Genomic DNA, 56577 nt, shown 5'->3' with positions numbered 1-56577 from the left:
CCGGTCGGGACGGGTCTTCCTGGCCGGCGACTCGGCGCACGAGATGTCCCCCACCGGTGCCTTCGGCTCCAACACCGGTATCCAGGACGCCCACAACCTCGCCTGGAAGCTGGCGGCGGTGCTCGGCGGCTGGGCGGGCGACGGGCTGCTGGACACCTACGACGCCGAGCGCCGCCCGGTGGCCGAGGCCACCAGCGCCCGCGCGGCCGCCCGGTCGGCCGAGCACAGCCATCCCGGCTTCGCACCGCCGCCGGGCGCCGGCGGCGGCGGGCCGCAGCGCGGCATCCTCAACGTGGCCCTGGGCTACCGCTACCCGCGGGGCGCCGTCGTCGGCGCCGACCCCGCCACCCCGGTCGTCCCGGAGGGGCTCTCCCTGACCGGGGAGCCGGGCAGCAGGGCACCCCACCTGTGGGTACGGCACCGGGGTGAGCGGATCTCCACGCTCGACCTGTACGAGCGGACCCTGGTGCTGCTCAGCGACGCCGACGACGACGGTGCCGGCGGTGAGCCGGGGGCCTGGCACGAGGCCGCCGCCCGCCTCGCGGACCGGGAGTCCGTCCCGCTGGTGACGTACCGGGTGGGTGCCGCGCCCGACGCCGACCTGACACCCGAGAACGGCGCCGACTGGCGCGAGAGCCACGGTGTGGCCCCCGGAGGCGCCGTCCTCGTCCGGCCGGACGGATTCGTCGCCTGGCGCTCCCCGGGACCGGACCCGGACCCCCAGTCGACGCTGCGTCAGGTGATCGGCAGCGTCCTCGCACTGCCCTGACCCTGTCCGCGTACCACCTCGGCCGGCGGCCCTCTGGGCCGCCGGCCGACTCGTTTGCCGGGTCCGTTCACCCGCGTGAGCGCCCCGAGTGGTGAGCGGGCGCCAACTGCCTGACGGTGGATCACGTCAGGGCCGGGTCATCTCAGCTGACGAAGCGCCAGCTGCCCGGCCGTGCCGAAAGGAACCCGTCACATGCGTTCTGCTCGCATCATCCTGGCCAGCGCGGCGGCCTCGGCCGTCCTCGCCCTCACCGCCCCCGGCGCCTACGCGGCCGACGGTGACTGGGAGAAGGGTGACTCGTCCTACAGCAAGAAGGAGGAGAAGAAGGACGACTCCGGCTACAGCAAGGAGGAGGACTCCGGTTACAGCAAGGAGGAGGAGTCCGGCTACGGCAAGGAGCACGACAAGGACAAGGGCTACGGCAAGCCCCACGGCGGCGTCCACACGGGCGGCGGCGCGCTGACCCTCGTCGGCGACGGCCACGACAAGAGCGGCAAGGACTGGAGCAAGGAGGACAGCGGCAAGGAGGAGTCCTGGAGCAAGGACGACTCCTCCTGGAGCAAGGACGACAGCGAGAGCTCCTGGAGCGGCAAGGACAAGCCCCACGGCGGGATGCACACCGGCGGTGGCGCCCTGGCCTCGCCCGGCGTGACCGCGGGCGGTCTGGCCGTCCTCGCGGTCGCCGGAGCCGGCCTGTACGGCGTGCGCCGCAAGAAGTCGGCGCACGGCCTGGCCTGACCATGCCGGACGCGATAGAGCCGCGGCCGCCACCGGTGCATCGTGTGGCGGCCGCCCGGCCGGCTCTCCTCGCCCGCCCCGTCCGCCCCCGCCGTGTCCGATCCGAGGTGTTCCCCGATGGCAGTCCCCCCTCCCCCTCCCGCCGCCGACGAGCCGGAGCCGACCGGCCAGGGGTCGCGCTCGACCCTGACCCTGCTGTGCGCCGTGGCGCTGCTGATCCTGGCGGTGAGCCTGATCGGCGGCAACGACGCGTCGTCGGACGCCACGTCCCGCCCCTCGCAGGCCCGGCTGGCGCCGCTGGCCCCCGAGGTTCCTCCCTCCCCGGTCCCGTCCGCGCCGTCCTCCGCCCCCGCCGCGGGCGCCGGGCAGCCGGTGGGCAGGCATCTGCCCCGCTCCCGGCCGGTCCGTCTGCGCATCCCCAGGATCTCGGTGGACGCCCCCTTCACGGACCTCTCCCTCAACGCCAAGGGGCAGCTCGAAGCCCCGCCCCCGAACGACACCAACCTGGTCGGCTGGCACGCCGCCGGTCCCTCCCCGGGTGAGACGGGCACCGCGATCATCGCCGGGCACGTCGACACCAAGACGTCCGCCGCCGTCTTCGCCGAGCTGCGCTACCTGAAGAAGGGGGACGTCGTCGACGTCCTGCGGGCCGACGGGAGCGTCGCGCACTTCGTGGTCGACAGCGCGCAGACGTTCGCCAAGAACGCCTTCCCCAGCGAACGCGTGTACGCCGACACGGCCCAGGCCCAGGTGCGGCTCATCACCTGCGCGGGTGAGTACGACCGCTCGGCCAAGGACTACAAGGACAACCTGGTCGTCTTCGCCCATCTCCGGTGACCGTCACCCTCAAGGGTGAGCGGTCACCCGCGTAGTCCATCCGAATCGCGCGCTGGTGGGGACCGGCACAGGATCGAGTCACGCTCACGTCGCATCCCGCGACGTCACCTCGCAGCACCGCGACCGAAGTTCACCGCTCCCCTCCGCGAAGGAGATGTGCCCCGCATGACCACCACGTCCGCTTCCGCCTCCGCCCCGCTGACCCGTCAGGTGTCGCAGCGGGTCTCCCAGTCCGTGTTCGACGGCTCCCGCCTGCGGGTCGTGCTGCTGGTGGACGTCTACGACGGCGCCCAGCAGCAGTTCCTGGAGGCCTACGAGCAGCTCTGCAACCAGGTCGCCTCCGTCCCCGGGCATGTCAACGACCAGCTGTGCCAGTCGATCGAGAACCCCTCCCAGTGGCTGATCACCAGCGAGTGGGAGAGCGCCCCGCCGTTCCTCACCTGGGTGAACAGCGAGGAGCACGTGGAGATGGTCAAGCCGCTGCACAACTGCGTGCGCGACACCCGTTCGCTGCGCTTCCACGTGGTGCGCGAGACCGGCGGCCCGGCGTCGGCGGCGGAGCGCAGCCTGCAGGCCGCACCCCGCATGGGCGACGGCGTGATCCGCCACGCGCTCACCTTCACCGTGAAGCCCGGCAGCGAGGAGGCCGTCGCGAAGATCCTCGCCGACTACGCCTCGCCCGAGCCGAAGGTCGACGACACCACCCGGCTGTGCCGCACCTCGCTGTTCATGCACGGCAACCGGGTGGTGCGGGCCATCGAGGTGCGCGGCGACCTGCTCGCGGCGCTGCGCCATGTCGCCCGGCAGCCCGAGGTGCGGGCCGTCGAGGAGGCCATCAACCCCTATCTGGAGCAGGACCGGGACCTCGACGACCCCGACTCCGCCCGGGTCTTCTTCACCCGTGCGGCGCTGCCCGCCGTCCACCATGTGACGGCGGACCAGGAGGACCCGCGGGCCGAGCGGCACGCGCTGTACTACCCGGCGAAGCCCGGCAGCGGCCTGGAGCTGGCCCGGCTGCTGGCCCGGCAGGACGAGTCGGCCGCGGACGACCCGAAGTCGCCGGTGCTGCGCAGCACGATCTTCCAGCGCGACGACGTCGTGGTGCGGCTGGTCGACGTGCGGCACGGCGTCCGTGCCGACGACCCGGCGCTCTCCCCGAAGGCGGCCGAGGTGCAGAAGCTGCTGGACGGCCGTGAGCTGCGGGGTTCCGCCGGGCCGGCCCGGATGGCGTTCGTCACCGACCGCCGCTCGCCCGAAGCCTGACTCCTCACCGGCCTCCCCGACACGGCACACGACCTGTCGGCCCAGCACACGATCGGAGCAACGTCGTGATCAATTCCCGTCCCAGAATCGTGGATCTCAGCGAGGTCGAGCCCAACACCCGGCGCGGTGGCGACCTGCGCGCCATGCTCACCCCGGCCACGGTCGGCTCCACCAGCGGTTTCATGGGCGTGGCCATCATCCAGCCCGGCGACCGCATCGGCGAGCACTACCACCCGTACTCCGAGGAGTTCGTGTACGTCGTCTGCGGGCAGCTCGAGGTCGACCTGGACGGTGAGCCCCAGCCGCTCCAGCCGGAGCAGGGGCTGCTGATCCCGATGCACATGCGTCACCGCTTCCGCAACGTCGGCAAGGTGGAGGCGCGGATCGTCTTCCACCTCGGGCCGCTGGCCCCGAGCCCGCCGCTCGGTCACGTCGACACCGAGGAGACCGCCGGGGTCGTCTCATGAGCAGGCGCGTGGCGGTGACCGGCATAGGTGTCGTCGCCCCGGGCGGCATCGGCGCACCGGCGTTCTGGGACCTGCTCTCGCACGGGCGGACCGCGACACGGGGCATCACCTTCTTCGACCCGGCGGGCCTGCGGTCCCGGATCGCCGCCGAGTGCGACTTCGACCCGGCGGCCCACGGGCTGGACGCCGGGGAGATCGCCCGGAGCGACCGGTACATACAGTTCGCGCTGGTCGCCGGGGCGGAGGCGGTGCGCGACGCCGGCCTCGACCTGGGCCGGGAGGACCCGTGGCGGGTCGGCGTGTCGCTGGGCACCGCGGTCGGTGGCACCACCCGTCTGGAACACGACTACGTGCTGGTCAGCCACCGCGGTCAGCGCTGGGACGTGGACCACCGGCAGGCGGAGTCGCATCTGCACCGCGCGTTCACGCCCGCCACCCTCGCGGCCACGGTGGCCGAGCGGTTCGAGGCGCGCGGTCCCGTGCAGACCGTCTCCACCGGCTGCACCTCGGGGCTCGACGCCGTGGGGTACGCCTTCCACACGATCGAGGAGGGCCGGGCCGACGTCTGCATAGCCGGTGCGTCGGACTCACCGATCTCCCCCATCACGATGGCGTGCTTCGACGCGATCAAGGCGACGTCGCCGAACAACGACGACCCGGCCCACGCCTCGCGCCCCTTCGACGCCGACCGCAACGGCTTCGTCATGGGCGAGGGCGGTGCCGTCCTCGTGCTGGAGGAGCTGGAACACGCCAGGGCCCGCGGCGCGCGGGTGTACTGCGAGCTGGCCGGCTACGCCACCTTCGGCAACGCCTACCACATGACCGGCCTGACCAAGGAGGGCCTGGAGATGGCCCGGGCGATCGAGTTCGCCCTGGACCACGCCCGTCTCGACCCGACGGCCATCGACTACGTCAACGCCCACGGGTCGGGCACCCAGCAGAACGACCGTCATGAGACGGCCGCCGTGAAGCGGGCCCTGGGGCAGCACGCCTACGCCACCCCCATGAGCTCCATCAAGTCCATGGTGGGTCACTCGCTCGGCGCGATCGGCGCGATCGAGGTCGTCGCCTGCGTCCTGGCCGTGGCCCACCAGGTGGTACCGCCCACCGCGAACTACGAGACCCCCGACCCCGAGTGCGACCTGGACTACGTGCCGCGGGTCGCGCGCGAGCGGACGCTGAACAGCGTGCTGTCCGTGGGCAGCGGGTTCGGCGGGTTCCAGTCCGCGGTGGTCCTGACCCGGCCGAGGGAGAGGACACGATGAGCGAACCGCATCCACGGCGCGCCGCCGTCACCGGAATCGGTGTGGTAGCGCCCAACGGAACCAGCACCCAGGCCTTCTGGAAGGCCACGCAGGAGGGCATCAGCGTCCTGGACCGGGTGACCCGCGAGGGGTGCGAGCACCTGCCGCTGCGGGTGGCCGGCGAGGTCCGCGGCTTCGACCCGGCGGCCGCCGTCGAGGAGCGCTTCCTCGTGCAGACGGACCGGTTCACGCACTTCGCGATGGCCGCGGCCGACCTGGCGCTGGAGGACGCCCGGCTCGGGCAGGCCGACACCGCCGACGCCCCGTACTCGGTGGGCGTCGTCACCGCGGCCGGATCCGGCGGCGGCGAGTTCGGGCAGCGCGAGCTGCAGCAGCTGTGGGGCAAGGGCAGCCGGTTCGTCGGGCCGTACCAGTCGATCGCCTGGTTCTACGCGGCGAGCACCGGTCAGATCTCCATCCGCCGCGGCTTCAAGGGCCCCTGCTCGGTGGTCGCCGCCGACGAGGCGGGCGGCCTGGACGCCCTCGCGCACGCGGCGCGGGCGGTGCGACGGGGCACCGACGTGCTGGTGACCGGATCGACCGAGGCGCCGCTCGCCCCGTACTCGGTGGTCTGCCAGCTCGGCTACGACGAGCTGAGCACCGTCGAGGAGCCGGATCGGGCCTACCGCCCGTTCACCGACTCCGCGTGCGGGTTCGTGCCCGCCGAGGGCGGTGCCATGTTCGTCGTGGAGTCGGAGCGCTCGGCGCGCGAGCGGGGGGCGCGGGTCCGGGCCACCCTGGAGGGGCACGCGGCGACGTTCACCGGGGCCGGCCGCTGGGAGGCGTCCCGGGAGGGACTCGCCCAGGCCGTCCGGGGCGCGCTGGACGAGGCGGGCTGTGCCCCGGAGGAGATCGACGTGGTCTTCGCCGACGCCCTCGGTGTGCCGGAGGCGGACCGGGCCGAGGCCCTCGCGATCGCCGACGTCCTCGGGGCGCACGGCCGGAAGGTGCCGGTCACCGCGCCGAAGACCGGCATCGGCCGGGCCTACGGCGGGGCGCCGGTGCTGGACACGGCGGCCGCGGTGCTCGCGATGGAGCACGGCCTGATCCCGCCCACCCCCCATGTCTTCGACATCTGCCATGACCTCGATCTGGTGACCGTCCGTGCCCGTGCCGTCGAGATGCGCACGGCGCTGGTCCTCAGCCGGGGCCTCATGGGCTCGAACTCGGCGCTGGTGCTGCGGCACGGCGCCGCCCACGCCTCCTGGTGAGGCGCCGCAGAACAGAAGGAGTGGAACCGTATGAGTGACCACATCACCGTGGAAGAGCTGTCCGAGCTGATGAAGAAGGCCGCCGGGATCACCGTCCCGCCGGCCGAGCTCCAGGAGCGGTCCGACACCGGTTTCGACGAGCTCGGCATCGACTCGCTCGGCCTGCTGGGCATCGTGGGCGAGCTGGAGAACCGGTACGGCGCCCCGATGCCGCCGGACGCGGAGCGTTGCAAGACGCCCCGGCAGTTCCTGGATCTGGTGAACAGCGCGCTGCCGGCGGGGGCGTGAGATGACCGGACACACGCAGAACGAGATCACCATCGCCGCCCCGCTGGACCTGGTCTGGGACATCACCAACGACCTGGAGAACTGGCCGCGGCTGTTCAGCGAGTACGCCTCCGTGGAGATCCTGTCCCGGGAGGGGCGCAAGACCACCTTCCGGCTGACCATGCACCCGGACGAGAACGGCAAGGTCTGGAGCTGGGTCTCCGAGCGGGAGCCGGACCGCGACGCGCTCACCGTCCGGGCGCGCCGGGTCGAGACCGGGCCGTTCGCGCACATGGACATCCACTGGCGGTACGAGGAGGTCCCGGCCGGGGTGCGGATGATCTGGACGCAGGACTTCGCGATGAAGCCGGACGCGCCGGTCGACGACGCGTGGATGACCGACAACATCAACCGGAACTCCAAGGTCCAGATGGCCCTGATCCGGGACCGCATCGAGAAGGCCGCCGCCGAGCGCGGAGCCACGCCGGGCCTGACCGACTGAGCCGGACGGAGGACAGTCCCCCATGCACCAAGCCCTGATCGTCGCCCGTATGGCCCCGGGTTCCGCTCCGGACATCGCCAAGGTGTTCGAGGAGTCGGACCGGGGAGAGCTGCCGCACCTCGTCGGGGTCGCCCGGCGCAGCCTCTTCCAGTTCGGCGACGTCTACCTGCATCTGATCGAGTCCGAGCGCGATCCGGGACCGGCCATCGCCAAGGTGACGGATCATCCCGAGTTCCGGGGCGTCAGCGAGCGTCTGTCGGCGTACGTCAGCGCGTACGACCCGCAGACCTGGCGGTCCCCCAAGGACGCGATGGCGCAGCGCTTCTACCTCTGGGAGCGCGATTGACGCCGGCTGATCCCCGCCGACGTCACCGGTCGCCGGGTCCGCGACGCTGCGGGCCCGGCGACCGGTGGTTTCGGGGCGTCCGGCTCAGCCGGGGACGTGGCAGTCGAACGCGTGCAGATAGGGGTTGACCGGCCGGATGTCGTCGATCACCAGGCCCGCGTCGGTCAGCCGGCTCACCATGCTCTCGGTGGTGTGCTTCGCGCCGCCGACGTTGAGGAGCAGCAGCAGGTCCATGGCGGTGCTGAAGCGCATCGAGGGCGTGTCGTCGACGAGGTTCTCGATGACGACGACCCGGGTTCCGGGGCCGCCCGTCCCGATGACGTTGGCGAGGGTCCGGGCCGTGGACTCGTCGTCCCACTCCAGGATGTTCTTGATGACGTAGACGTCGGCCTTGACGGGTACGGCCGCGCGGACGTCACCGGGCACGATCCGGGTGCGGTGCGCGAGGTCGCCGCCCTCGCGCAGCCGGGGCAGGGCGTTCTCGACCACACGGGGCAGGTCGAGCAGGGCGCCCCGCATCGCCGGGTACTTGTCGAGCAGGCTGGCCACCACGTGGCCCTGGCCGCCGCCGAGGTCGGCGACCGAGGTGCTGCCGGACAGGTCGAGGAGGGCCGCGACCTCCCGGGCCGACTGCTCGCTGGACGTGGTCATCGCCCGGTTGAAGACCTCGGCGGACTCGGGGGCGTCCTCGTTGAGATAGGTGAAGAACTCCTTGCCGTAGAGGTCCTCCACGACGTTGTGGCCGGTGCGCACCGCCTCGTCGAGCTTGGGCCAGGCGTCCCAGGTCCACGGTTCGGTGCACCACAGGGCGATGTTGCGCAGGCTGTGCGGGTCGTCCTCGCGCAGCAGCCGGGACATGTCGGTGTGGGTGAACGTGCCGTCGGGGCGCTCGGCGAAGACGCCGTGGCAGGACAGGGCCCGCAGCAGCCGGCGCAGCGGCTTCGGCTCGGCCTTCACCGCGGCCGCGAGGTCCTCCACGGTCATCGGGCCGTCCCCGAGGGCGTCGGCGACGCCCAGCCGGGCGCAGGCGCGCAGGGCGGCGGCACATGCCGCCCCGAACACGAGCTCCCGTAGCCGCATGGGTGGGGGCGGGGCGCTTTGAGCGGTCGTCATGTGCCGCCTTCCTTCCTCTTCTGGGTGGGGGGTCAGGTCAGCACAGGCCCGCGGGCTTGGAGGCCTTGCAGGAGTTGCCCTTGAAGGTGTTGCCCTTGCCGGTGTCGGTGACGACGAGGTCGGCCGGCGAGTTGCCGCGCAGCACGTTGTCGCTGATCCGGTTCCGCTCGCTGGTGGTGCCGACGAAGCTCTTGAACAGGACGATGCCGCCGGAGAGCGGGGAGCCGCCGACGTTGTCGGTGATCACGTTGCGGGTGATCACGCTGTCCTCGGCGCCGGTCAGGACGATGCCGGAGCCCTGGAGGGCGTCCAGCCGGGCGGTCTTCGGGCAGGACTTGTTGTTGCGGGTGATGCGGTTGTCGCGGACGGTGACGTGGCCGGCCTTCGGCTTGTTCTCGTCGCCGACGACGAAGACGGCCGCGCAGTTGCCGGTCATGGTGTTGCCCGCGACGGTGAGCTCGCGCAGCCGGCGGACGGTGACGCCGATCCGGTTGCCCTCCAGCCGGTTGTCGAGGACCCGTGTGCCCCTGGTGTCGGTGGCGCCCTGCTCCTCCTTGACCGTGTTGGCGAGGAACAGGCCGGCGTCGCCGTTGGCGCGGGCGGTGTTGCCCCGCAGCAGCGTGCGCACCGAGGCCTCGGTGGCGATGCCCCAGACGCCGTTCTTCTCCGCGGTGACGTTGCGTACGGTCAGCCTGTCGGTGGCCGTGGCGTAGACACCGTTCTTGGTGAACCCGGAGACGGTCAGGGAGGTGAGGGTGACGCCCCTGAGCTTGTGGTCCTTCGTGCCGGTCACGCAGATGCCGTTGCCTTCCGCGGCACAGGTGTTCGCGGCCTTGTTCTTGGCCGGGGCCGGCTGGAGCACCGTGTCGTGGCCCGCGCCGCGCAGGGTCACCCCGCTCTTGGCGATGGTGACGCTCTCGCGGTAGAGGCCGGGGGTCAGGAAGACGGTGTCGCCGGGGGCGGCCGCGTCCACCGCCTTCTGGATCGACTGTCCCGGCAGGACCACACGGATCGCGTGCGGTGCCCGGGGGGCGGGACCGGCGGCCGCCGGGGCGGCACCGAGCCCCGTCCCGACGATCGCGGCGGTGCACGCCAGATACAGAGCATGGCATTTCGTCATATTCCAGACAATATGCCCGAATTCAACCTGATCCGGTGGATGAGCCGTCCGGCGGCGTGTCACCCTCGGGGTCGCACGACGGGTCCGGCGTCGGACGGCGCGTCCCGCACCGGCTCCGCCTCTCCCGGCGCACCGGACCTGCTCCCCCCGAGCTCACCCGACCCGCTCCCCGAACGCCTCGTAGGCCCGCTCGTCGAACAGTACGAACCTCACCTCGTCGACCTGCGTCCGCGTCGTCCTGACCGTCTCCACCGCGATCCGGGCGGCGTCGCCCATCGGCCAGCCGTAGATGCCCGCCGAGACGGCGGGGAACGCTACCGTGCGGGCGCCCAGTTCGTCCGCGACCCGCAGGGACTCGCGGTAGCAGGAGGCCAGCAGTGCGGAGCGGTCCTCGCTCGCGCCGTACACGGGGCCCACGGTGTGGATCACCCAGCGCGCGTCCAGGTCGCCCGCGGTCGTGGCGACCGCCTGGCCGGTGGGCAGGCCCTTGCCGTAGTGGGAGGCGCGCAGCCGACGGCAGTCGGCGAGGATCGCGGGGCCGCCCCTGCGGTGGATGGCGCCGTCCACGCCACCGCCGCCGAGGAGCGAGGAGTTCGCCGCGTTGACGATGGCGTCCACGGACTGGTCGGTGATGTCGCCCCGGACGAGCGTGATGGTGGTCATGCCTGTGTATACCAGCAGCCGTGACCGGCGGACCCGCATGACCGGCCGGCGTCAGCCCTGCTCGCGCAGTCTGCGCCACACGGCCTTGGCCGCGTTGTGGCCCGACATGCCGTGCACCCCCGGGCCCGGAGGAGTGGCCGAGGAGCAGATGAACACGGCCGGATGCGGGGTCGAGTAGGGGAACAGGGACAGCCGGGGCCGCAGCAGCAGCTGGAGACCGGTGGCCGCGCCGGTGGCGATGTCACCGCCGACGTAGTTGGCGTTGCGGGCGGCGAGTTCGGCGGGGCCGGCGACGGCGCGGGCGAGGACGCGGTCGCGGAATCCCGGGGCGAAGCGCTCCAGTTGGCGTTCGATGGCGTCCGTGAGGTCGCCGGTCCAGCCGTTGGGGACGTGCCCGTAGGCCCAGAACACCTGCTTGCCGGCCGGGGCGCGGGTGGGGTCGGCGACGCCGGGCTGGACCGTGATCAGGAAGGGCCGCTCGGGTGCGCGGCCCTCCCGGGACGCGGCGCGCAGGGCCGCGCCGATCTCCGCGCTGTCCGCGCCGATCTGCACGGTCCCGGCCACCCGTGCCTCCGGCGCGGTCCAGGGCACCGGTCCGTCGAGCGCGTAGTCGACCTTGAAGGCGGCGGCGCCGTAGCGGAACCGGGCGTAGTGGCTGCCGAAGCCGGCGATGCGGGCGAGGGCGGTGGGCGAGGTGTCGAAGACGTACGCGCGGGCCGGGGGCAGGTCGTCGAGGCGCTTGACCTCGTAGTCGGTGTGGACGCTGCCGCCGAGGTCCCGCAGATACCCGGCGAGGGCGTCGGAGATGGCCTGGGAGCCGCCGCGGGCCACGGGCCAGCCGCGGGCGTGCGCGGCGAGGGCGAAGACCAGGCCGATGGCGCCGGTGGCGAGGCCGTTGAGCGGGGACATGACGTGGGCGACGAGACCGGCGAAGAGGGTCTTGGCCGGTTCGTCGCGGAAGCGGCGGGCCAGCCAGGTGGACGGGGGCAGGCCGGCCAGGCCGAAGCGGGCCAGGGTGACCGGGTCGCGCGGGAGCGCGGTGAGGGGGAGGGACATGAAGTCGCGGGCGAGGGTGTCCCAGCGGGGCAGGAAGGGCTCGACGAGCCGGCGGTACGCGCCCGCGTCGCGGGGCCCGAAGGACGCGGCGGTCTCGGCGACGGAGCGGGACAGCACGGCGGCGGAGCCGTCGGGGAACGGGTGCGCCATGGGCAGTTCGGCGTGCAGCCACTCAAGGCCGTAGCGCTCCAGGGGCAGGGCGCGGAACGCGGGTGAGTTGATGCCGAGGGGGTGGGCGGCGGAGCAGGGGTCGTGGCGGAAGCCCGGCAGGGTGAGTTCCTCGGTGCGGGCTCCCCCGCCCACGGTGTCGCGCGCCTCGAAGAGCGCCACCGAGAAACCGCGCCTGGCCAGCTCCACCGCGGCGGTCAGCCCGTTGGGCCCCGCCCCCACCACGACCGCATCGAGCATCGACGGCACTTCCGACCCCTTCGTCAGCGGGTGGCCCCCGCAGCCCGGCGGCCTCCGGGGCCAGGATATGCCGGTGGTACGACAGCCCCCTCGGCCCGGCCCGGCCCGAGACGCCCAGAACCGGCCCGCCGAAGCCTCCGGACGGGCCCCGCGCCCGGCGCCCGCCGGGGCAGACGCCCCCGACGCGCCGAGGACCCGCTTCGGGGCACCAGCCGTCAGCCCGCCCGGACCCGGATCTGCGGCGGCTCCGAAACCCGTCGCGGTTTCCGCCGCCAGGCCGCCGGACCGCACCCTGTCGCGGCTTCCGCCGGTGTCCGCCCCCGGGGCCGAGGAGTCCGACGGCCTCGCGGGCGACGGCCCCGCCGACGCCGTCGAAGACGACGGTGACGGCCCGGCCGCCCAGGTGGGCGCGGGGTGCCACGGTCGTCGGTCTCGCCGGCGGGCCGCTCAAGACGGTCCAGGCCGGCCCGCCGGACCCAGACCTGTCGTGGCCTGCGCCACCGGCACGTCAGGGGGCCCGAGCCCGCAAGCCGTCACCTCCCCCGGCCGGCACCTGCCCCGGACGGCCCGGCAGGTGCCTCAGCCTGACGAGGGCGCACGCCGGGCACGCCCCCGTCAGCCCTGCGGGCACCCGCCCTCGGTGCACCACACCCCCGCCCGTGGGGCCCCGTCAGCCCGCCGTAGGCCCCGTTCCCGCCAGCAGGCTCGCCACCCGGCGGGCCGTCGCTGCGTCGCGGGCCGCGGTGAAGGGCAGGGAGTTGCCGCCGGTGATGCGGAACGGTTCGCCGGTGAGGGTCAGATGGGCGCCGCCCGCCTCCTCGACGAGGAGCAGTCCGGCCGCGTGGTCCCAGGCGGCCTCCCAGGAGAAGGCCGTGGCGTCCAACTCGCCCCGGGCTATGGCGAGATACTCCAGGCCGGCCGATCCGCAGGGGCGGGGTGCGACGCCGTCCGTGCGCAGGGCCAGCAGGGCGCGCTTCTGCTCGTCGGTGGTGTAGTCGGGGTGGGAGGTGGCCACCACGAGGTCGCGGCCGGGGGCGGGCGGCCCGGCGAACAGCCGCTCGCCGTCGAGGAAGGCGCCGCCGCCGCGCACGGCGGTGGCGAACAGGTCGCGGGCCGGGGCGTACGTCCAGGAGCCGCGCAGGACGCCGTGGTGGGCGAGGGCGACCAGGGTGCAGAAGCCGTCGTCACCGTGCACGAACTGGCGGGTGCCGTCGACGGGGTCGACGATCCAGACCGGGGCGTCGCCCTGTATCGCCTCGTACGTCGCCGGGTTGGCGTGGACCGCCTCCTCGCCGACGACGACCGAGCCGGGCAGCAGGGCGGCGAGGGCGTCGGTGAGGAACAGCTCGGCGCCCCGGTCGGCGTCGGTCACCAGGTCGTGCGGGCCGTTCTTCTGGTCGACCTCGTGCGCGGCGAGCTGCCGGAAGCGGGGCATGATCTCGGCCTCGGCGGCCTTGCGCAGTGCCTCCTCCACGTCCGCCGAGCGGCGGGCGAGAAACTCGTCGATGGTTTCCTTGTCTTCGATCATGCCCTCCATGAGAGCACGCCCCACTGACAATCCCCACCCCGCCGGTGCACTCCAGGCGGAATCGGGATGAAGAACGAGTACGCCGAGTTCAGCGGCCCACCGCGTACCCTTGCATCCCCCGCGGGTTCGCGGCCGCCGACAGGATCCCGGTCCGCGGGTCGCGGGCGACGGCGCACAGCCGTCCCTCCGACCAGGGGTCGCCGACGGTCACGTCGTGCCCGCGCCGGCGCAGCCCCTCCACCACCTCCGTCGGCGTCCGGGACTCCACCGTGACGCTGCCCGGCCGCATGCCGCGCGGGTAGAAGGAGCCGGGGAAGGAGTCGTTGTGCCAGTTCGGGGCGTCGATCGCGCCCTGGAGGTCGAGACCGCCGCGCACGCGGGAGCGGAGGGCGACGGAGAGGAAGAAGTGCAGCTGCCACTGGTCCTGCTGGTCACCGCCGGGCGTGCCGAACGCCAGCACCGCCGCCCCCTCGCGCAGGGCGAGGGAGGGGGTGAGGGTGGTGCGGGGGCGGCGGCCCGGTGTGAGGGAGTTGGGCAGTCCCTCCTCCAGCCAGGTCATCTGCAGCCGGGTGCCGAGCGGGAAGCCCAGTTCGGGCACGACCGGGTTGGACTGCAGCCAGCCGCCGCTGGGGGTGGCCGCGACCATGTTGCCCCAGCGGTCGACGACGTCGAGGTGGCAGGTGTCGCCCCGGGTGAGGCCGTCCGCGCGGACGCCGGGCCCGCCCGGGGTCGCCGCGTCCGCACGCGCGCGTGCCCCGCCGCCCGCCTCCGGCTCCCCCGGCACCGGCGAGGCGGGGCCCTGGGCGACGGTCGGCTCGCCGGCGCCCATCGGGTCGAAGCCGGGGCCGTCGTCGGCGACGACGTACGCGTGCGCGCTCAGCCGGGGGGTGCGGCCGCCCGGGCTGCCGGGCCGCAGTTCGTGGGACGCCTCGTCGCCGACGAGGGACCGGCGCCCGGCGTTGTAGGCGTCCGACAGCAGCTCGGCCAGCGGGACGTCGGCCGCGTCGCCGTACCAGGCCTCCCGGTCGGCCATGGCGAGCTTGCAGCCCTCGACCAGCAGATGGACGTACTCCGCGGAGCCGTACGCGGGCAGCTCGGGCGGGAGCAGGGCGAGCTGCTGGAGCAGGGCGGGGCCCTGGCTCCAGGGGCCGGCCTTGCACACGGTCCAGCCGTTCCAGTCGTACGTCGCCGGCGCCTCGTAGCCCGCGGACCAGCCGGCGAGGTCGGCGGCCGTGAGGGTGCCGGTGTGGCGCTCGCCGCTGGTGTCGAGGGTGGGCCGGGCGGCCTGCCGGAGCAGCGCCTCGGCGACGAAGCCGCTCCGCCACACCTGTCGCGCGGCCTCGATCCGCGCCTCGCGGTCCCCGGCCCCGGCGGTCTCGGCGAGAAGCCGCTTCCAGGTGGCGGCGAGGGCGGGGTTGCGCAGGAGTGCGCCGGCCCGCGGCGCCTTCCCGCCCGGCAGGTACACCGCGGCCGACGACGTCCACTCCGTCTCGAACAGTTCCCGTACCGTCTCGACGGTCGCGCCGACGTTCTCCACGGGCGGGTGCCCGTGCTCGGCGTACCCGACGGCGTACTTCAGGACGTCGGCGAGGTCCTTGGTCCCGTGGTCGCGCAGCAGGACCATCCAGGCGTCGAACGCGCCGGGCACCGCGGCGGCCAGCGGACCCGTGCCCGGTACGAGGTCCAGGCCGAGTCCCCGGTAGTGCGCGACCGTCGCGCCCGCCGGTGCCACGCCCTGCCCGCACAGCACCCGTACCTCGCCGCCCGCCGGGGCGAGCAGGATCGGGGCCTCGCCGGCCGGCCCGTTGAGATGCGGCTCGACGACGTGCAGCACGAACGCCCCGGCCACGGCGGCGTCGTACGCGTTGCCTCCGTCCTCCAGCACGGCCATCGCCGACTGCGAGGCCAGCCAGTGCGTGGACGACACCATGCCGAAGGTGCCCTGGAGGGTGGGCCGGGTGGTGAAGCTCATCTCTCACCTCGCTGGTGGCGCGCCGACTGGTCGCGAGAAGGCTGTCCACGGGGGGCGTGCGTCACGCGGGCTGCGGTGTGAGGCGTTTGTGGCCCTTGCGGTCGTAGTAGCGCGTCATCGCGAAGCCGAAGAGCGGGGCGAGGACCGCGCCGATCGCGATCATGATCCAGGAGCGGGTCAGTCCGGCGTCGCCGCGCGCGTCGAAGTAGAGGATGGCGCGGACTCCGTCGCTGAGCTGGCGCATCGGCTCGAAGTGGGACAGGAAGCGGTAGAAGCCGGGCACGGCCTGGAGCGGGACGGTGGCGCCGGAGGACGGCAGCCCCAGGACGATGAACACGAACATGGACACGAGCTGGCCGATGCCGCCGAAGGCGGCGTTGATGGCCTGCACGCCCAGGCCGACGGCGAGGGACGCGCAGTAGGAGTAGATCCACAGCAGGGGCAGGTGGGTGGCGTCCATGCCGAGGACGCCCACGCAGGAAACCATCACCAGGGAGGCGCTGAGGAGCGTGATGCCCGCCGTCATCACCATCTTCAGCAGCAGGGTCTGGGTGCGGTCGATCGGCACGGTGGGCCGGCGGGTGTGCCAGGGGCCGATCTCGTTGTCGGCGTAACCGAGGGCGGTGTCCACGCCGTTGCTGATGACGTTGCCGCCCATGAAGCCGGCCAGCACGAGCAGCAGGGTGTAGTAGAAGGCGCTCAGTCCGAGGCCGCTGTGGGCGCCGACGGGGTGGCCGACGCGGGTCACGACGTCCACGGGGTCGGCGAGCAGCAGCCGGGCCGTGGAGTCGGCGCCGGGGGCGGCCGCCGTGAGCCGCTTGCCGAGGGTCAGCGAGACCTGGTGGGCCGCGTCGGTGGTGATCCGGTTGGCCAGGGAAGAGCCCAGGCTGCCCTTGCCGGGGTTGGTGAGCGTGGTGATCGTCGGCCGTGTGGTGGCGCGGGTCGTGGTGAGCGCGGTGACGGAGTCGGTGAAGCCGGCGGGGATGACGAGCGCGCCGTACACCTTGCCGGAGTCCAGCTGGTCCTGGGCCTGGGCGCGGCTGAGCCGGCGCCACCGGGCCCTGCCGCCGGCGGTGTCGGCGGCGATGGCCGCGGCGGCCTGGGCACCGAGGTTCTGCCGTTGCCCCGCGGGCGGCTCGCCGGTGTCGCCGTCGACGAGGGCGATGGGCAGGTCGCGCAGGTCGTCGTCGGGGCTGACGATGCCGCCCATGTAGAGCAGGGAGAGCAGCAGAGCGAGAACGCCGGTCAGCACGGCGGGTACCAGCCACAGCCTGGGGCGGGCCAGCAGGGTGACGGCACGGGCCTCGGGGGCGGCTGGTTCGGGCATGGTTCTCCGTAAGTTACCGGCTATGGGGAGACATATCCCTTTCTCACCGTACGCCCGATACATCCGACGATGCGTCAGAACCTGCGCACCCCTTCGTCACCGCGTCGCCACGCAGCGAGTTTTCGCTTCCGCCTCATAGGGAGTCGTGTGACACTGGCGTCCTTGTCCGCACTGCGGACCCCGTCCGCACCGTCCCCCACGAAAGTGCGCCGTGCGTTCTCTCCCACTGCCGCTCGCCCTCACCGCACGCCTGACCCCGGTGGTCGTGCTGGCCTGCGCGGGCTGGGCGCTGACGTCCGGTCCGGACACCGACACGAAGGACACCGCGGCCAAGGACACCCGCAAGACCCGGTCCGAGAAGACGTCCGGACCGTCCGAGACCGCCGTGTCCAAGACGTACACCGCCGCGCCCGCGCCGTGCACGAGCGTGGCCACGAAGACGGTCACCTCGCTGGTGCCGGGCGCCAAGACGGCCGGCAAGGAGATCCCCTCCACGGACACCGAGTTGCGCCGCACCTGCTCCTGGAACGCGCTCAAGGGGTACGACTACCGCTGGCTCGACATCTCCTTCGAGATCACGGAGTCGGACGACGCGGCACAGACGTCGTACAAGGAGCGCCTGGAGGAGAAGAGCGGCGGCGGCGCGGTGCCGGGTCTCGGCGACGAGGGCTACTCGGTGGTGAACCTGACGACGGAGGACAAGCAGCAGACCCGCGAGGGCACGGTCGTCGCCCGGGTCGCCAACGCGCTGGTGGTCGTCACCTACAACGGCAGCGACTTCGAGTCGAAGAAGGCCCCCAGCACCGACGTGATCAACAAGGGCGCCATCAAGGCGGCCAAGGAGGCCGTGGCCGCGCTGCGGGAGAACGGCTGACCCTCTCCGCGACACAGCGCGGCCGGGAAGGCGGACGCCCTCCCGGCCGCGCTCGCGCCACGCGTCAGGCGCCGCGTTCCTCCGGTCGTCCGCGCAGCAGCATCAGAGCCAGGTACACCACCGTGGACGTGCCGAGGCCGACCGCCCAGCCGTAGTCGGCGAGCGGTTCGAGCGCCGGGACGGGCCGCCCGTCGAGGATCGGCTTGAAGCTGGCGCCGCCGACCGCGAGGACACCGCCGGCCAGGAAGGCCGCCACGGCCCGCCAGTTCCAGCCGCCCTCGTACCAGTAGCGGCCGCCGGTGCGGTACAGGTCGGTCAGGTCCAGCCTGCCGCGGCGCAGGATCCAGTAGTCGGCGATGAGGATGCCGGCGACCGTCCCGAGCAGACCGCCGACCAGGCCCAGCCAGGTGAAGATGTAGCCCTGCGGGTCGGAGTACAGCTTCCACGGGAAGATCAGCACACCGAGGACGCAGGTGGCGAGGGCGCCCATCCGGAAACTGATCCTGCGGGGCGCGATGTTGGAGAAGTCGAACGCCGGCGAGACCATGTTGGCCGCGATGTTCACCGACAGGGTCGCCACCAGCACGGTCACCAGCGCGAACAGCAGCCCGAAGACGTTGTCCGTCTTGGCGGCCAGCTGGACCGGGTCCCAGATCGTCTCGCCGTACACGGCCTGCGAACCGGAGGTGACCAGCACGGACAACAGCGCGAACAGCGTCATGGTGGTGGGAAGTCCCAGCGCCTGGCCCCATGTCTGCGCCTTCTGGGACTTGCCGTAGCGGGTGAAGTCCGGGATGTTCAGCGACAGCGTGGACCAGAAGCCGATCATGCCCATCAGGGACGGCCAGAACAGCTTCCAGAAGTCGCCGCCCCAGCCGAGCTTGGAGGGCTGGTCGAGCAACGGGCCGAACCCGCCGGCCTTGTCGCTCATCCAGATCAGCATCACGAACGCGCCGACGAGGACGAAGGGCGCCGCCCAGTTCTCGAAGCGGCGGATCGTCTCCATGCCGCGGTAGATGATCGCGACCTGGATCGCCCAGAAGATCGCGAACGACAGCCACATGGTCCAGGCGTAGCCGCCGATCTTCCCGGCGTCGCTCCAGCCGTTGCCGATCAGTTTCCCGGCGAGGAAGTAGATCGCCTCACCGCCGATCCAGGTCTGGATGCCGAACCAGCCGCACGCCACCAACGCCCGTACGACGGCCGGCAGGTTGGCGCCGCGGACACCGAAGGAGGCGCGGGCGAAGACCGGGAAGGGGATGCCGTACTTCGGGCCCGCGTGGCCGGTGAGCAGCATCGGGACCAGCACGATGACATTGGCCAGCGCGATGGTGAGCACCGCCTGCTTCCAGTCCATGCCGACGGCGATCAGACCGGAAGCGAGCGTCCACGACGCCGTGTTGTGGGCCATGCCGACCCACAGCGCGGAGAAGTTGTACGTGGTCCAGGTGCGCTTCTCGACGGGGACCGGGAGCAGGTCCTCGTTGGCGAAGGGGCCGCTGGGCAGCGGCGAACCAGGAGCGATCTCCACCCGGCCGTCGGCGAGGGTGACTTGAGAGGTCGGCGGTATGGCCGTGGGAGCGGTGTCGGTCATGGGCAGGCCAATCAAACGAGGGCGGATCCGGAAAGGCCGTGCGGGGGCCGGCGGGGCCGGGGAGGGGCGGCGTGGGGGCGTGTCTGCCCTTCCCTTCTCCCGCCCCCCTCCCCCGGGACGGCGGGAGAGGGGAGAACTGGGGTGGGGGGACGGGGAGTCGGTCCGTGGGGAGGGGTCAGCCGTTGACGGCCGGGATCACCTGCGCGCCGTACGCGTCGATGACCTTCTCCTGCGCGTCGTGCATGTCGTAGACGGCGAACTGGTCGACGCCCAGCTCACGCAGGGCGTTCAGCTTCTCGATGTGCTTCTCGACCGGTCCGATGACGCAGAACCGGTCGACGATCTCGTCGGGCACGAACGCGGTGTCGGGGTTGTCGCTGCGGCCGTGGTGCGAGTAGTCGTACCCCTCGCGGGCCTTGATGTAGTCGGTGAGTTCCTCGGGGACCTGCGAGGAGTGCTCGCCGTACTTGGACACCAGGTCGGCCACGTGGTTGCCGACCATGCCGCCGAACCACCGGCACTGGTCACGGGCGTGGGCGAGCGCCTCGGGGGAGTCGTCGTCGGTGACGTAGGCGGGGGCGGCGACGCAGACCTTCACCTCGGACGGGTCACGGCCGGCGGCGACGGCCGCGTCCTTGACCGCCTTCACCATGTACTCGGTGAGGTACAGGTCGGAGAGCTGGAGGATGAACCCGTCGGCCTCCTCGCCGGTCATCTTGAGCGCCTTCGGGCCGTACGCGGCCATCCAGACCGGCAGCCGGGCGTCGTCCCTGATCCAGGGGAACCTGACGACCGTGCCGCCGAGGTCGGCCTCCTGGCCCGAGCCGAGCGCCCGGATGACCTTCATGGCGGCACTGATCCGGGCCAGGGTGTTCGGGGTGCGGCCGGCGACGCGCATCGCGGAGTCGCCGCGCCCGATGCCGCACACCGTGCGGTTGCCGAACATGTCGTTGAGGGTGGCGAAGGTGGAGGCGGTGACCTCCCAGGTGCGGGTGCCCGGGTTCGTCACCATCGGCCCCACGGTCAGCGTGCTGGTGTTCGCCAGGATCTGGCTGTAGATCACGAACGGTTCCTGCCAGAGCACGGCGGAGTCGAAGGTCCAGCCGTAGGTGAAGCCGTTGCCCTCCGCGCGCTTCATCAGCTCGACGACCTTCGAGGCCGGCGGGTCGGTCTGCAGGACGAGTCCGAAGTCCATGTGCGCCCTTCCTAGTTGAGGTACTGACAGGTGGAGCGCGGGGTGTAGACGCCGTGACCCGCGCGTCCGGTGTACTCCCGCTCGGTGATGACGGGTTCGCCGCGCGACAGGACCGTCTCGACGCGGCCGGTGAGACGCTTGCCCTCGTACGCCGAGTAGTCGACGTTCATGTGGTGCGTCTCGGCGGAGACGGTCTGCTCGGCGTGCGGGTCGTAGATGACGACGTCGGCGTCGGCGCCCGGGGTGATGGTCCCCTTCTTCGGGTACATGCCGAACATCCGGGCCGGGGTGGCACAGGCGATCTCGATCCAGCGGCGGCGCGAGATGCGCCCCTCGACGACGGCCTGGTGGAGCAGGTCCATCCGGTTCTCCACGCCCGGCAGCCCGTTGGGGATCTTGGAGAAGTCGCCCCGGCCGAGCTCCTTCTGGCCGACGAAGCAGAACGGGCAGTGGTCGGTGGAGACGACCTGCAGATCGTTCGTCCGCAGGCCCTGCCACAGCTTGGCCTGGTGCTCCTTGGGCCGCAGGGGCGTGGAGCACACGTACTTCGCGCCCTCGAAGTCCGGCTCGGCGAGGTTGTCGGTCGACAGGAACAGGTACTGCGGGCAGGTCTCGCCGAAGACGTTCAGGCCCTCGTCGCGTGCCCTGGCCAGTTCGGCGACCGCCTCCATCGCCGAGACGTGCACGACGTAGAGGGGGGCGCCCGCGACCTGCGCGAGCTTGATGGCGCGGTGGGTGGCCTCGGCCTCCAGCAGCGCCTTGCGGACCTCCCCGTGATACCTCGGATCGGTCTCCCCGCGGGCCAGCGCCTGCTCCACCAGCACGTCGATGGCGATGCCGTTCTCCGCGTGCATCATGATCAGGCCGCCGTTGTCGGCGGAGCGCTGCATGGCGCGCAGGATCTGGCCGTCGTCCGAGTAGAAGACCCCGGGGTAGGCCATGAACTGCTTGAAGGAGGTGACGCCCTCCTCGACCAGCAGGTCCATCTCCTTGAGGGTGTCCTGGTTCACGTCGGAGACGATCATGTGGAAGCCGTAGTCGATCGCGCAGGTGCCCTCGGCCTTGGCGTGCCAGGCGTCCAGGCCCTCGCGCAGGCTGTGGCCCACGCTCTGCACCGCGAAGTCGACGATGGTCGTCGTCCCGCCCCAGGCGGCGGCCCGGGTGCCGGTCTCGAAGGTGTCGGAGGCGAAGGTGCCGCCGAACGGCAGCTCCATGTGGGTGTGGGCGTCGACCCCGCCCGGGATCACGTACTTCCCGGTGGCGTCGATGACCTGCTCGGCCGTCCAGGCCTCGGCGGCCGGGGTGCCGGAGGCGGCGAGGGCGGCGATACGGCCGTCCTCGATCAGGACGTCGGCGTGGATCTCGTCGGACGCGGTGATGACGAGACCGCCGCGGATGATTTTCCGGCTGCTCATACTCCAACTCCAGAACGGCGATCGGGAAGGTGCGGGTCGTCGATGGCGGGCCGCGCCCCGCGGCGGAGCCGCGAACGGACGCTGCCCCGCGCCCCTGGAAGGGCTGTGCCCTTCCTCGGCCGCGCGGGGAGCCATGAGGTCAGGGAGCCGTCAGCGGGCCGTACGCCTCGGGGCGGCGGTCCCGGTAGAACTGCCAGCGGTCGCGGACCTCGCGCAGCTTGGCCAGGTCCAGGTCGCGGACGACGAGTTCGCTCTCCTTGTCGCTGGCCACCTCGCCGACGAACTGGGCCTCGGGGTCCACGAAGTACGAGGTCCCGTAGAAGTCGTTGTCGCCGAGTTCCTCGGTGCCGACCCGGTTGATCGCGCCGACGAAGTACTCGTTGGCGACCGCCGCCGCCGGCTGCTCCAGCTGCCACAGGTAGGCGGACAGTCCGCGCGAGGTCGCCGAGGGGTTGAAGACGATCTCGGCGCCCTCCAGACCCAGTGCCCGCCAGCCCTCGGGGAAGTGACGGTCGTAGCAGATGTAGACGCCGATCTTCCCCACGGCGGTGTCGAAGACCGGCCATCCCACGTTCCCGGGGCGGAAGTAGAACTTCTCCCAGAAGCCCTTGACCTGCGGGATGTGGTGCTTGCGGTACTTGCCGAGGTAGGAGCCGTCGGCGTCGATCACGGCGGCCGTGTTGTAGAGGACGCCCGGCTGCTCCTCCTCGTACATCGGCAGCACCAGGACGATGCCCAGTTCGCGGGCGAGCGCCTGGAAGCGCCGGACGATCGGGCCGTCCGGGATCCGCTCGGCGTACTCGTAGAACTGCGGGTCCTGGACCTGGCAGAAGTACGGTCCGTAGAACAGCTCCTGGAAGCACAGGACCTGAGCACCCTGCGCGGCCGCGTCGCGGACCGCCTGCTCGTGTACCTGGATCATCGATTCCTTGTCGCCGGTCCAGGCCGTCTGGAAGACGGCGGCGCGGATCACTCTGCTCATCGGGACCTCCGGTCGCTCGGTGTGCGAGGAGCCTAGGAAGTCCGCGAGCGGGCTTTGAGTTGCAGCGTGTCACGTCTGCGCGGGCGCGGCGTGCCACCGTGTCACGTCTTCGCCGACCCATGTTTCACCGCCGTTTTCGCAGGTCGTTGCTTGTTTCCGGGCTGTTGCGCAGGCCCCTTCGGTCACGCCTGTTGCGCGTCGTGCGCGAGCAGCGCGATGTGCACCGAGGCGGCCTGTTCGAAGTCGTCCAGGTCCACTCCCAGCCGTGCCTGTATGGCCTCCAGCCGGCGGTACAGGGCCGGCCGGGAGACATGGTGGAGCTGCGCGGTGCGGGACTTGTTGCGGCCGGTGGCCAGATAGGTGCGCAGCACGGCGAGCAGATCGTCGGCGGCCGTGCCGCACAGCAGCCCGTCCAGTTCCCGCTCGGCGAAGGACTGCACGTGCGGGTCGTCCCGCAGCAGCCGTATCAGGCCGCGCAGATGGACGTCCCTGAGACGGACGACGGGCGGGAGGTCGAGGGCGGCCGAGGAGTCGGCGACGGCGTCGGCGACGTGCTGGGCCTCGCGCAGCCCGGCCGGGACGTCGTCCCAGCCGGTGCGCGGACCGGCCGAGGCGACGACCGTGGCGGGTTCCCCGGACTCGGTGCGCAGCCGGGCCGCGAAGTGCGCGGCGAGCGCCTCGGCGTCCTGGTCGCGGGCGAGGCTCAGCAGCACGGCGGTGGCCCCGTCGGCGAGTTCCGCGACCAGGCCGGGCAGCCCCAGCAGCCGGAGCATCCGGTCGAGATGGGCGGGATCGCCGTCCCGTACGACCAGCGGGACGAAGGTGCGCCGGTTGACGGGAAGTCCGGCCGCGCGGGCCCGCGGCAGCAGCTGCCGCGCCGGTACGACACCGGAGACCAGGTCCGTCAGCAGGCTCTGCGCGGACTGCTCCTCCCAGGTGTGGGCGGAGGTGCCGCCGAGCATGCGGTGCAGGACGAGGGCCTCGGCGGCCCGGTCGGCGAGCAGCCGCCCGCCGGCGGTGTCGCCCCGGTAGCCGCACAGCATGATCTGTCCCCACCGCTCGCCGCGACCGCCCAGTTCGGCGCGGATCCAGCCGTCTCCCTCGGTGCCGCCGGCCTGCCGGGCGATGCGCTCCCAGTCCCGCAGCACGTCGTCGACCGCCGACCGCTCCCCCGCCGTGGCCAGCACCCGGTGGGCGAGGTTGGTGACGACGACGGGGCAGCCGGTGTGGTGGGCGACCTCGTCGAGCAGCCGCTGCAGCGGGGCCCCGGCGGTGATCAGCCCCGTCAGGGCGGTGCGGACGGCCTCGGAGAGGCTGACGGCGGCGAACTTGCGGCGTACGAGCCGGGACTGCACCTCCTCGGTCAGCTCGGCGAACGGGAAGGGCCGGTGCAGCACCACCATGGGCAGTCCGCACCGCTCGGCGGCGCGCCGCATCACGTCCGGCGGGGCGGGGAAGGCGCGCCCCAGGCCGAGGACCACGGCGGCGGCCTCGGCCCGGTGCAGGGACCGGATGTACTCGGCCTGCGCGCCCTCGTCTCCGGCGAGCAGCACGCCCGTGGTGAGGACCATCTCGCCGCCCCTGAGCATCACGCCGACGTCGGCGGCCTCGGCGACGTGCACCCAGCGCACCGGCCGGTCGAGCCGGTCCGCCCCGGCCACCACCTCGGGGTCACCGGCCAGGACGCGTTCCAGGGACAGGACCTGACGGACCGACAGGGCGGGTTCCAGGGGCTCGACGGGGCCCCAGGTCTCCGAGGTGGTGGTCATGGCGGTGTTCCCTTGCTCAACCGTCCGGCCCGGGCCGGTGCTGTTACCGCGTGCTGCTCAGCGCGCTTTCGAGGATCGCGGCGCCCTCCTCGGCCTCCGCGACGGTCAGGGACAGCGGCGGGGCGATGCGCAGGGCGCTGGTGTCGTGCCCGCCGCCCTTGCCGATCAGCAGGCCGCCCGCCCGGGCGGCCTCCAGCACGGCGGACGCCCGCTCCGGGTCGGCCCGGTCGGTGCCGGGCTTCGTCAGCTCGACGCCGATCATCAGTCCGCGGCCGCGCACCTCCCGTACGCCCGGGTCCTGGGCGGCCACGGACCGCAGCCGCTCGATGAGCAGGCCGCCGACCCGCCGGGCGTTGCCCTGGAGGTCGTGCTCCAGGAGGTAGGTGAGGTTGGCGAGGCCGGCCGCCATGGTGAGCTGGGTGCCGCCGAAGGTGGAGATGCTGTTGGCGTCCAGGCAGTTCATGATCTCGGCGCGGGCGATCACCCCGCCGATGGAGGCGCCGTTGCCGATGCCCTTGGCGAAGGTGACGATGTCCGGCGGGCCGCTGCGGCCGTGCGCCTGCCAGCCCCAGAAGTGGTCGCCGGTGCGTCCCCAGCCGGTCTGCACCTCGTCGGCGATCCACAGGATGCCCCGCTCGTGCAGCACGTCCCGGAAGGCCGCGTAGAGGCCGTCCGGGGGCGAGGTGAAGCCGCCGACGCCCTGGACGGGCTCGGCGATCAGCGCGGCGGGCGGGCGGGTGTGGCCGAGGAGGTCCTTGAGGTCGTCGACGCAGGCCGCGATGAACTCCTCGTCGCCGAGCCCGGCGAACGGGCCGCGGCCGCGCACCCCGCCGTGCACGTACAGCGTCTGCAGCGGGGACAGCGAGGTCGGTGACCAGCCGCGGTTGCCGGTGATGCCGACCGCGCTGAAGGAACGGCCGTGGTAGCTGTTGCGCATCGCCAGGATCGTGTTGCTGCGCCGGTACGTCGTGGCGAGCAGCAGGGCGGTGTCGTTGGCCTCGGTGCCCGAGGTGGTGAAGAAGACGCGGGCGTCCGGGATGCCGCTCAGCTGGGCGACCCGCTCGGCGAGTTCGACCATCGGCCGGTTGAGGTACAGGGTGGAGGAGTGGACGATCCGGCCGGCCTGCTCGGTGACGGCCTTGGTCACCTCGGGCAGGGCGTGGGCGGTCATCGTCGTCAGGATGCCGCCGAAGAAGTCGAGGTACCTGGTGCCGTCGGCGCCCCAGACGTACCGTCCCTCCCCGTGGGTGATCTCCAGCGGCTCCTCGTAGTAGAGCGCGAGCCAGTCCGGCAGGACGCCTCGGTGACGCGCGTACAGGTCGCTCACGGCTGCACCAGCCCTTCGTAGGCGTCGGGGCGGCGGTCGCGGTAGAAGGCCCACTGCTGCCGCACCCGGTCGATCAGGTCGAAATCGAGGTCGCGGACGACGAGTTCCTCGCTCCGGTCACTCGCGACCTCGCCCACGAACTGCCCTCGCGGGTCGACGAAGTACGACGTCCCGTAGAAGTCGTTGTCCCCGTACTCCTCGACTCCCACACGGTTGATCGCCGCGACGAAGTACTCGTTGGCGACGGCCGCGGCCGGCTGCTCGAGGCGCCACAGGTGGGAGGACAGGCCGCGGTGGGTGGCGGAGGGGTTGTAGACGAGCTGGGCGCCGTTGAGTCCGAGCTGCCGCCAGCCCTCCGGGAAGTGTCGGTCGTAGCAGATGTAGACGCCGACCCTGCCGACGGCGGTGTCGAAGACGGGCCAGCCGAGGTTGCCCGGCTTGAAGTAGTACTTCTCCCAGAAGCCCTTGACCTGCGGGATGTGGTGCTTGCGGTACTTGCCGAGATAGGAGCCGTCGGCGTCGATCACGGCGGCGGTGTTGTAGTAGAAGCCCGACTGCTCGACCTCGAAGACCGGGACGACGATCACCATGCCCGTCTCGCGCGCGAGCTCCTGCATACGACGCACGGTCGGCCCGTCCGGCACCGGCTCGGCCCAGCGGTAGTGCTCGGGCTCCTGGACCTGGCAGAAGTACGGGGCGTTGAACACCTCCTGGAAACCGATCACCCGGGCGCCCTGCCGGGCCGCCTCGCGGGCGTGCTCCTCGTGTTTCCCCACCATGGACTCGGTGTCGCCGGTCCAGGTGGCCTGGACCAGTGCGGCGCGTACGACCTCGGTCATGAGCTGCTCCTTCGACGGGACGTCAGAGCCTCTACGCCCGTAGACGATGGTCGTAGAGGGACGAACGTAAGCCTCCGGGAGGGGCTTGCCAAGACCATCGTCGTTAACCCGCGGAGTCGATCGCGTTTCACACTCTCGTGGGGGAGTCGCGGGGCGTACGGCCTACCGGGACGCGGCCCCGGTCAGGTGGTGAAGCCGGCCACCCGCAGGGCGTGGACCAGGTCCCAGTGGCGCTGCTCCGAGACTCTCCGGGCGGACTCCAGCAGGAGCGGGACGAGGGTCTGCGGGTCGGGCGCGGCGCTGCGGGCCGCCTCCTCGGGGGTGCGGACGCGGACGTAGGCGTCGAGCAGGGCGCGGACCTCCCGGCGGCGGCCCTCCTCCGCCAGCCCCAGGACGGCCTGTCCGATCTCCTCGGCCGGGCGGGCGACTCCCTGCCGCAGGATCTGCTCGCCGTCGGCCGTACGCCCCACGGCGACCAGGGCGTCCGCCGCCTCCACCAGCCGGTCGGCGGGCAGGGAGGCCGCCTCCCAGAGCAGGGTGGTCCAGTCGGCGCTCAGCCCGGCGCGCTGCAACTCGGCGGCGAGCAGCGGGATGCGTGCGGCCGGCCAGTACGCCAGCTCGACGAGCAGCGCGTGCGCTTCGCCGCTGCGGCCCTCCGCGCGCAGCGCCACCAGCCGTTCCACCGCCCGGACCGTCTCCTGCCGGGCCTCGGCGTCCAGGGGCTCCCGCTGCGGATGGGGCCGCCGCTCCGCCCGGTCGGCGGCCCCCGCGAACCGTGCGCCGCGGAGGGTGCGCCGGGTGGCGGGAGCGGGCGCGGGCAGCGCCGGCCCGGCGGCGGGGGGTACGACGACGGGGGCGTCGTCCTCCTCGGCCATCCCGGCGAACCGCGCACCACCCCGACGGCGCTTGCGCTGCTTGGGGAGGGGGGTCTTGCCGGGCGCGGCCGACGTGCCCTCGGCGAGGGTCGGAGCGCCTTCCGGCTCGGGGGCGGGAGGCTCCAGGGGGGCGGGGGCGCCGCCGGGAGCGGGTGTGGAGGCGGGGTCCGGGTGAGCGGTGGAGCCGGGGCCGTAGGCAGGACCTCCCCGGCCGGAGCCTGCCCCCGTGTCCCGGGCGGGACCGCCCGGCTCGGCCCCTCTCCCCGTGCCGTGGGCGGGGCCGTCCGGGCCGGACCCCGGCCCGGTGCCGTAGGCGGGACCTCCCCGGCCGGGGCCTCCCCCCGTACGCCGGGCGGGACCGCCCGGCTCGGCTCCTGCCCAGGTGTCGTGGCCAGAACCACCCGGGCCGCCCTCGGTTCCGTCCGCGTACGTCGGGGAGGTTCCGTACGCGGGGGCGGTGGGTGTCTGAGGGGCGGTCCGGTGGGCCGGAGGGGCGGCGCCGATCTGCCCCTCCGCCGTTCGCCGGTCCAACTCGGCCATCCGGTAGCGAAGTTCGGCGCAGCGGGCGACGGCGCGTTCATGGTCGTCGTGGGCCCAGGCGAGGTCGAGGCGGATGGCCTCGGCGTCCTCGGGGGTGGCCGCGCCGGCGAGCAGGCGCCCGAGTTCGGCCTGGCGCTCGGCGGCGTAGCGCTGCTCGCGGAGCATGACGTCGAGGCGGTCGCCGAGGGCGTCACGGCCGCCGGGGCGGGCGTCGTACGCGGCGAGCGCGGCGGCGTGCAGGGACCGTACGCGCTCCGCCTCCTGGGCGGCGGCCGGGGTGCCGTACTCGGCGGCGAGGTCCTGGAGCAGGGCCTCCACGACGTCCCAGGGCGGCACCTCACGCCCGTCGAGACAGGCGTGCATACCGTCGGGATCGCGCTGCCAGAACACCGCGCACCATCCGGCGCCCTGGTCGAGGCGCGCCAGCAGCCCGTTCAGGTGGTTCGCGAACTCCCGCACCCGGCCCGGGAGTTGATCCAAGCCCATCGCCCAACTCCCGCCCGACCGGAACACTCCGGTCCGTAGAGAACACCAGCCGTGTTACAGCCGGGCTACGAAGAGTTTTCAAAGGGGGCGCGGCAGGCGTCCCGCCCGATCTTGACCGGAAAGCGCCCACCGCCCCCCGAAGGCCGTCGCGAGCGCCTCACACGCCGACCGGAGCACACCGCCCGGCCAGCTCGTCCATGGACAGGCCGAGCGCTCCGGCGAGCGCGGCGACGGTGAAGAACGCCGGGGTCGGGGCCCGGCCGGTCTCGATCTTGCGGAGGGTCTCGGCGGAGATGCCCGCGCTCGCCGCGACCTCGGTCATGCTCCGGCCGCCGCGTGCCTCGCGGAGCAGCCGGCCGAGCCGCTCGCCGCGCTCGCGCTCTTGTGGGGTCAACGGGGTGCGCACCATGCCGTCATTCTAATACCGGTATAGTAATTGGCATGGTGGAACTGAAGACGAAGGCGTCGATCGACGCCATGTACGAAGCCGGCCAGGTCGTCGCACGCGCCCTGACCGCGGTGCGCGAGGCAGCCGGGGTGGGCGTCTCCCTGCTGGAACTGGACGAGGTGGCGCGGAACGTGCTGCGGGAGGCCGGCGCCGACTCGCCGTTCCTCGGCTACCGGCCGGCCTTCGCGCCGACCGCGTTCCCGGCGGTCGTCTGCGCCTCGGTGAACGACGCGATCGTGCACGGCATCCCCACCCGCTACCGCCTGCGTGACGGAGACCTGGTCTCCATCGACTGCGGCGCCCAGCTGGGCGGTTGGGCCGGCGACTCCGCGATCAGTTTCACCGTCGGCCGGCCCCGGGCGGCCGACGTCCGGCTGATCGAGACGGCGGAGAGCGCCCTGGCGGCGGGCATCGGAGCGGCGGTCGCCGGCAACCGCGTCGGCGACATTGCCCACGCGGTCGGCGCGGTCTGCCGCGCGGGCGGCTACGGCGTCCCCGACGGCTTCGGCGGCCACGGCGTGGGCCGTCACATGCACGAGGACCCCCCGGTCCCCAACGAGGGCCGTCCCGGTCGCGGCATGCGCCTGCGCCCCGGCATGGTCCTCGCGATCGAGCCGATGCTGATCGCGAGCGGCAGGGACGACTACCACGCGGCCCCGGACGGCTGGACCCTGAAGACGAACGACGGTTCGCGGGCGGCCCACGTCGAGCACACCGTCGCGATCACGGAGGACGGGCCGCGCATCCTCACCGAACGGTGAGCCGGGGCGCCCGAGGGGTGCCGGCCGGGCGGTGACGCCCCCGCTCCGCCGCCCGTTCGCGGCCGGCCGCGAACGGCCCGCCCCCGCCGCCGTCCGGCCGTGTCCCGCAGGACGTGCCGCCCCCCGGCGAACGTGCAATCGTGGTGTAGCCCGGCACGGACAGGGCACCCGTCGGCACCGGCATACGCACGTCGATCGATCGGAACGCCATGACCAGCGGCTACACCAGCCCGGAGGGCTACGGCGACCCCTTCGGTGAGTTCCTGGCCCGCTTCTTCGGCGGGCCCCGCCCCGGCCCCCGCCAGATCAACATCGGACAGCTCCTCAGCCAGCCCGCCCGGGAGCTGGTCCGGGGCGCGGCCCAGTACGCCGCCGAGCACGGCAGCCGCGACCTGGACACCGAGCACCTGCTGCGCGCGGCCCTCTCGGCGGAGCCGACCCGCAGTCTGCTCAGCCGGGCCGGCGCGGATCCCGACTCCCTGGCGACGGAGATCGACAAGCGGTCGGGCCCGGTCCAGCACTCGCCGGGCGAGGCGCCCCCGCCGACCTCGCTGTCCCTGACCCCGGCCGCCAAGCGCGCCCTGCTGGACGCGCACGAGCTGGCCCGCTCCCGGGGCGCGGGATACATCGGCCCGGAGCACGTGCTCAGCGCCCTCGCCGCCAACCCGGACTCCGCGGCCGGCCACATCCTCAACGCGGCCCGGTTCGCCCCGGCGGGACTGCCTCCGGAGGCCCCGGAGACGACCCAGGCCCACCCGGAGCGGCAGCGGCCCACCGGCACGCCCACCCTGGACAAGTACGGCCGCGATCTCACCGAGCTCGCCCGGCAGGGCCGCATCGACCCGGTGATCGGGCGGGAGGACGAGATCGAGCAGACCATCGAGGTGCTGTCCCGGCGCGGCAAGAACAACCCGGTGCTGATCGGTGACGCGGGCGTCGGCAAGACCGCCATCGTGGAAGGGCTGGCGCAGCGCATCGCGGACGGTGACGTGCCGGACGTGCTCGACGGCCGCAGGGTGGTCGCCCTGGACCTGACCGGGGTGGTCGCGGGCACCCGCTACCGCGGCGACTTCGAGGAGCGCCTGAACACCATCGTCGGCGAGATCCGCGCCCACTCCGACCAGCTGATCGTCTTCATCGACGAGCTGCACACGGTCGTCGGCGCGGGCGGGGGCGGTGAGGGCGGCTCGATGGACGCGGGCAACATCCTCAAGCCGGCGCTGGCCCGGGGCGAGCTGCACATCGTGGGGGCGACGACGCTGGAGGAGTTCCGGCGGATCGAGAAGGACGCGGCGCTCGCCCGCCGCTTCCAGCCGATCCTGGTGCCCGAGCCGTCCGTCGCGGACGCGATCGAGATCCTGCGCGGGCTGAGCGACCGCTACGAGGCCCACCACCAGGTCCGCTACACCGACGAGGCGCTGGTGGCGGCCGTGGAGCTGTCGGACCGCTATCTCACCGACCGCCGGCTGCCGGACAAGGCGATCGACCTGATCGACCAGGCCGGAGCCCGGGTGCGGCTGGGCGCCCGCACGAAGGGCACGGACGTACGCGCCATGGAGCGCGAGGTCGAGCAGCTCTCCCGGGACAAGGACCAGGCGGTCGCCGACGAGCAGTACGAGCAGGCCACGCAGTTGCGGGACCGCATCGTCGAGCTGAAGCAGCGCATCGCGGACGAGACCGGGGAGGAGGCCGCCGACGAGGGCATGGATCTGGAGGTCACCGCGGAGGCCGTCGCCGAGGTGGTGTCCCGGCAGACCGGCATCCCGGTCGCGAGCCTGACCCAGGAGGAGAAGGACCGGCTGCTGGGCCTGGAGGAGCATCTGCACGAGCGGGTCGTGGGCCAGGAGGAGGCCGTACGGGTCGTCTCGGACGCGGTGCTGCGGTCGCGCGCCGGGCTGTCGAGCCCGGACCGGCCGATCGGCAGCTTCCTCTTCCTCGGCCCGACCGGGGTCGGCAAGACGGAGCTCGCCCGGGCGCTCGCCGAGATCCTGTTCGGCAGCGAGGAACGCATGGTCCGGCTGGACATGAGCGAGTACCAGGAGCGGCACACCGTCAGCCGGCTGGTGGGCGCCCCGCCCGGGTACGTGGGCCACGAGGAGGCCGGGCAGCTCACCGAGGTGGTGCGCCGGCACCCGTACTCGCTGCTGCTGCTCGACGAGGTGGAGAAGGCCCACCCGGACGTCTTCAACATCCTGCTCCAGGTCCTGGACGACGGGCGGCTGACCGACTCCCAGGGCCGTACGGTCGACTTCACCAACGCGGTGATCGTGATGACCAGCAACCTGGGTTCGGAGGCGATCAGCAGGCGCGGCACCGGCATCGGCTTCGGGCCGGGCGGCGCGGACGCGGCCGAGGAGGCGCGGCGCGAGCGGATCCTGCGCCCGCTGCGGGAGCACTTCCGGCCCGAGTTCCTCAACCGCATCGACGAGATCGTCGTCTTCCACCAGCTGACGGGTGATCAACTGCGGCGGATCACCGACCTGCTGCTGGAGAAGACACGGCGGCTGCTGCACGCGCAGGGCATCGGCGTCGAGTTCGCGGCCGAGGCGGTCGACTGGCTCGCCGAGCGCGGCTACCAGCCCGAGTACGGCGCCCGCCCGTTGCGCCGCACCATCCAGCGCGAGGTCGACAACCAGTTGTCCAGGCTCCTGCTGGACGGCCGGGTCAAGGACGGGGACCGGGTGCGGGTGGAGGTCGAGGAGGGGCGGCTGGCGTTCCGTACGCAGCCGCCCGTCCCCACCGCCGAACTCTGACGCCGGTGCCGTGGGGCCGCGGCTATGAGGCCGGGCGGACGACCTGTGCGGAGCCGCCGCCGCGCCGTACGGTCTCGGCGGCGGCCAGCCACTTCCCGTCCGGCAGCCGCTGCACGCCGGTCGCCGCGCCGATCTCCGCGTTCAGCTTGAACGAGTGCCCGATCGCCTCCAGCCGGGACCGCAGGCTGCCGGCGCCGGTGTCGTCGTAGAGGGCGGGTTCCAGTTCGGTCTGGGCCGCGTTGCGCTGGCTGGCGCGCGGCGCGGCGATCGCGTCGACCAGTGGCAGGCCCCGGTCGAGGAACTCGGTGAGGGTCTGCAGCACGGTCGTGATGATGGTCGCGCCGCCGGGCGAGCCGAGCGCCACCACCGGCCGGTCGTGCCGGTCGAGGACGATCGTGGGCGAGATCGAGGACCGCGGCCGCTTGCCCGGGCCGGGCAGGTTCGGGTCGTGCACCGCCGGGTTGGCCGGGGCGAAGGAGAAGTCCGTCAGCTCGTTGTTGAGGATGAAGCCCCGGCCGGGGACGGTGATGCCGCTGCCGCCGGTCTGCTCGATGGTGAGCGTGTAGGAGACGACGTTCCCCCACTTGTCGGCCACCGTCAGATGCGTGGTGTTCTCGCCCTCGTAGGTGGTGGGCGCCGCCGTGCCGCCGCCGGCGCAGGCGGCCGGGTGGCGCGGGTCGCCGGGCGCCACCGGGCTGGTGAGCACCGCGTCGTCCTTGATGAGGCAGGCGCGCGAGTCGGCGTACTTCTGCGACAGCAGTTCCTTCGTCGGTACGTCCTCGAAGGCGGGGTCGCCGACCCAGCGTCCCCGGTCGGCGAAGGCGATCCGGCTCGCCTCGATGAAGTGGTGCAGGTACTGCACCTCGCTCGCCTTGGACAGGTCCGTCTTCTCGAGGATGTTGAGGGCCTCGCCGACGGTCGTGCCGCCGGAGGACGAGGGCGCGATGGAGTAGACGCCGAGACCGCGGTACGTCGTCCTCGTGGGCGCCTGGAGCTTGGCGCGGTAGGCGGCGAGGTCCTTGGCGGACAGCTTGCCGGGGCGCGCCTTCCAGCCGGAGGCGGGGTCCACGGGCGGCCTGTTGACCGTGTCGACGATGTCCTCGCCGAGGTCGCCCCGGTAGAGCGCGGCGACGCCCTTGCGGCCCAGTTCCCCGTAGGTCTCGGCGAGGTCGGGGTTCTTGAACGTCGAGCCGACGACGGGGAGTTGTCCGCCGGGCAGGAACAGCTTCGCCGTGTCCGGGAAGTAGCGGAAGCGGGTCTCGTTGGCCGCGGTCTGGGAGCGGAAGGTGCCGTCGACGGTGAAGCCCTCGCGGGCGATGCGCTCGGCGGGCCGGAGGACCGTGCCGAGTTTTCTGCTGCCCCACTTGTCCAGCGCGGTCGCCCAGGTGGCGGGGGTGCCCGGGGTGCCGACGCCCAGGCCGCTGCTGACGGCGTCGGCGAAGGCGAGCGGGGAGCCGTTCTCCAGGAACAGGTCGGTGCCCGCGGTCAGCGGCGCGGTCTCCCGGCCGTCGATGGTGTGCACGGAACGGGATCGGGCGTCGTAGTAGACGAAGTAGCCGCCCCCGCCGATGCCGGAGGAGTAGGGCTCGGTGACACCGAGGGCGGCGGCGGTGGCGACGGCCGCGTCGACGGCGTTGCCGCCCTTCCTCAGCACCTCGATACCGGCGGCGGACGCGTCCGCGTCGACGCTCGCGACGGCACCGCCGTAGCCGACGGCGACCGGGACCTTCTCAACGGCCGTTCTCTGTGCGGTAGGTGGCGCTGCCGCCCCCACCGTGACCACGGCGGCCGAGACCACCAGGACCGACAGTTTCCGCGCGACAGGGCGACGCATCCATACCTCCAGTCCGGGAACGTCCGCGCAGCGTAACCACATTCACAGGGCCCCGACAGCCTCCTTCCGGGCACTGTCATACGTCTGCCACACCTCGAACACGGGTACGTAAAGGTCGTGTCGGCCCGCTAGCATGCGCGCCCATGAACGACGACGTGCGCAACATCGTCCTGGGGGTCGTCGCGACCGGCCTCAGCGCCGCCCTCGGCTGGGTGGCCCGCACCTACCTGTGGCGGCGCAGACTCCGGCGCAAGCAGGCTTTCTTCGGGCTGCCCCAGAACTCGGAGTGCCTGCTCGTCGTCAACCGCGACGCGGGCAGCCCGGATCTCGCGGTGCACCGCCACGACGTGTTCGCCCTTCTGGAACTGGCCGCGCTCATCAAGGACTGCGGAGCGGGCGCGGAGGTGGTGACCCAGGACGCGGCCCGGCAGGGTTTCGGCGAGCGGACGGAGTTCTGCGTCGGCGGCCCGGGGTCGAACCGGCGCATGGCGGCCCACATCAGCGCCATGCTGCCCGGGGTGCGCGTCAACACCGACCGGGAACCGGGGCCGGACCGGCTGGCGTTCCAGATCGGCGGCGAGCACTACCGCATGGAGGCGGGCGTCACCGAGTACGTCCTGCTGGCCCGGCTCACCGCGAGTCAACGGCGTGAGGCGCGGCCGGTGTTCCTGTTCTGCGGCCAGCGCGCCATCAACAACCAGGCCGCCACCCGCTACCTCGTCCGCAACCACGAGCGGCTGGCCCGCAAGCACGGCAACGGCTCCTTCGTCCTGCTCCTGAAGGTGATCAACTCCCAGGCGTACGGCCCCGATGTCGTCGAGCTGGTCGCGGACGTGACGCGGGCGGCCCAGGCACCCCTGCCCGACACAACAATCGTTACTGCCACGTAACTTACCGGCGGGTTACTTCCGGTAAGAAGCGCCGGTTACCGTCGGGTCACTTTGCTGGACGCACGTCGAGGAGTGACCCGTGGGACGACCTCACCGCATGGCCCTGCGCACGACCGCCGTCGGCGCCGTCTCCGCCTCCCTGGTCGCGGGCGGCGTCCTCGGCCTCGCCCCCGCCGCGCAGGCCGCCACGGGCGGCATCCGGTACGTCGACATCGCCGGGGACGGCGGCACGGTGCTCAAGGCCAACGTGGTCACCCCCGCCGGCGCCGACGGCACCCGCCGCTATCCGCTGATCGTGCTCCCCACCAGCTGGGGCTTCCCGCAGGTCGAGTACCTCGCCCAGGCGCGCAGGCTCGCCGACGACGGCTATGTCGTGCTCAGTTACAACGTGCGCGGCTTCTGGCAGTCCGGCGGGGAGATCGACGTGGCCGGACCACGCGACGTGGCCGACGCGGCCAGGGTCGTCGACTGGGCGCTCGTCCACACTCCCTCGGACGCACGGCACATCGGCATGGCGGGTGTCTCCTACGGCGCCGGCATCAGCCTGCTGGCCGCCGCGCACGACCCGCGCGTCAAGGCCGTGGCCTCGCTCAGCGGCTGGGGCGACCTGATCGACTCGATCTACTCCGGCCGCACCCAGCACCTCCAGGCCGCCGCCTTCCTCGACACCGTGGGAACCGTCGCCGGGCGGCAGAGCACCGAGTCCCGGGAGGTGTTCTCCGCCTTCTACTCCTCCGACCTGTCCAAGGAGAAGGACATCGTGGCCTGGGGGAAGAAACGTTCCCCCGCGAGCTTCCTGGACCGGTTCGACAAGAACGGCACGGCCGTCATGCTCGCGGGCGCCTGGGGCGACACCATCTTCCCGCCGAACCAGTCCGCCGCCTTCTACGAGAGGCTGACCGGCCCCAAGCGCCTGGAGTTCCGCCCCGGGGACCACGCGACCGCCGAGATCACCGGCCTGTTCGGCCTGCCCAACGACGTGTGGAGCGACACCCGGCGCTGGATGGACCACTATCTCAAGGGCGTGGACAACGGCATCGACCGCGAGCAGCCGGTGCAGCTCAAGTCCCGTTCCACGGGCGGCTACGAGGGCTACCCGGACTGGAAGTCGGTGGGCGCGGCCCGCACGAAGCTCGCCCTCGCCGGCACGACCACGATCCACACCAACGTCGACTCGGGCGCCGACGGCGGGATCGTGTTCCTCTCCAGCATCCTCGACCAGATCGCCCGGACACCGCCCGTCGCCTCGATCCCGCTGCTCCCCCGGTACTGGGCCGCCGTCTGGCAGTCGGAGAAGTACGCCACGGCCCGGCAGGTGCGCGGAACCACGAAGCTGCACACCACGGTCACCCCCACCGAGGAGAGCGGCACCCTCGTCGCCCACCTCTACGACGTGGGGCCGCTCGGCCTCGGCAAGCTGGTCTCCCACGCGCCGTACACCTTCCACGGGCGTACGCCAGGGAAGCCGTTCGGTCTCGACCTGGAACTGTTCTCGACGGCCTACGACGTCCCGGCAGGGCATCGGCTCGCCCTGGTGGTCGACACGGTCGACCCGCTCTACGTCGAGCACAACCCGTCCGGCGCGCGGCTGACCTTCTCCTCGCCGGTGAACGACCCGTCGTACGTGTCGCTCCCGCTGCGCGAGCAGTGATCTCCGGCCGGCGCCGGCCGGGCAGGGCTCTGTGACTGCCGCCCCCTACGGCCGGGTTGCCGCGGAGGGTCCCCCACCACCTGGCAGTGTCCCCGGTTCTGCCGCGGCGGCGGTCGCGATCCCGGTTTCGGGGGATGAACGGCCCATCCTAGTCGCCCCCTTCAGTGCTTGAGAATCTTGGACAGAAAGTCCTTGGCCCGGTCGCTGCGCGGGCTGGTGAAGAACTCGTCCGGGGTGCGGTCCTCGACGATGCGGCCGTCGGCCATGAACACCACGCGGTTGGCGGCCGACCGGGCGAAGCCCATCTCATGGGTGACGACGATCATGGTCATGCCGTCCCGGGCGAGCTGCCGCATGACCTCCAGGACCTCGTTGATCATCTCCGGGTCGAGGGCGGAGGTGGGCTCGTCGAACAGCATCGCCTTGGGCTCCATGGCGAGGGCGCGGGCGATCGCCACGCGCTGCTGCTGACCGCCGGAGAGCTGGGCGGGGTACTTGTCGGCCTGATCGGCTACGCCGACCCGGTCGAGGAGGGCGCGGGCCTTCTCCTCGGCCTGCTTCTTGTCGGTCCTGCGGACCTTGACCTGGCCGAGTATCACGTTCTCGAGCACCGTCTTGTGCGCGAAGAGATTGAACGACTGGAAGACCATGCCGACGTCGGCCCGCAGCCGGGCCAGCGCCTTGCCCTCCGCCGGCAGGGCCTTGCCGTCCAGCAGGATCTCGCCGGACTGGATGGTCTCCAGCCGGTTGATCGCCCTGCACAGCGTCGACTTCCCCGACCCCGAGGGGCCGATGACCACGACCACCTCCCCCCTGCCGACGGAGAGGTTGATGTCCTGCAGCACATGCAGGTCACCGAAGTACTTGTTGACGTCTCGCAGCTCGATCAATGGATCGACGGCCATCCGCAGCCCTACTCACTCTCAGCTGTGTCGTGGTTGCCGCAAACTATCCAGCGCCGCCCGGCCCCATGACACGACACGCACCCGTCGGGCATTAGCCGTATTTACGCCGCGCTTATGCCGGACGCGTGCGGGGCTCAGACCTCGGCCACCTCACCGTACAGCTGGGACAGTTCGGGAACCCCGTTCGCCGCCCACTCGTGGCCGGCCGTCACGACGTCGAACTCCCGCCCCGACGCCAGCCGGACGACGGGCTGCCCGCCCGGCCAGAAGTCCCACGCGGCGCCGGGCACGGTCCGCACGATGACCGTGCCCAGATAGAGCCCGGCGTCGTTGCCGAGCCACGGCAGGATCTCCTCGTCGTCGCGCCAGCGCGGCACGAGCTGGTCCAGCGCCTCCAACGAGGCGCCGGTGTCGTCGAGTCGGATCCCCTCCCGGGCCGCCAGGGAGCGCAGCAGCTCGCATTCGGAGAGGAGTTCGGCCACCCCCTCGGCGTCCACGGCCGGCACCGCTTCACCGTGCTTCTTGCGCCTGTTGCCCAGGAAAGGGATGTTCATACGTCCAGCGTGTCATTCGCACCGACGTACGCACCACAGGCGCGCTGGCGCGTGCGTACGGTCGAATTCGCGGCCCGGGCGGGCATGGCGCGTTGACCGGCACGCGGCCGGTCCCTAGCGTCGCGAGGCGCTGTTGGCCGCCGGTGTACGGGAGGAGTCGGTACGTGCGCCGACGTGTCCGGGAGTTCCCCCTGGTCCTCGCCCTGTGCGGGCTGCTCCTCACCCCCGCGCAGGCGGCCACTCGCCCGACACCCCCGCCGCTGGAGGCCCTGTACGACAACACGGCGCTGGCGGACCTCGACGGTACGGGCGCCGCGCTCGCGGCGTCGGACCTGGCCGCGGCGGGCTGGACGCCGGGGCGCACGCTGACCCTGGCGGGCGCCCGGCTGACCTGGCCGCGCCGCCCGCCGGGCGCTCCCGACAACGTGCGCGCCGCCGGGCAGACCGTGCGCGTCGGCGGGCGCGGCGACGCGCTGGCCTTCCTGGTGACGAGCACGGGCGGCCGGGAGGCGGGCGGCGCGGGCAGTGTCACGTACGCCGACGGTTCCCGCTCCCCGTACCGGCTCACCGCCCCCGACTGGCGCACCGGCCCGCTCGGCGCCAAGGTGCTCGCCCTGCCGCACGTCGCCACCCCCGCCGGGCTGCTCGCCGAGCGGGCCCGGCTGTACGTGGTGACGGTCCCGCTGGCGCGCGGGCGCGAGGTCGCCTCGGTGCGGCTGCCGGTCGCCCCGCGTCTGCATGTGTTCGCGCTGGCCGTGCGGGACTCCTCACCGGGCTGGACGGGCACCTGGGCGGCGGCCACGTCCGGGCGGCCTGCGGTGGGGCCGTGGACCGGCCGGACCCTGCGGCTGGTGGTGCACGTCTCGACGGGCGGGCGGTGGGTGCGGCTGCGCTTCGACAACGCCTTCGCCTCGGCACCGGTGCGCATCGGAGCGGCGACGGTGGCCCTGCGGGCGGCGGGAGCGGTGGGCGGCCAAACCGGCGCGGTACCGACCGGGCCCGGCGTCCGCACGGCGGAACGGCTCGGCGCCGGAACGGTCACGCGGGCGGCGCCCGTGCCGGTGGGCTTCGGGGGCGAGCACGGGGTTCAGATGCCCGCCGAGGCACCGGCGGACAGCACTCCGCTCGCCGTCGCCGTGCCGGACGGGAACACGGACGGCCGCCGGAGCGGCCGGGCGGGGGCGGCCGCGCAAGAGGCACCCGTGCCGGTGGGCTTCGGGGGCGAGCGGGGGGTTGAGGTGCCCGCCGGGGCTCAGGTGGTCAGCGATCCGCTGGCCTTCGCCGTGCCGGACGGGGGCGATCTGCTGGTGAGTCTCCATCTGCCCGGCACGGTGGCCTCGGTGCCGCTGCACGGGCTCGCGGTGCAGCGCTCGTACGTCAGCGAGCCGGGGGATCACACGGCGGACGCGGGCGGGGCGGCGTACACCGGGACGATCACCACCTGGCCCCTGCTGACCGGGGTGGACGTGGCCGGCGGGCCGGGGTCGGTGGTGCTGCTCGGGGACTCGATCACCGACGGGGACCGGTCCACGCCGGACGCCGGCCGGCGCTGGCCGGACGCCCTGGCCGCCCGGCTGCGCGCGCAGCACGCCGTGCCGCACTTCGGCGTCCTGAACGCCGGGATCGCCGGCAACCGGGTCCTCGCCGACCGCTATCCCGGCGACGGGGTGTCCCCCGTCGTCGCCGGGGTGAGCGCGCCGCACCGCCTCGACCGGGACGTGTTCGCGCAGACGTCGGTACGGACGCTGGTGGTGTTCGAGGGCATCAACGACCTGCGGGCCCGGGCGACGGCGGCGGAGGTGATCGCCGGGCTGCGGGAGATCGCGCAACGGGCACGGGAGCGCGGGGTGCGGGTGCTCGGAGCGACGCTGGCGCCCTGCGGGGGCTCCGCGCGGTGCACACCCGCCGTGGAGACCGAGCGGGCCGCGGTCAACTCCTGGATCCGCGACACCGGCGCGTTCGACGGCGTCCTCGACTTCGACCGCGCCCTGCGCGACCCCGCCGCCCCGACGCGGATGCTGCCCGCGTACGACAGCGGGGACCATCTGCACCCCGGGGACGCGGGGTACGCGGCGCTCGCGGAGGCCGTGGACCTCCGCGCGCTGTGAGCTACACGTCCAGGTCGACGACCACGGGCGCGTGGTCCGAGGCGCCCTTGCCCTTGCGCTCCTCACGGTCGACGTAGGCGTCCTTGACGGCCTTCGCGAACGGTTCGTTGCCGTAGACCAGGTCGATGCGCATGCCGCGGTTCTTGGGGAAGCAGAGCTGGCGGTAGTCCCAGTACGTGAACGGGTGCTCGTACTTCAGGGGGCGCGGGACCACGTCGGACAGGCCCGCCCCGCGCAGGGACGCCAGGGCCGCGCGCTCGGCCGGGGTGACATGCGTGAGGCCCTCGAAGGCGGCCACGTCGTAGACGTCGTCGTCCGTCGGCGCCACGTTGTAGTCGCCCAGGACGGCGAAGGGGCGGCTGCCGGCGGCGTCACCGGCGACGGCGGCCTTCAGCGCCTCGAACCACAGGAGCTTGTAGGCGTAGTGCGGGTGGTCCACCTCCCGCCCGTTGGGCACGTACACCGACCAGACGCGGGCGGGGCCGCAGGTCGCGGAGATGGCGCGGGGCTCCGGTGCTCCGTCGTAGCCCGGGTCGCCGGGCAGGCCCTTGACGACGTCCTCGATGCCGACGCGGGAGATCACCGCCACGCCGTTCCATCTCCCGGTGGCGTGGACCGCCGCCTCGTAACCCAGCTCGCGCAGCTGGTCGAACGGGAACTGCTCCTCGGCGACCTTGGCCTCCTGGAGGCAGAGCACGTCGGTGCCGCTGCTCTCCAGCCAGGCCAGCAGCCTCGGCAGGCGGGCGGTGATCGAGTTGACGTTCCAGGTCGCGATGCGCATGCCTCACAACCTACCGGGCACCACCGACACTCACAGGGCCGTGCTCTCCCCGGGCGCCAGCCGCAGGTGCTCCGCGCCGCCCAGGGCGCCGATCTGGTTGTCGTAGATGGGGCGGGCGAGGTCGGTGAGGAGGGCGTCGTGGATGTCGTAGGCGCGCTGCGGCTTCACCTCGCGCACGTAGTCGATCACCTCGGAGATCTTGCTCCAGGGGGCCATGACCGGAAGCATCAGCGTCTCCACGGTACGGTCGGGCACCGTCAGGGCGTCGCCCGGGTGGAAGACGCGGCCGCCGTCGATCAGGTAGCCGACGTTGGTGATGCGCGGGATGTCGGGGTGGATGACCGCGTGCAGTTCGCCGTGCACCTGGACGTCGAAGCCGGCGGCGGTGAAGGTGTCGCCGTGGCCGACGGTGTGGACGCGGCCCGGGAAGGCGGCGGAGATCTTCTCCGCGACCGACCGGAGGGTCCAGATCTCGGTGGCCGGATCGGCGTCCAACGCGGCCCGCAGCCGCTCCTCGCTGAAGTGGTCGGGGTGTTCGTGCGTGACCAGGATCGCCTCGGCGCCGAGGGCCGCGTCCGGCTCGCTGAATCCGCCCGGGTCGAGGACGAGCGTGCGCCCGTCCTTCTCGAGACGGACGCACGCGTGCGACTTCTTGGTGAGCTTCATGGCTCCATCCTGCCGCGTCCCGGGCGGGCTCGGGCGGTTCAGCCTGGTGCTCTCACTCCCCGGCTGACGATCACTCCGTCGGCGTGGTCTCCTCGCGGATGACCTGCTGCGCCACCCGGAAGGCGCTGTTCGCCGCCGGTACGCCGCAGTAGACCGCCGCCTGGAGCAGCACCTCCTTGATCTCGCCGGGCGTGAGGCCGTTGCGCAGGGCGGCGCGGGTGTGGAAGGCGAGTTCGTCCAGGTGGCCGCCGGCGACGAGCGCGGTGAGCGTGACGCAGGAGCGGGAGCGCCGGTCCAGGCCGGGACGGTCCCAGATCTCTCCCCAGGCGTAGCGGGTGATGAACTCCTGGAAGTCGCCCGAGAAGTCGTCGGCCTGCGACAGCGCCCGGTCCACGTGCGCGTCCCCGAGGACCTCGCGGCGCACCTTCAGCCCGGCGTCGTACGGGTCCGGGCGGCCCATGACCTGCGGCGGCTCGACGACGGGTGCGGGCGCGATCTCGGCGATGGGCACCGCCTGCGGGGGCGCGGTCACGACCGCCCGGACGGGGATGCCCGGGACGGCCGTCTGTCCGGTGCTGGACTCGTAGGCGGGCTGCCACGCGGTGGAGAAGTGCCGCACGAGGAGATCGGTGACGGCCGCGGGCTGCTCCACCGGGACCAGGTGGGAGGCACCGGGTACGACGGCCAGGCGGGCGTCGGGGATCCCGGCGACCAGGGTGCGTGCCTCGGCGGGCCCGGTGACCTGGTCGTCGGAGCCGACCAGGACCAGGGTCGGGACGCCGACCCGGCCGAGCTCGGGGCGGACGTCGAACGCGGCGAGCGCCTCACAGGCCGCGATGTAGCAACCGGGGTCGGTGGTGCGCACCATCTGCACCGCCCACTCGGTGATCGCGGGCTGGGCCGCCGCGAACCCGCCGGTGAACCAGCGGTCGGGCGAGCTGCGGGCGATGGGGTCGAGCCCGTTCGTCCGGACGATCACCCCGCGCTGACGGAACTCGTCCGCCGTGCCGAACCGCGGCGAGGCCGCGATCAGCGCGAGCGAGGCGACCCGCTCCGGGTGGCGCAGCGCCAGCTCCACGCCGATCGCGCCGCCGAGCGCGCATCCCGCGTAGCCGAAGCGCTGCACACCGAGGCCGTCGAGCGCGGCGAGCAGACGCTCGGCGAGGTCGGCGACGGAGCCCGCCGGGTAGGCCGGGGCACCGCCGTGGCCGGGCAGGTCGAAGCGGAAGATCCGCCACTGCTGGGCGAGTTCGGGGACCTGACGGTCCCACATGTGCCAGGTGGTGCCCAGTGAGGGGCCCAGGATCAGGACCGGCGCCTGTTCAGGCCCGTCAAAGCGGTATTGCAGAGTTCCGACGTTCTTCTCACTCACCCACCCACGCTCCCACATCTCACACGCTGTGCGGTGGCGGGGGTGGGGACGCTCGCCGGACCTCCCCATGTATCCGCCGCCGGACGAAGATCCTCCACATCCGGCTTCGCATACCAGCGCTTCGTGGTCTTGACCTCGGCGTGCCCGGTCCACCGGGCAAGGAGGTGATCCGGGACCCCGTTGTTCGCGAGGTACGTGAATCCACTCGCGCGAGCGTCGTACAAGTCCTGTCGGCGCTTGGTGTTGCGGGAGCCGGTGACAGGTGTGGGCGAGTTCGTCGACCAGGGCGCCCTGGGGCCGACGCGCGAGTACCGTGTCCACGTCCATCTCGGTGAACGTGCCACCGCGGTATCCCAGCTCCCGTCAGATGCCGAGGAACCCGCGGCGACGCCGAGATCAGGAGACCCTGAACCGGAGTCGGCAGATCACCGCGTCCGTGTCCCGGCGTACGGCGTGCGCGATCACCGCGCCCCGCTGGTTCTGCAGCAGCCGCTGCCACAGCCGCTCCGGCTCCACCTCGGCGATCAGCACGGTCACGCGGGCACCGGGCTCGGCCGCGACCGTCCCGCCCACGTACTCGGCGACCGGACGCCCCAGGGCGTGGCGCTCGGAGGTGAGCCGGATCAGCGGCACCCCGGGGTCACACTCCGCCCAGGCGCGCGCCGGCGCATGGGCGTGGACGCGGTCCTCGGGGTCGGGGTGGCGGACAGTGACCACGCGCACCTCGTCGCCGAGGGAGGCGGCGGCGGTCAGCGCCTCACAGGTGAGCGGGGACAGGTGCATCGCGTCATGCCGAAGGAATGCGAAACTCGAATTCGGGACGGTCCCACGGCACGGCGGGCCGGTATGCGAGCGCGGTCCCGGTCCGCACCGCACCGACGCGGTGGTAGAAGTCCTCGGCGGGAGGATGCGAGACGACCTTGACACGGTCGAGCCCGGCGGTACGGGCCTCGGACTGCATGTGCGCAACGAGCAGTCGTCCAATACCCCGTCCTTGCGCTTCGTCCGCGACGAACAGCAGATCGAGCTCCGGTGGAGCGAGGACGAGCGAGTAGAACCCGAGGACGCGGCCTTCATCCTCGTCGGCGCCGACGGCTACGAAGGCGCGGTGGGCCTCGATGTAATCAGGACCGACCCGGTAGCCCTCGACCGCGGCTGCGTACTCACCCTCGTAGGCACCTGAGCCGCGCACGAGCCGCGTGAGCCGTTTGGCATCCCGCGCGACGGCCCTCCGTATCGTGATCGGCCGGCTGATCGGGGAAGTGCGTGAACTCATCGGGAGAGTATGCCGCACCGAGGTCCCCTCAGGATGTTCCTCAGCGGGACCTCGCCGTCTCACCCGTTGTCACAGAGAGATCGCACAGGCAACGGATCATCTGGTTCCGCTCTGCGGGTAACGTCGAGGTATGAGTCATCCACACCCCGACCTCAAAGCCGCCCCGCCCCTTCCCGAAGGAGGGCTGCGGGTCATCGCCCTGGGCGGCCTGGGTGAGATCGGCCGCAACATGACCGTCTTCGAGCACGCCGGCAAGCTGCTCATCGTCGACTGCGGCGTGCTGTTCCCCGAGGAGACCCAGCCCGGCGTGGACGTGATCCTGCCGGACTTCACCTCGATCCGGGACCGGTTGGACGACATCGTGGCCGTCGTCCTCACCCATGGCCACGAAGACCACATCGGCGGCGTGCCGTACCTGCTGCGCGAGCGGCGCGACATCCCCGTCGTCGGCTCCAAGCTGACGCTGGCGTTCCTGGAGGCCAAGCTCAAGGAACACGGCATCCGGCCGCGCACGGTGCGGGTGCGGGAGGGCGACCGGCGGCGCTTCGGTCCCTTCGACTGCGAGTTCGTGGCGGTCAACCACTCCATCCCGGACAGCCTCGCGGTCGCGATCCGCACCAGGGCCGGGATGGTGCTGCACACCGGCGACTTCAAGATGGACCAGTTCCCCCTCGACGACCGCATCACCGATCTGCGCGCCTTCGCCCGCCTCGGCGAGGAGGGCGTGGACCTGTTCCTCACCGACTCCACCAACGCCGAGGTCCCAGGCTTCACCACCTCCGAGCGCGACCTGAACCCGGCGATCGAGCAGGTGATGCGTACCGCGCCGCGCCGGGTGATCGTCTCCAGTTTCGCCAGCCACGTGCACCGCATCCAGCAGGTCCTGGACGCCGCCCACCAGCACGGCCGCAAGGTCGCCTTCGTCGGCCGGTCGATGGTCCGCAACATGGGCATCGCCCGCGACCTCGGGTACCTGAAGGTCCCCTCCGGTCTGGTCGTGAGCACCAAGGAACTGGAGAAGCTCCCCGACCACAGGATCACCCTGGTGTGCACCGGCTCCCAGGGCGAACCCATGGCCGCGCTGTCGCGGATGGCCAACCGCGACCATGTGATCCGCATCGGCAAGGGGGACACCGTCCTGCTCGCCAGCTCCCTCATCCCAGGCAACGAGAACGCCATCTACCGGGTGATCAACGGGCTGACCCGGTGGGGCGCCCACGTGGTCCACAAGGGCAACGCCAAGGTGCACGTCTCCGGGCACGCCAGCGCCAGCGAACTCGTCTACTGCTACAACATCGTCAAACCCCGCAACGTCATGCCCGTGCACGGCGAATGGCGCCACCTGCGGGCCAACGGCGACCTCGCCATCCGCACCGGCGTCGACCCGGAGCGGGTCGTCATCGCCGAGGACGGCGTCGTCGTCGACCTCGTCGACGGGCGCGCGTCCATCACCGGCAAGGTCCCCGCCGGCAACGTCTACGTCGACGGGATGGAAGTCGGCGGCGCGACCGAGGCGTCCCTCAAGGACCGCCTCACCCTCGCGGAGGAAGGCGTGGTCACGGTGGTGGCGATCGTCGACGCGGACACCGGCGCCCTCGCCGAGGCCCCCGACTTCCTGGCCCGCGGCTTCGTCCACGACGACACCACCTTCGAGCCGGTCGTCCCCGTCATCGAGAAGACCCTGGCCACCGCGGCCGAGGAGGGCGTCGGGGACGCGCGCCAGCTCGAGCAGCTCGTCGCCCGCGCCGTGGCGAACTGGGCCTTCCGCACCCACCGCCGCAAACCCCTCATCATCCCCGTCATCATCGACGCCTGAGCCACGGCCCGGCAGCCCGGCCCCCCCGGTACCGGTCACGGTCTCGCCTGCATCGCGGCCGGGCACGAGAGTCAGCAGCCACCCACCTCTACGCCGACACCCGCGACAAGACCACCGGGTCCACCTCATCAGCCTAGGTGGCCAGGGAGATGGCGATGTAGTGCGCGGTGAAGGCTGCCACGGTCAGGGCGTGGAAGACCTCGTGGTAACCGAACCAGCGGGGTGCGGGGTCGGGCCGCTGCAGGGCGTAGACGACCGCGCCCGCGCTGTAGAGGAGACCGCCGACAACGATCAGGACGACCACGGCTGCTCCGCCGGTGTGCAGGAAGTCGGGCAGGTAGCACACCGGCGCCCACCCCAGGGCCAGATAACACGGGGTGTACAGCCAGCGCGGAGCTCCGACCCACAGGACCCGGAACACGATGCCGGCCACTGCTCCGGTCCATACGATCCACAGCAGCACGGACCGCTGTTCCGGCCGGAGGAGGAGCACGGCCAGGGGGGTGCAGGTGCCGGCGATGATCAGGAAGATGTTGGCGTGGTCGAGTCGTCGTAGAAGAGCCTCGCCCAGTGGTCCCCAGGTGCCGCGGTGGTAGACGGCGCTCGTCGCGAACAGCAGCCAGGCGGTGACGGAGTACACGGCGCAGGCCAGGACTGCTTGCGGAGTACGGGCCAGGCAGATGAGTACGACGCCCGCGATCAGTGCGGCGGGGACCATTCCGGCATGGAGCCAGCCACGCAGTTTCGGCTTGATCGGTTCGGCGAGGTCGGCCGCCCGCTCCACCAGGGCGGAAACCGAGTGAGCCTTCTCCCCTGCGTGTCCGCCTCGCGATCCGTCGGGTAGCCCGTCTTCACCGCGCTCTCCACTCGCTGAGGTGACATGACCGTGTTCGACTTCAGCGGCATCACGGGACACAGTTTCTCGTTCTCCCTCGGGCGACCGGGCGTCACTGGCAGCAATGCGGTGATGCGGTCATGCTAAAAGACCTCTCTCCGGCAGCATTCACGGAAGGTCGGTCCAGGCCCCCAGGGCCATCGCCGGGCCCGGGCCGGCTCGCCACCGCGTGAACTCCAGCCCCGTTGACCCTCCCGCCCATTGGGCCTGCCCAAGCCGAGTAGAACGGCCGGCCATGGGAAGGATCAGGGCTTCCGAACGGGCATCTCCGCTCGCCTACGCGCAAGGATCGCCGATGCTTCCTGAGGTCCGCCTCCACGTATCCACCGCCCTCGCAGACCAGTTGGAACACCAGCTGGACCTGGCTTCGCATCTCGAGGCCGGCCGGCTCGACGTGGAGAGCGTCGCCGGGATCGCAGTCGTCGCAGCCGCCCATTCCGATGGCTATGCGGCCACCGGCCATCTCCTCGGGCTGCTGCCGCGCTGCCTGCCCCCACCAAGGCAGGAGAACGCTTCTGGTCGGACCTGTGGAGGTCGTCGGGCACCGCGTACCTGCTACCGGTCAACATGAAGGCTCAGGTGCTGCGTTCTCTGGAAGGAAAGGGAACCGCCCTGGCCAGGCAGATCCTCTCGGCCGTCGATGAGATGACTCCGCCCCAGCGCGTAGCGGCCGGGGAGGTGATCGGCCAAGCCCTCGCCGAGTCCGACCATTTGCCTGACCTCAAGACACAGGTCATCGGCGAGTTGTGGCTCCGAGATCTCGAGCTCACCGCCTGGCGCGTTCTGCATGCGGACCGCAGATGGGACGATCCGGACGGACGGCAAGCCTTCCTCGCCGCCTGGACGGGCGCCTGACCGTCAGCTGCTCCGAACTGCGCGAACAGAGGCGCAGGGCATGCGGCACCCGAACCGGACGACGCTCGAAGCAACTGAGGTCAGGAAGTTCGGCCGGGGTCACACCCCGGCTCAAGAGATCAGGGGCCGCGCAGCGCCATGGCTGCGCGGCCCCTGATCCGTGCACGCCCTGCACGAGAGCGGGCGCTTCGCCCGGTGGGCGGCAGAGCCCGCACGGGCGGCGCTCACCGGACGCGGTGTGCGCGATCCCTCGGGCAGGTCTGCGAGGTCAGGCCGGGGTGATGTTCTCGGCCTGCGGACCCTTCTGGCCCTGGGCGACGTCGAACGTCACGGCCTGGCCCTCCTGGAGCTCACGAAAGCCCGTGGAGTTGATCGCGGAGTAGTGCGCGAAGACATCCGGGCCGCCGCCGTCCTGGGCGATGAAACCGAAGCCCTTCTCCGCGTTGAACCACTTCACAGTTCCCGTTGCCATGTCTGATGCCTTCCAGTCGATGAACGCCTCCCACTCCATGTGGAAGGCCGAGGTGATCGCCCTGGTCCCTGCGGCACAGCACAGCAAAACGCCCACACCACAGGCGTGGGCAAGAGGGAATTCCGAACCACGACAGCTGACGCAGACGCTACACGCCCACACGCCGCGTCACCACTGGAAACGATCACACCGCACGGAAGGCCGTGCGTGCGGTGCCCGCCGACGCGGACGGGCACGCTCGTCTCACGCTGCTGCGGTCGGGTTCGCCGATTCGGTGGCACGGCGGTATTCGGCGTTGAGTCGCTGGGCTTCCTCGAGCTGGTCTTCGAGAATGATGATGCGGCAGGCGGCCTCGATGGGGGTGCCCTGGTCGACGAGTTCCCGGGCGCGGGCGGCGATGCGCAGCTGGTAGCGGGAGTAGCGGCGGTGTCCGCCCGCGGAGCGCAGCGGGGTGATGAGGCGGGCTTCGCCGATGGCGCGCAGGAAGCCCTGTGTGGTGCCGAGCATCTCGGCGGCCCGGCCCATGGTGTAGGCGGGGTAGTCGTCGTCATCGAGACGGCCGAACGTGTCGTCTGCTGTCATTGCACCTCTTCTGTGGAACGCGTGGAGGGGCCCTGGCGCCGTACTGGCACCAGGGCCCCGAAGGAACTACTACACCATCTGCCGGCCCTGATACTGCACCGGCCCTCTGTTTCCGCGGACCCGACCGAGACGCTGCCGGGGACGCGGGGATCGCGGTTGCTCGACCGGAGACCACCTCACTATCGATGTCCTGCGGTACCCGGGTCCAAGATTCCACCCGGGCGATCCTGATGGCGCTCGGCTCCTCCGTTCTTCCCTCTTGATCAGCTACTCACTGACGGAAACTGCGAAATGCTGATACCGCGAAATGCTGGTGGCTCGAACAGAGCCACTCTTCGGCAGCCAGCCCCGTCGCCCGTCCTGCGTCTGCTCTGGCTTGGAACCCCACTGCCGAACCTCCCGGAGCGCGCGCCCGCAGCCGACGCCTTCACCGAGGTACTGCCACTGACTTCACTGCTGGGTACTGCGAACCTTCACTTACTGGCACTGCCACTGCGGTGCTGCTCATGGCGGCCCCTGATCACTGCGGGCCACCCGGTCCGGTCGTCAGTCCCGTCGCCGTCCTGCAACCGCTATGGCTTCGGAACTCCACCACCGCACCGTCCTGCGAACTGCAACTGCGTACTACTGCCCGGCAGTTCATTTCTGCCGGGCCTCTCTTGATCTCGGCTACGAGAGAAACCATAACCACACCGCCACCGAATGTCTACTCTGACTGGCATAGATTTCCGCGCCTTCGAAGATGAGGTAGTCCGCCTCGACCGGTCCACGGATGGTTCAAGCAGCTCCGAGGCTCGGTCCGGCGCACTCAGTGACCCCCGCCGCGCGGCACGGCCGGCTGAGCGTGACGTCGCCGACCGCGCCGCGGCTACCGGGACGGGCACCGGCCAACACTGCGTCCCGTGAAGAACTCCACCGACCGGGACGGATGACTCCAGCCGTGACGCCCCCGCAGGTCGGTCGTTGACGAGCGTGACGCGAGGTCCTGCGCCGCCCTCGACGGTCCCGGGTGGCCCCTGACTCGAGCAGACCGCGGGCTGGCTGCGCCCCCCGACCGAAGGAGGACGGGCCGCCCACGCGCGTGTCTGCACTTCCATGTCGCCCGGATCCTGCAGGGCAACGGTGACGGGAACCCGCTGCACGCGGTGTGGGCCCGACCGGCGTACCGGTCGGGCCCACACTGCTGCTCAGGTGCCGGCTCGTGTCTGTTTGCCCGGTCAGACCATGACGGGCGTGCCGAGCATTACGGAAGCGTGCTGCATCGGGCTGAGAATGCCCAGGGGCGCTGCCTTGGGAACGGCGCGGCAGGTGAAGCCGAGCTGAGCCATGGCCCGGAGGACTTCGGCGGCGCTGAAGTCACGACGGTCCTGGCGCGTGACGACCTGGCCGACCTGCTTGGCGGGGTAGCGGCGGCGGCCGATGATCACCGATTCGCCGGTGACCGGTTCGGGCTTGATGCCCTTCATCGATTCCAGCACGCCGCCCTTGGTGAGCTCGAAGGGGAAGCGGGCGATGACGCAGCGCATGTGGCCTCACAGGGAGAAGGGGAGAACGATCCGACCGGGGTGGGCGTTTCAGCGGGAGAGGGCGAGGGTGCCCAGAGCGCTGCCTTGCTCGTCGACCACTGCCAAGGCACCGAGCTGACGGGTGCGCATCGCGTGCTCGGCTTCGGCCATCGTGGTCACGGGTGAGGGGAACGCGCCGTGGTCGCCCAGGAGATCGCGCAGGCGGACGCGGTCCGTGTAGTCGGAGCTGTCGCGGACGGCGACGAGTTCGGTGTGGGTGACCAGGCCGGTGCACTGACCGTCCTGGTCGCAGACGGCGAGTCGGCCCGTGCGTGCGGCTGCCATGACGGCCAGCGCAACCTCGACGCTCATGTCGTCACAGACCTGCGGTCCGGCCGCGTCCATCACCTCAGCCACCGTCCTGTGCACGGGGTCGACATCCTCCGGGCGGGGCTGCGTCTGAACCAGCGTCAAAGGTGCCTCCTGCGGAGATGGGTCAGGTTCCTGATCACGAAGGGCCTAGGCCACCGCGTCTGCGCCAGAACGGCGCACAGGCGCGCGCCGGGTCGCCGAGGCGGGGCGGCGTCGGCCACGGGAGGTGGCGCTGCGCTTGGGGCGTTCACTCACCGGTGCGGTGATGACGACCGGGATGCCGGACGGGGCCTGGGCACCGGTGATCCGGTTCAGGGCCGCGTCGCCCGAGCGGACCTGGGTGGTCTGCGGCTGGATGCCGGCGTCCGACATCAGACGGACCATTCCGCGGCGCTGGTTCGGTGTGACGAGGGTGACGACGCTGCCGGACTCCCCGGCGCGGGCGGTGCGGCCGCCGCGGTGGAGGTAGTCCTTGTGGTCGGTCGGCGGGTCGACGTTGACGACGAGATCGAGGTTGTCGACGTGGATGCCGCGCGCCGCGACGTTGGTCGCCACCAGCACGGTGACGTGCCCCGTCTTGAACTGCGCCAGCGTGCGGGTGCGCTGGGGCTGCGACTTGCCGCCGTGCAGCGCGGCGGCCCGGACACCGCTGTTGAGCAGGTCCTGGGTCAGCCGGTCGACGGCGTGCTTGGTGTCCAGGAACATGATCACGCGGCCGTCGCGGGCGGCGATCTCGGTCGTGGCGGCGTGCTTGTCGGCGCCGTGGACGTGCAGGACGTGGTGCTCCATCGTCGTGACGGCACCGGCCGACGGGTCGACCGAATGCACGACGGGGTCGGTCAGATAGCGGCGCACCAGCAGGTCGACGTTGCGGTCCAGGGTGGCGGAGAACAGCATCCGCTGGCCTCCGGGGCGCACCTGGTCGAGCAGTGCGGTGACCTGGGGCATGAAGCCCATGTCGGCCATCTGGTCGGCCTCGTCCAGCACGGTGACGTCCACCTGGTCCAGCCGGCAGTCGCCGCGGTCGATGAGGTCCTTGAGCCGTCCCGGCGTCGCGACGACGATCTCGCTGCCGGTGCGCAGCGCGCCGGCCTGTCGGCCGATGGACATACCGCCCACCACCGTGGCAAGCCGCAGCCGCACGGAGCGGGCGTACGGGGTCAGCGCGTCGGTCACCTGCTGTGCCAGCTCACGCGTCGGGACGAGGACCAGCCCCAGCGGCTGGCGGGGCTCAGCACGCTGACCAGCGGTGCGGGCGAGCAGGGCGAGGCCGAAGGCCAGGGTCTTGCCGGAACCGGTGCGCCCGCGGCCGAGGACGTCACGGCCCGCCAAGGAGTTCGGCAGCGTCGCGCCCTGGATCGGGAACGGCACGGTCACCCCCTGCCTGCCGAGTTCGGCCAGCAGCTGCTCGGGCATGTCGAGATCGGCGAAGCGCTCAACTGCCCGCAGCGCGGGGGTGATCGTCCTGGGCGGCGCGAACTCACCCTGCGCTGCGGCGGGCCGACGGCCGTGACCGCCGGAGCGGACGGGCCCGCCGGTACGACGCGGTGTCTGCGAGCCGTGGCCGCCACCCCTTCCGGCGTCGGCACGGCCGTCACGGGAGCGGGCGGGGCGGTCGTTCGGGTACGTGCGGTTCATGCGGAACCTTCCTCGATGTGGCGCATATCAAGGAATTCCCGCTGCGAGTGAACGGCATGGAGAATTACAGGTATGGACCGGTGGCAAAAGAAAGCAGATCTGGCCGGCGGAAACATCCGTGGGCACAGGTGCTGAAATGGGTGACGCGATGGGGACCTTGTGATCCGGGCGCCGGCCGCGGGGCAGCGCTTCAGAATGCGTCTGCGCCCGGAGGGAGGAACCGCTTGTGATGGTACTGCGAATTCCTCCGGGCCATCCCGCGGGTGAAAGCCGCAACGGGATACACGTGCAGCTGGGGCCCGCACCCCGAGGGATGCGGGCCCCAGCTACGGATTGCGCGTGAGCGTCAGGCGGGAACGATGTTCTCGGCCGTCGGGCCCTTCTGGCCCTGCGCGATGTCGAAGGTCACCTTCTGACCCTCGAGCAGCTCACGGAAGCCCTGCGTGGCGATGTTCGAGTAGTGGGCGAACACGTCAGCGCCGCCACCGTCCTGCTCGATGAAGCCGAAGCCCTTTTCCGCGTTGAACCACTTCACGGTACCAGCAGCCATGTCATATCTCCTTTGGGGCAGTGCATCGGCGTCCGCACTGCGCGAACGCCATGTCGCCGCGATGATTACCCCGCCCGGAAATGACCGGAAATACAAAGCACTCCCGACCGGCAGAAGGCTGGTGGGGGCACTTGAAGTCTTGGGAACCACAACTGCAACTGGGATCGACAGTAGCACGCCGGAACGGCCCATGTGCGTTGGCTAATTCCACTCTGCTCGTCGCGTCAAAAACTCGTACTGCGTGGTCCGTCAAACTCTGACCTCTCGGGCACAGATATTGATTCACTCGGAGTGCAACGTCTCATGAAGAGTCGCCGACGGCAGCAGGGCTCCCAGGGGCGCGACGACGTACGCGGCTATCAGTAAAACGCCTCTTCGAAAGGGTCCAGCAGCTCGCATCGACATGCCGTGGGCCAGGCCCCGCGGTACGACTACTCCCGCAGTGACCGTCCGAGCAACTGCTTCAGCGGAGGGTTGCCGCACCGGGCCGGCGTCGCATTGGCGCAGCGCCCCGGCTCTGGAGGACATCGAAGTCGGACCAGTCCCGGCACGACGCCGCCGCGCAGCGTGGCGGACCTCAGTGGCGTGCCCCCCGGCTGACCGCCTGAAGGCCGGTCAGCGCGCCCACCGGATCGGAGTCGGGGGTGCCGCGCGGCCACCAGTCGTCGTGGCCGGGCTCCGACTCGTACGCGTACCACAGGCCGTCGCGGCCGAAGCGGAGCTGGACGTGGCCGCGGGGGTGCGTGAGGTGGTTGCGCCAGGGGCGGAAGGCGGGGAGGTCCGCGGCGAGGAGGAGGGGGCGGGCCCGGTCGAAGCGGCCCGCCGGGGGGTCCCAGGACTCCTCCAGGACGGTGAGGCCGTCCGGGCCGCCCTGCCGCCAGGCGGCGACCGCGCGCGCCAGTTCGGACGGGGTGCGGCCGGCGGCGGTGGCGAGGGCGGCGTAGAGGGAGCGGCTCGCCGCGGTGAGCCCGGAGCCGGGGCGGGCGGCGGCGAGCCGTACGGCGTCCTGCCAGAGGGTCAGTTCGCCGATCTCGTCGTGGCCGGTGGCGAGCAGGGCGTGGGCTCGGGCGGCGGCGTCGGAGGCGAGCTGGTCGAGGGCGAAGGAGTCGGGGCCGTTCGGGGCGGACGGGTAGGCCGGGGGCTGCCCGGGGTGCGGCGGGACGGGCAACGGGGCCGGGAGCGGAGGGAGTTGAGTACGCCGGCTCAGGGCCACGGCCTCCGCGGCCCGGACGCCCGGCAGCGGCGCCGGTTCCTGTTCCTGGGCGGCGCGGGCGGCCCGGGTGGCGTTGCGCCGGGACAGCGCGTCCAGCAGTTCGCGTTCGCCCCGGCCGCGCAGCAGGAGCAGGACGAACGGGTCGGCGTCCAGCAGTCGCGCCGTCTGGTAGCAGAGGGCGGCCGCGTGCTTGCAGGGGTGGGCGCGGTCGGGGCAGCTGCAGTGCGGGTCGAGCTCACCGGGGCCGGGGAGCAGCGGCACCCCGCACTCGGCGAGGGACTCGGGCATCTCCTTGTCGAGCAGCGCGGCGATGTGCGCGGGGCGTTCCACCGCGGTGTCGAGGAACCGCTCCCAGTCGTCGTCCCCGAACGTCCGCAGCCGCACCTGCACGCGGTAAGGGCGGGGACGGCTGCCCTGCACGTACGCCAGGACGAGTCCGGGCGTGACGGTGATGGCGTCCACATGCCCCCGCTGGGCGTAACCCCGGCCGCGGGCCAGCCTCTTGACGTCCAGCGCTCCCTCCTCCAGCGCGGCCACCCAGGCGTGGCCCCACCAGGTCTCGGCGAACCGGGGCTCGTCCTCCTCCCCGGTCGCGGACAGGGGCGGGAAGGCGGGGAAGGTACGGCGGTGCTCGCCGTCACGGGAGGGGGCGGCCATGGAGCGGGGGGAGGCGGGCGGGCCGGGGGTGGTGCGGGGTTCCGTGGCGGGGGCGGGGGCGGGGGCGGGGGCGAGGGCGGGGGTGGGGGTGGGGGTGGGGGCGGGGCGCACGTCGGCGGCGGTCCGGGGGGCGGCGGGCGCGGCGGGCGCGGCGGGGCCAGGGTCGGTTTTCTGCCGCGCTGCGCCCTCGGGCGCGGGTGAGGTGGTGGCCTCGGTGGGCTCGGGCGCGTCCTCCGCGGGCATGCGGAAGGCATCGGCGAGGAACTCCCGTACGTCGCGGGCGCGTTCGCGGGCGACACGGTCACCGGCACCCCGACCTCGCGTACTGCCGGCGCCGCGGCGCCCGAGGATCGAGTCGCCGGCAGCGGAAGGGCCGGGGCGTGCGTCGGCACGGGGCGAGGTGCGACCCGGACCGGCGTCCGTCGGTGGTGCGTCGGCCGCGTCCTGTCGTGCCCGGGCCCGGGCGGCCCGCAGAGCCTCGCGCGCGAGGTCCGCCGGGCGGGCGCCCACGGCGGCGGGCTTCGGCGCGGGAGCTGCGGACGTGGAGGTGTCGGGGGTGGTGGTGTGGGCGGTGGGGGTGCCGGAGGCGGCGTTTCCCGGAGCGGGGCTGCCCGGAGCGGGTGTTGCCGGTGTGGGCGGGGCGGGCTCCGCAGCGGCGGGAGCGGTAGCGGCGGCGTCGAGTGCTCGCCGCAGGGCCGCGCGGGCGGCGTCTGCGGGCCGGGGGGCGGCCTCGCCCGGACGGGGACCAGAAGTGCCGGAGCGGAGCTCGGCGTCACCGGAAGACGCCGGGACGGCCTCGGCACCGGCGTCGGCGGGTGAGGCGTCGGCGGGCTCGGCGCCCGTGCCGTGGGCGAGGGCGGCACCGGGGGCCGTATCGCCTCCCGGCGGCTCGGCGCGCACCGAACGCCCCGCCGATGCCTCGTCGGACTCCCCCGTCGTCACGCCCTCGGTCCCGCTCCCCCGCTCCCGTGCCGCGCGCAGGGCACGGCGCACCGCGTCGGCGGGACGCTCGGCCGCACCCTCCTCGGGCCTCTCCGCGGCGCCCTCCCCCGCCCCGCTCACCGGGACCTCCTCACCCCCGCTCACCGCTATCTCCCCCGCTCGCCTCGCCGCGCCTTCCTCGGTCCCGTCCGGCGTGTGCCCTCGCTGCTCCCGCTCGTCCATCACGCCTCCCTCCGCAGACGCACCAGGTCGGTCAGCTCGCGGTCGGTCAGCTCGGTGAGGGCGGACTCGCCG

The 56577-nt window shown here is 72.3% G+C and carries 50 protein-coding genes and 3 pseudogenes (2 of these 53 only partly in view); 18 read left to right on the top strand and 35 right to left on the bottom strand.

What is annotated here, in order from left to right; translation table 11 throughout:
- The 10 genes from ACFY30_RS05775 to ACFY30_RS05730 form a co-directional block, all read left to right on the top strand.
- Positions 1-769, top strand: the final stretch of a protein-coding gene (locus tag ACFY30_RS05775) for an FAD-dependent oxidoreductase (RefSeq protein WP_390843897.1). 902 nt of this gene lie to the left of the window's left edge; only the last 769 of its 1671 coding nucleotides appear in the window; the start codon falls outside the window, past its left edge; its stop codon occupies positions 767-769.
- Positions 770-961: 192 nt separating this feature from the next.
- Positions 962-1507, top strand: coding sequence for a hypothetical protein (locus tag ACFY30_RS05770; RefSeq protein WP_390843896.1), 546 nt, complete (start codon positions 962-964; stop codon positions 1505-1507).
- A gap of 117 nt (positions 1508-1624) precedes the next feature.
- A complete protein-coding gene (locus ACFY30_RS05765; RefSeq protein WP_390843895.1) occupies positions 1625-2344 on the top strand; it encodes a class F sortase in 720 nt (239 codons plus the stop codon).
- Positions 2345-2509: 165 nt separating this feature from the next.
- Positions 2510-3607 carry a SchA/CurD-like domain-containing protein gene (locus tag ACFY30_RS05760; protein WP_390843894.1) on the top strand — a complete coding sequence of 366 codons (1098 nt, stop codon included), beginning with the start codon at positions 2510-2512 and terminating at the stop codon, positions 3605-3607.
- Between the two features lie 65 nt (positions 3608-3672).
- Positions 3673-4074 (top strand): cupin domain-containing protein, encoded by a 402-nt coding sequence (locus ACFY30_RS05755; RefSeq protein WP_390843893.1) that lies wholly within the window; start codon positions 3673-3675, stop codon positions 4072-4074.
- Entirely contained in the window at positions 4071-5339 is a 1269-nt protein-coding gene (locus ACFY30_RS05750) for a beta-ketoacyl-[acyl-carrier-protein] synthase family protein (protein WP_390843892.1), read from the top strand. Before ACFY30_RS05755 ends, ACFY30_RS05750 begins: the two co-directional genes overlap by 4 nt.
- On the top strand, positions 5336-6589 hold the full coding sequence (locus ACFY30_RS05745) for a ketosynthase chain-length factor (RefSeq protein ID WP_390843891.1): 1254 nt from the start codon (positions 5336-5338) through the stop codon (positions 6587-6589). Before ACFY30_RS05750 ends, ACFY30_RS05745 begins: the two co-directional genes overlap by 4 nt.
- 30 nt (positions 6590-6619) lie before the next feature.
- Entirely contained in the window at positions 6620-6877 is a 258-nt protein-coding gene (locus ACFY30_RS05740; protein ID WP_390843889.1) for an acyl carrier protein, read from the top strand.
- Between the two features lies 1 nt (position 6878).
- The gene (locus ACFY30_RS05735; RefSeq protein ID WP_390843888.1) at positions 6879-7358 is read left to right on the top strand and encodes an SRPBCC family protein; all 480 of its coding nucleotides are present in this window, start codon (positions 6879-6881) and stop codon (positions 7356-7358) included.
- A 22-nt stretch (positions 7359-7380) separates the two neighbouring features.
- A complete protein-coding gene (locus ACFY30_RS05730; protein ID WP_390658833.1) occupies positions 7381-7704 on the top strand; it encodes a TcmI family type II polyketide cyclase in 324 nt (107 codons plus the stop codon).
- Positions 7705-7788: 84 nt separating this feature from the next.
- On the opposite strand, the gene ACFY30_RS05725 is transcribed toward ACFY30_RS05730, so the two are convergent.
- From ACFY30_RS05725 to ACFY30_RS05690, 8 genes and pseudogenes are all read right to left on the bottom strand, one after another.
- Complete coding sequence (locus tag ACFY30_RS05725; RefSeq protein WP_390843887.1) at positions 7789-8817, bottom strand: methyltransferase; 1029 nt, start codon at positions 8815-8817, stop codon at positions 7789-7791.
- Positions 8818-8854: 37 nt separating this feature from the next.
- Complete coding sequence (locus ACFY30_RS05720) at positions 8855-9937, bottom strand: nitrous oxide reductase family maturation protein NosD (RefSeq protein WP_390843886.1); 1083 nt, start codon at positions 9935-9937, stop codon at positions 8855-8857.
- Positions 9938-10090: 153 nt separating this feature from the next.
- Positions 10091-10600: an O-acetyl-ADP-ribose deacetylase gene (locus ACFY30_RS05715; protein ID WP_390843885.1), complete on the bottom strand. Its 510-nt coding sequence runs from the start codon at positions 10598-10600 to the stop codon at positions 10091-10093.
- A 51-nt stretch (positions 10601-10651) separates the two neighbouring features.
- Complete coding sequence (locus ACFY30_RS05710; RefSeq protein WP_390843884.1) at positions 10652-12064, bottom strand: phytoene desaturase family protein; 1413 nt, start codon at positions 12062-12064, stop codon at positions 10652-10654.
- A gap of 310 nt (positions 12065-12374) precedes the next feature.
- Positions 12375-12476, bottom strand: a pseudogene (locus tag ACFY30_RS05705) (oxidoreductase); the annotation flags it as partial.
- Positions 12477-12734: 258 nt separating this feature from the next.
- Positions 12735-13592, bottom strand: coding sequence for an inositol monophosphatase family protein (locus ACFY30_RS05700; protein ID WP_390843882.1), 858 nt, complete (start codon positions 13590-13592; stop codon positions 12735-12737).
- Positions 13593-13680: 88 nt separating this feature from the next.
- Positions 13681-15564 carry a gamma-glutamyltransferase family protein gene (locus ACFY30_RS05695; RefSeq protein WP_390843881.1) on the bottom strand — a complete coding sequence of 628 codons (1884 nt, stop codon included), beginning with the start codon at positions 15562-15564 and terminating at the stop codon, positions 13681-13683.
- A gap of 61 nt (positions 15565-15625) precedes the next feature.
- Positions 15626-16891 carry a DUF3533 domain-containing protein gene (locus tag ACFY30_RS05690; protein WP_390843880.1) on the bottom strand — a complete coding sequence of 422 codons (1266 nt, stop codon included), beginning with the start codon at positions 16889-16891 and terminating at the stop codon, positions 15626-15628.
- 211 nt (positions 16892-17102) lie between these two features.
- On the opposite strand from ACFY30_RS05690, the gene ACFY30_RS05685 reads away from it, so the two are divergent.
- Entirely contained in the window at positions 17103-17765 is a 663-nt protein-coding gene (locus ACFY30_RS05685; protein WP_390843879.1) for a hypothetical protein, read from the top strand.
- 64 nt (positions 17766-17829) lie between these two features.
- Here ACFY30_RS05685 and ACFY30_RS05680 read toward each other — a convergent pair whose 3' ends face one another.
- The 9 genes from ACFY30_RS05680 to ACFY30_RS05640 all read right to left on the bottom strand — a co-directional run bounded on the left by ACFY30_RS05680 (position 17830) and on the right by ACFY30_RS05640 (position 29196).
- Complete coding sequence (locus tag ACFY30_RS05680) at positions 17830-19359, bottom strand: NCS1 family nucleobase:cation symporter-1 (RefSeq protein ID WP_390843878.1); 1530 nt, start codon at positions 19357-19359, stop codon at positions 17830-17832.
- A 175-nt stretch (positions 19360-19534) separates the two neighbouring features.
- Complete coding sequence (locus ACFY30_RS05675; protein WP_390843877.1) at positions 19535-20554, bottom strand: TIGR03842 family LLM class F420-dependent oxidoreductase; 1020 nt, start codon at positions 20552-20554, stop codon at positions 19535-19537.
- Positions 20555-20565: 11 nt separating this feature from the next.
- Positions 20566-21969: a dihydropyrimidinase gene (hydA, locus tag ACFY30_RS05670; protein WP_390843876.1), complete on the bottom strand. Its 1404-nt coding sequence runs from the start codon at positions 21967-21969 to the stop codon at positions 20566-20568.
- Positions 21970-22108: 139 nt separating this feature from the next.
- Positions 22109-22951 carry a nitrilase-related carbon-nitrogen hydrolase gene (locus ACFY30_RS05665; RefSeq protein ID WP_390843875.1) on the bottom strand — a complete coding sequence of 281 codons (843 nt, stop codon included), beginning with the start codon at positions 22949-22951 and terminating at the stop codon, positions 22109-22111.
- Between the two features lie 182 nt (positions 22952-23133).
- Entirely contained in the window at positions 23134-24720 is a 1587-nt protein-coding gene (locus ACFY30_RS05660; protein ID WP_390843874.1) for a PucR family transcriptional regulator, read from the bottom strand.
- 43 nt (positions 24721-24763) lie between these two features.
- Positions 24764-26047: an aspartate aminotransferase family protein gene (locus ACFY30_RS05655; RefSeq protein WP_390843872.1), complete on the bottom strand. Its 1284-nt coding sequence runs from the start codon at positions 26045-26047 to the stop codon at positions 24764-24766.
- On the bottom strand, positions 26044-26886 hold the full coding sequence (locus ACFY30_RS05650; protein WP_390843871.1) for a nitrilase-related carbon-nitrogen hydrolase: 843 nt from the start codon (positions 26884-26886) through the stop codon (positions 26044-26046). The genes ACFY30_RS05655 and ACFY30_RS05650 overlap by 4 nt, the downstream gene beginning before the upstream one ends.
- 182 nt (positions 26887-27068) lie before the next feature.
- Positions 27069-28787 carry a hypothetical protein gene (locus ACFY30_RS05645; RefSeq protein ID WP_390843870.1) on the bottom strand — a complete coding sequence of 573 codons (1719 nt, stop codon included), beginning with the start codon at positions 28785-28787 and terminating at the stop codon, positions 27069-27071.
- Positions 28788-28944: 157 nt separating this feature from the next.
- The gene (locus ACFY30_RS05640) at positions 28945-29196 is read right to left on the bottom strand and encodes a helix-turn-helix domain-containing protein (RefSeq protein ID WP_390843869.1); all 252 of its coding nucleotides are present in this window, start codon (positions 29194-29196) and stop codon (positions 28945-28947) included.
- Positions 29197-29228: 32 nt separating this feature from the next.
- Between ACFY30_RS05640 and map the strand changes: the two genes are divergently transcribed.
- Positions 29229-29996 carry a type I methionyl aminopeptidase gene (gene map, locus ACFY30_RS05635; protein WP_390843868.1) on the top strand — a complete coding sequence of 256 codons (768 nt, stop codon included), beginning with the start codon at positions 29229-29231 and terminating at the stop codon, positions 29994-29996.
- Positions 29997-30205: 209 nt separating this feature from the next.
- The gene (locus tag ACFY30_RS05630) at positions 30206-32749 is read left to right on the top strand and encodes an ATP-dependent Clp protease ATP-binding subunit (protein ID WP_390843867.1); all 2544 of its coding nucleotides are present in this window, start codon (positions 30206-30208) and stop codon (positions 32747-32749) included.
- Positions 32750-32771: 22 nt separating this feature from the next.
- On the opposite strand, the gene ggt is transcribed toward ACFY30_RS05630, so the two are convergent.
- A complete protein-coding gene (gene ggt, locus ACFY30_RS05625) occupies positions 32772-34583 on the bottom strand; it encodes a gamma-glutamyltransferase (protein ID WP_390843866.1) in 1812 nt (603 codons plus the stop codon).
- A gap of 143 nt (positions 34584-34726) precedes the next feature.
- Between ggt and ACFY30_RS05620 the strand changes: the two genes are divergently transcribed.
- Complete coding sequence (locus tag ACFY30_RS05620; RefSeq protein WP_390843865.1) at positions 34727-35473, top strand: hypothetical protein; 747 nt, start codon at positions 34727-34729, stop codon at positions 35471-35473.
- Positions 35474-35570: 97 nt separating this feature from the next.
- A complete protein-coding gene (locus ACFY30_RS05615; RefSeq protein ID WP_390844192.1) occupies positions 35571-37124 on the top strand; it encodes an alpha/beta fold hydrolase in 1554 nt (517 codons plus the stop codon).
- 161 nt (positions 37125-37285) lie between these two features.
- Here ACFY30_RS05615 and ACFY30_RS05610 read toward each other — a convergent pair whose 3' ends face one another.
- On the bottom strand, positions 37286-38029 hold the full coding sequence (locus tag ACFY30_RS05610; protein ID WP_390843864.1) for an amino acid ABC transporter ATP-binding protein: 744 nt from the start codon (positions 38027-38029) through the stop codon (positions 37286-37288).
- 134 nt (positions 38030-38163) lie between these two features.
- Positions 38164-38583, bottom strand: coding sequence for a DUF6278 family protein (locus tag ACFY30_RS05605; protein WP_390843863.1), 420 nt, complete (start codon positions 38581-38583; stop codon positions 38164-38166).
- Between the two features lie 164 nt (positions 38584-38747).
- Here ACFY30_RS05605 and ACFY30_RS05600 point away from each other — a divergent pair, with 164 nt between their 5' ends.
- Complete coding sequence (locus ACFY30_RS05600; protein WP_390843862.1) at positions 38748-40691, top strand: SGNH/GDSL hydrolase family protein; 1944 nt, start codon at positions 38748-38750, stop codon at positions 40689-40691.
- Between the two features lies 1 nt (position 40692).
- Here ACFY30_RS05600 and ACFY30_RS05595 read toward each other — a convergent pair whose 3' ends face one another.
- From ACFY30_RS05595 to ACFY30_RS05570, 6 genes and pseudogenes are all read right to left on the bottom strand, one after another.
- Complete coding sequence (locus ACFY30_RS05595; RefSeq protein ID WP_390843861.1) at positions 40693-41472, bottom strand: exodeoxyribonuclease III; 780 nt, start codon at positions 41470-41472, stop codon at positions 40693-40695.
- Positions 41473-41502: 30 nt separating this feature from the next.
- Positions 41503-42138: an MBL fold metallo-hydrolase gene (locus ACFY30_RS05590; RefSeq protein WP_390843860.1), complete on the bottom strand. Its 636-nt coding sequence runs from the start codon at positions 42136-42138 to the stop codon at positions 41503-41505.
- 70 nt (positions 42139-42208) lie between these two features.
- Positions 42209-43528, bottom strand: a complete 1320-nt coding sequence (gene pcaC, locus ACFY30_RS05585) for a 4-carboxymuconolactone decarboxylase (protein ID WP_390843859.1) — start codon at positions 43526-43528, stop codon at positions 42209-42211.
- A 246-nt stretch (positions 43529-43774) separates the two neighbouring features.
- Positions 43775-43867, bottom strand: a pseudogene (locus ACFY30_RS05580) (hypothetical protein); the annotation flags it as partial.
- 39 nt (positions 43868-43906) lie between these two features.
- Positions 43907-44287 (bottom strand): annotated as a pseudogene (locus tag ACFY30_RS05575) (amino acid permease); the annotation flags it as partial.
- A 10-nt stretch (positions 44288-44297) separates the two neighbouring features.
- Positions 44298-44786: a GNAT family N-acetyltransferase gene (locus tag ACFY30_RS05570; RefSeq protein ID WP_390843858.1), complete on the bottom strand. Its 489-nt coding sequence runs from the start codon at positions 44784-44786 to the stop codon at positions 44298-44300.
- 130 nt (positions 44787-44916) lie between these two features.
- Here ACFY30_RS05570 and ACFY30_RS05565 point away from each other — a divergent pair, with 130 nt between their 5' ends.
- Complete coding sequence (locus ACFY30_RS05565) at positions 44917-46602, top strand: ribonuclease J (RefSeq protein WP_390843857.1); 1686 nt, start codon at positions 44917-44919, stop codon at positions 46600-46602.
- Between the two features lie 133 nt (positions 46603-46735).
- On the opposite strand, the gene ACFY30_RS05560 is transcribed toward ACFY30_RS05565, so the two are convergent.
- Positions 46736-47386, bottom strand: a complete 651-nt coding sequence (locus tag ACFY30_RS05560; protein WP_390843856.1) for a hemolysin III family protein — start codon at positions 47384-47386, stop codon at positions 46736-46738.
- A 678-nt stretch (positions 47387-48064) separates the two neighbouring features.
- Between ACFY30_RS05560 and ACFY30_RS05555 the strand changes: the two genes are divergently transcribed.
- Positions 48065-48352 (top strand): hypothetical protein, encoded by a 288-nt coding sequence (locus ACFY30_RS05555; RefSeq protein ID WP_390843855.1) that lies wholly within the window; start codon positions 48065-48067, stop codon positions 48350-48352.
- 268 nt (positions 48353-48620) lie between these two features.
- Here the strand turns inward: ACFY30_RS05555 and ACFY30_RS05550 are convergent, their stop codons facing one another.
- The 8 genes from ACFY30_RS05550 to ACFY30_RS05515 form a co-directional block, all read right to left on the bottom strand.
- Positions 48621-48824, bottom strand: a complete 204-nt coding sequence (locus tag ACFY30_RS05550) for a cold-shock protein (RefSeq protein WP_390843854.1) — start codon at positions 48822-48824, stop codon at positions 48621-48623.
- Positions 48825-49067: 243 nt separating this feature from the next.
- Positions 49068-49406, bottom strand: a complete 339-nt coding sequence (locus tag ACFY30_RS05545) for a MerR family transcriptional regulator (RefSeq protein ID WP_390843853.1) — start codon at positions 49404-49406, stop codon at positions 49068-49070.
- A 1217-nt stretch (positions 49407-50623) separates the two neighbouring features.
- Positions 50624-50932: an SCO5918 family protein gene (locus ACFY30_RS05540; protein WP_390843851.1), complete on the bottom strand. Its 309-nt coding sequence runs from the start codon at positions 50930-50932 to the stop codon at positions 50624-50626.
- Between the two features lie 48 nt (positions 50933-50980).
- Positions 50981-51385, bottom strand: coding sequence for a CBS domain-containing protein (locus tag ACFY30_RS05535; RefSeq protein ID WP_390843850.1), 405 nt, complete (start codon positions 51383-51385; stop codon positions 50981-50983).
- Positions 51386-51430: 45 nt separating this feature from the next.
- Entirely contained in the window at positions 51431-52921 is a 1491-nt protein-coding gene (locus ACFY30_RS05530; RefSeq protein ID WP_390843849.1) for a DEAD/DEAH box helicase, read from the bottom strand.
- 346 nt (positions 52922-53267) lie between these two features.
- Positions 53268-53471 carry a cold-shock protein gene (locus ACFY30_RS05525; RefSeq protein ID WP_030404051.1) on the bottom strand — a complete coding sequence of 68 codons (204 nt, stop codon included), beginning with the start codon at positions 53469-53471 and terminating at the stop codon, positions 53268-53270.
- A 577-nt stretch (positions 53472-54048) separates the two neighbouring features.
- Positions 54049-56505: an SWIM zinc finger family protein gene (locus tag ACFY30_RS05520; protein ID WP_390843848.1), complete on the bottom strand. Its 2457-nt coding sequence runs from the start codon at positions 56503-56505 to the stop codon at positions 54049-54051.
- Positions 56505-56577: the 3' end of an SNF2-related protein gene (locus tag ACFY30_RS05515; RefSeq protein WP_390843847.1), read on the bottom strand. 2768 nt of this gene lie beyond the right edge of the window; 73 of the gene's 2841 nt are visible here — the last part of the coding sequence; its start codon lies off the right edge, out of view; its stop codon occupies positions 56505-56507. Before ACFY30_RS05515 ends, ACFY30_RS05520 begins: the two co-directional genes overlap by 1 nt.

The organism is Streptomyces sp. NPDC000345 (assembly GCF_042898825.1).
In the GTDB taxonomy this organism is placed as follows: domain Bacteria; phylum Actinomycetota; class Actinomycetes; order Streptomycetales; family Streptomycetaceae; genus Streptomyces.
Note: the sequence above shows the minus strand (reverse complement) of the source record. Positions and strands in the feature narration are given on the sequence as shown.

Coding starts and splice junctions, on each gene's coding strand:
- ACFY30_RS05770 (WP_390843896.1), top strand. CDS start 962: ATGCGTTCTGCTCGCATCATCCTGGCCAGCGCGGCGGCCTCGGCCGTC.
- ACFY30_RS05765 (WP_390843895.1), top strand. CDS start 1,625: ATGGCAGTCCCCCCTCCCCCTCCCGCCGCCGACGAGCCGGAGCCGACC.
- ACFY30_RS05760 (WP_390843894.1), top strand. CDS start 2,510: ATGACCACCACGTCCGCTTCCGCCTCCGCCCCGCTGACCCGTCAGGTG.
- ACFY30_RS05750 (WP_390843892.1), top strand. CDS start 4,071: ATGAGCAGGCGCGTGGCGGTGACCGGCATAGGTGTCGTCGCCCCGGGC.
- ACFY30_RS05745 (WP_390843891.1), top strand. CDS start 5,336: ATGAGCGAACCGCATCCACGGCGCGCCGCCGTCACCGGAATCGGTGTG.
- ACFY30_RS05740 (WP_390843889.1), top strand. CDS start 6,620: ATGAGTGACCACATCACCGTGGAAGAGCTGTCCGAGCTGATGAAGAAG.
- ACFY30_RS05735 (WP_390843888.1), top strand. CDS start 6,879: ATGACCGGACACACGCAGAACGAGATCACCATCGCCGCCCCGCTGGAC.
- ACFY30_RS05730 (WP_390658833.1), top strand. CDS start 7,381: ATGCACCAAGCCCTGATCGTCGCCCGTATGGCCCCGGGTTCCGCTCCG.
- ACFY30_RS05725 (WP_390843887.1), bottom strand. CDS start 8,817: ATGACGACCGCTCAAAGCGCCCCGCCCCCACCCATGCGGCTACGGGAG.
- ACFY30_RS05720 (WP_390843886.1), bottom strand. CDS start 9,937: ATGACGAAATGCCATGCTCTGTATCTGGCGTGCACCGCCGCGATCGTC.
- ACFY30_RS05715 (WP_390843885.1), bottom strand. CDS start 10,600: ATGACCACCATCACGCTCGTCCGGGGCGACATCACCGACCAGTCCGTG.
- ACFY30_RS05710 (WP_390843884.1), bottom strand. CDS start 12,064: ATGCTCGATGCGGTCGTGGTGGGGGCGGGGCCCAACGGGCTGACCGCC.
- ACFY30_RS05700 (WP_390843882.1), bottom strand. CDS start 13,592: ATGATCGAAGACAAGGAAACCATCGACGAGTTTCTCGCCCGCCGCTCG.
- ACFY30_RS05695 (WP_390843881.1), bottom strand. CDS start 15,564: ATGAGCTTCACCACCCGGCCCACCCTCCAGGGCACCTTCGGCATGGTG.
- ACFY30_RS05690 (WP_390843880.1), bottom strand. CDS start 16,891: ATGCCCGAACCAGCCGCCCCCGAGGCCCGTGCCGTCACCCTGCTGGCC.
- ACFY30_RS05680 (WP_390843878.1), bottom strand. CDS start 19,359: ATGACCGACACCGCTCCCACGGCCATACCGCCGACCTCTCAAGTCACC.
- ACFY30_RS05675 (WP_390843877.1), bottom strand. CDS start 20,554: ATGGACTTCGGACTCGTCCTGCAGACCGACCCGCCGGCCTCGAAGGTC.
- hydA (WP_390843876.1), bottom strand. CDS start 21,969: ATGAGCAGCCGGAAAATCATCCGCGGCGGTCTCGTCATCACCGCGTCC.
- ACFY30_RS05665 (WP_390843875.1), bottom strand. CDS start 22,951: ATGAGCAGAGTGATCCGCGCCGCCGTCTTCCAGACGGCCTGGACCGGC.
- ACFY30_RS05660 (WP_390843874.1), bottom strand. CDS start 24,720: ATGACCACCACCTCGGAGACCTGGGGCCCCGTCGAGCCCCTGGAACCC.
- ACFY30_RS05650 (WP_390843871.1), bottom strand. CDS start 26,886: ATGACCGAGGTCGTACGCGCCGCACTGGTCCAGGCCACCTGGACCGGC.
- ACFY30_RS05645 (WP_390843870.1), bottom strand. CDS start 28,787: ATGGGCTTGGATCAACTCCCGGGCCGGGTGCGGGAGTTCGCGAACCAC.
- ACFY30_RS05640 (WP_390843869.1), bottom strand. CDS start 29,196: ATGGTGCGCACCCCGTTGACCCCACAAGAGCGCGAGCGCGGCGAGCGG.
- map (WP_390843868.1), top strand. CDS start 29,229: ATGGTGGAACTGAAGACGAAGGCGTCGATCGACGCCATGTACGAAGCC.
- ACFY30_RS05630 (WP_390843867.1), top strand. CDS start 30,206: ATGACCAGCGGCTACACCAGCCCGGAGGGCTACGGCGACCCCTTCGGT.
- ggt (WP_390843866.1), bottom strand. CDS start 34,583: ATGCGTCGCCCTGTCGCGCGGAAACTGTCGGTCCTGGTGGTCTCGGCC.
- ACFY30_RS05620 (WP_390843865.1), top strand. CDS start 34,727: ATGAACGACGACGTGCGCAACATCGTCCTGGGGGTCGTCGCGACCGGC.
- ACFY30_RS05615 (WP_390844192.1), top strand. CDS start 35,571: ATGGCCCTGCGCACGACCGCCGTCGGCGCCGTCTCCGCCTCCCTGGTC.
- ACFY30_RS05610 (WP_390843864.1), bottom strand. CDS start 38,029: ATGGCCGTCGATCCATTGATCGAGCTGCGAGACGTCAACAAGTACTTC.
- ACFY30_RS05605 (WP_390843863.1), bottom strand. CDS start 38,583: ATGAACATCCCTTTCCTGGGCAACAGGCGCAAGAAGCACGGTGAAGCG.
- ACFY30_RS05595 (WP_390843861.1), bottom strand. CDS start 41,472: ATGCGCATCGCGACCTGGAACGTCAACTCGATCACCGCCCGCCTGCCG.
- ACFY30_RS05590 (WP_390843860.1), bottom strand. CDS start 42,138: ATGAAGCTCACCAAGAAGTCGCACGCGTGCGTCCGTCTCGAGAAGGAC.
- pcaC (WP_390843859.1), bottom strand. CDS start 43,528: ATGTGGGAGCGTGGGTGGGTGAGTGAGAAGAACGTCGGAACTCTGCAA.
- ACFY30_RS05570 (WP_390843858.1), bottom strand. CDS start 44,786: ATGAGTTCACGCACTTCCCCGATCAGCCGGCCGATCACGATACGGAGG.
- ACFY30_RS05565 (WP_390843857.1), top strand. CDS start 44,917: ATGAGTCATCCACACCCCGACCTCAAAGCCGCCCCGCCCCTTCCCGAA.
- ACFY30_RS05555 (WP_390843855.1), top strand. CDS start 48,065: ATGAAGGCTCAGGTGCTGCGTTCTCTGGAAGGAAAGGGAACCGCCCTG.
- ACFY30_RS05550 (WP_390843854.1), bottom strand. CDS start 48,824: ATGGCAACGGGAACTGTGAAGTGGTTCAACGCGGAGAAGGGCTTCGGT.
- ACFY30_RS05545 (WP_390843853.1), bottom strand. CDS start 49,406: ATGACAGCAGACGACACGTTCGGCCGTCTCGATGACGACGACTACCCC.
- ACFY30_RS05540 (WP_390843851.1), bottom strand. CDS start 50,932: ATGCGCTGCGTCATCGCCCGCTTCCCCTTCGAGCTCACCAAGGGCGGC.
- ACFY30_RS05530 (WP_390843849.1), bottom strand. CDS start 52,921: ATGAACCGCACGTACCCGAACGACCGCCCCGCCCGCTCCCGTGACGGC.
- ACFY30_RS05525 (WP_030404051.1), bottom strand. CDS start 53,471: ATGGCTGCTGGTACCGTGAAGTGGTTCAACGCGGAAAAGGGCTTCGGC.
- ACFY30_RS05520 (WP_390843848.1), bottom strand. CDS start 56,505: ATGGACGAGCGGGAGCAGCGAGGGCACACGCCGGACGGGACCGAGGAA.